This window comes from Bartonella sp. AU18XJBT (assembly GCF_028618595.1).
Lineage (GTDB): Bacteria > Pseudomonadota > Alphaproteobacteria > Rhizobiales > Rhizobiaceae > Bartonella.
In genome coordinates, this window is the sequence record NZ_JAQITE010000014.1 from 1 (window position 1) to 57,029 (window position 57,029).

General features: G+C 38.2%; 43 protein-coding genes and 3 pseudogenes. 32 read left to right on the forward strand and 14 right to left on the reverse strand.

Annotated elements, in window-relative coordinates; genetic code table 11:
• Nucleotides 1-383: 383 nt before the first annotated feature.
• The 3 genes from PVV60_RS05290 to PVV60_RS05300 all read left to right on the forward strand — a co-directional run bounded on the left by PVV60_RS05290 (nt 384) and on the right by PVV60_RS05300 (nt 3,638).
• The gene (locus PVV60_RS05290; protein ID WP_273723672.1) at nt 384-776 is read left to right on the forward strand and encodes a Fur family transcriptional regulator; all 393 of its coding nucleotides are present in this window, start codon (nt 384-386) and stop codon (nt 774-776) included.
• Between the two features lie 173 nt (nt 777-949).
• Complete coding sequence (locus PVV60_RS05295; protein ID WP_273723673.1) at nt 950-2,032, forward strand: HlyD family secretion protein; 1,083 nt, start codon at nt 950-952, stop codon at nt 2,030-2,032.
• A 34-nt stretch (nt 2,033-2,066) separates the two neighbouring features.
• Nucleotides 2,067-3,638, forward strand: coding sequence for a DHA2 family efflux MFS transporter permease subunit (locus PVV60_RS05300; protein WP_273723674.1), 1,572 nt, complete (start codon nt 2,067-2,069; stop codon nt 3,636-3,638).
• A 1,161-nt stretch (nt 3,639-4,799) separates the two neighbouring features.
• Here the strand turns inward: PVV60_RS05300 and PVV60_RS05305 are convergent.
• Nucleotides 4,800-5,384: a GNAT family N-acetyltransferase gene (locus tag PVV60_RS05305; protein ID WP_273723675.1), complete on the reverse strand. Its 585-nt coding sequence runs from the start codon at nt 5,382-5,384 to the stop codon at nt 4,800-4,802.
• Between the two features lie 75 nt (nt 5,385-5,459).
• Nucleotides 5,460-6,593, reverse strand: a complete 1,134-nt coding sequence (locus PVV60_RS05310; RefSeq protein ID WP_273723676.1) for a type III PLP-dependent enzyme — start codon at nt 6,591-6,593, stop codon at nt 5,460-5,462.
• A gap of 35 nt (nt 6,594-6,628) precedes the next feature.
• Here PVV60_RS05310 and PVV60_RS05315 point away from each other — a divergent pair, with 35 nt between their 5' ends.
• On the forward strand, nt 6,629-6,787 hold the full coding sequence (locus tag PVV60_RS05315; RefSeq protein WP_273723677.1) for a hypothetical protein: 159 nt from the start codon (nt 6,629-6,631) through the stop codon (nt 6,785-6,787).
• A 1,524-nt stretch (nt 6,788-8,311) separates the two neighbouring features.
• Here PVV60_RS05315 and PVV60_RS05320 read toward each other — a convergent pair.
• A complete protein-coding gene (locus tag PVV60_RS05320; protein WP_273723678.1) occupies nt 8,312-9,229 on the reverse strand; it encodes a rhodanese-related sulfurtransferase in 918 nt (305 codons plus the stop codon).
• Nucleotides 9,230-9,344: 115 nt separating this feature from the next.
• Between PVV60_RS05320 and eda the strand changes: the two genes are divergently transcribed.
• A complete protein-coding gene (eda, locus tag PVV60_RS05325) occupies nt 9,345-9,998 on the forward strand; it encodes a bifunctional 4-hydroxy-2-oxoglutarate aldolase/2-dehydro-3-deoxy-phosphogluconate aldolase (RefSeq protein WP_273723679.1) in 654 nt (217 codons plus the stop codon).
• A gap of 60 nt (nt 9,999-10,058) precedes the next feature.
• On the opposite strand, the pseudogene PVV60_RS05330 reads toward eda, so the two are convergent.
• Nucleotides 10,059-10,409 (reverse strand): annotated as a pseudogene (locus PVV60_RS05330) (ferredoxin--NADP reductase); the annotation flags it as partial.
• 34 nt (nt 10,410-10,443) lie between these two features.
• Nucleotides 10,444-11,271: a ferredoxin--NADP reductase gene (locus PVV60_RS05335; protein ID WP_273723680.1), complete on the reverse strand. Its 828-nt coding sequence runs from the start codon at nt 11,269-11,271 to the stop codon at nt 10,444-10,446.
• Between the two features lie 993 nt (nt 11,272-12,264).
• Here PVV60_RS05335 and alr point away from each other — a divergent pair.
• The gene (alr, locus tag PVV60_RS05340; protein WP_273723681.1) at nt 12,265-13,380 is read left to right on the forward strand and encodes an alanine racemase; all 1,116 of its coding nucleotides are present in this window, start codon (nt 12,265-12,267) and stop codon (nt 13,378-13,380) included.
• 826 nt (nt 13,381-14,206) lie between these two features.
• Here the strand turns inward: alr and PVV60_RS05345 are convergent.
• A complete protein-coding gene (locus tag PVV60_RS05345) occupies nt 14,207-14,404 on the reverse strand; it encodes an EexN family lipoprotein (RefSeq protein ID WP_273723712.1) in 198 nt (65 codons plus the stop codon).
• Between the two features lie 1,092 nt (nt 14,405-15,496).
• On the reverse strand, nt 15,497-16,222 hold the full coding sequence (locus PVV60_RS05350) for a hypothetical protein (protein ID WP_273723682.1): 726 nt from the start codon (nt 16,220-16,222) through the stop codon (nt 15,497-15,499).
• A gap of 398 nt (nt 16,223-16,620) precedes the next feature.
• Here PVV60_RS05350 and PVV60_RS05355 point away from each other — a divergent pair, with 398 nt between their 5' ends.
• From PVV60_RS05355 to traG, 13 genes are all read left to right on the forward strand, one after another.
• The gene (locus PVV60_RS05355) at nt 16,621-16,941 is read left to right on the forward strand and encodes a TrbC/VirB2 family protein (RefSeq protein ID WP_273723683.1); all 321 of its coding nucleotides are present in this window, start codon (nt 16,621-16,623) and stop codon (nt 16,939-16,941) included.
• Nucleotides 16,942-17,250 carry a type IV secretion system protein VirB3 gene (locus PVV60_RS05360; RefSeq protein WP_273723684.1) on the forward strand — a complete coding sequence of 103 codons (309 nt, stop codon included), beginning with the start codon at nt 16,942-16,944 and terminating at the stop codon, nt 17,248-17,250.
• 22 nt (nt 17,251-17,272) lie between these two features.
• Nucleotides 17,273-19,627, forward strand: coding sequence for a VirB4 family type IV secretion/conjugal transfer ATPase (locus PVV60_RS05365; protein ID WP_273723685.1), 2,355 nt, complete (start codon nt 17,273-17,275; stop codon nt 19,625-19,627).
• Complete coding sequence (locus PVV60_RS05370; protein WP_273723686.1) at nt 19,624-20,109, forward strand: type IV secretion system protein VirB5; 486 nt, start codon at nt 19,624-19,626, stop codon at nt 20,107-20,109. The genes PVV60_RS05365 and PVV60_RS05370 overlap by 4 nt, the downstream gene beginning before the upstream one ends.
• On the forward strand, nt 20,096-21,082 hold the full coding sequence (locus tag PVV60_RS05375) for a type IV secretion system protein (protein WP_273723713.1): 987 nt from the start codon (nt 20,096-20,098) through the stop codon (nt 21,080-21,082). Before PVV60_RS05370 ends, PVV60_RS05375 begins: the two co-directional genes overlap by 14 nt.
• A gap of 209 nt (nt 21,083-21,291) precedes the next feature.
• Nucleotides 21,292-21,606 (forward strand): type IV secretion system protein VirB7, encoded by a 315-nt coding sequence (locus PVV60_RS05380; RefSeq protein WP_273723687.1) that lies wholly within the window; start codon nt 21,292-21,294, stop codon nt 21,604-21,606.
• Complete coding sequence (locus tag PVV60_RS05385) at nt 21,560-22,264, forward strand: virB8 family protein (protein ID WP_273723688.1); 705 nt, start codon at nt 21,560-21,562, stop codon at nt 22,262-22,264. The genes PVV60_RS05380 and PVV60_RS05385 overlap by 47 nt, the downstream gene beginning before the upstream one ends.
• The gene (virB9, locus tag PVV60_RS05390; RefSeq protein ID WP_273723689.1) at nt 22,261-23,127 is read left to right on the forward strand and encodes a P-type conjugative transfer protein VirB9; all 867 of its coding nucleotides are present in this window, start codon (nt 22,261-22,263) and stop codon (nt 23,125-23,127) included. The genes PVV60_RS05385 and virB9 overlap by 4 nt, the downstream gene beginning before the upstream one ends.
• Entirely contained in the window at nt 23,120-24,280 is a 1,161-nt protein-coding gene (gene virB10, locus PVV60_RS05395) for a type IV secretion system protein VirB10 (RefSeq protein WP_273723690.1), read from the forward strand. Before virB9 ends, virB10 begins: the two co-directional genes overlap by 8 nt.
• Entirely contained in the window at nt 24,277-25,347 is a 1,071-nt protein-coding gene (gene virB11, locus PVV60_RS05400) for a P-type DNA transfer ATPase VirB11 (RefSeq protein ID WP_273723691.1), read from the forward strand. The genes virB10 and virB11 overlap by 4 nt, the downstream gene beginning before the upstream one ends.
• Before the next feature lie 65 nt (nt 25,348-25,412).
• Nucleotides 25,413-25,628, forward strand: a complete 216-nt coding sequence (locus PVV60_RS05405) for an antitoxin VbhA family protein (protein WP_273723692.1) — start codon at nt 25,413-25,415, stop codon at nt 25,626-25,628.
• A gap of 10 nt (nt 25,629-25,638) precedes the next feature.
• The gene (locus PVV60_RS05410; protein ID WP_273723693.1) at nt 25,639-27,273 is read left to right on the forward strand and encodes a BID domain-containing T4SS effector; all 1,635 of its coding nucleotides are present in this window, start codon (nt 25,639-25,641) and stop codon (nt 27,271-27,273) included.
• Nucleotides 27,274-27,398: 125 nt separating this feature from the next.
• Nucleotides 27,399-29,315: a Ti-type conjugative transfer system protein TraG gene (gene traG / locus PVV60_RS05415; protein WP_273723694.1), complete on the forward strand. Its 1,917-nt coding sequence runs from the start codon at nt 27,399-27,401 to the stop codon at nt 29,313-29,315.
• 658 nt (nt 29,316-29,973) lie between these two features.
• On the opposite strand, the gene PVV60_RS05420 is transcribed toward traG, so the two are convergent.
• Entirely contained in the window at nt 29,974-30,123 is a 150-nt protein-coding gene (locus PVV60_RS05420; protein ID WP_273723695.1) for a hypothetical protein, read from the reverse strand.
• Nucleotides 30,124-30,372: 249 nt separating this feature from the next.
• Between PVV60_RS05420 and PVV60_RS05425 the strand changes: the two genes are divergently transcribed.
• The 7 genes and pseudogenes from PVV60_RS05425 to PVV60_RS05455 all read left to right on the forward strand — a co-directional run bounded on the left by PVV60_RS05425 (nt 30,373) and on the right by PVV60_RS05455 (nt 42,174).
• Nucleotides 30,373-30,573, forward strand: coding sequence for a hypothetical protein (locus PVV60_RS05425; RefSeq protein ID WP_273723696.1), 201 nt, complete (start codon nt 30,373-30,375; stop codon nt 30,571-30,573).
• Nucleotides 30,574-30,583: 10 nt separating this feature from the next.
• A complete protein-coding gene (locus PVV60_RS05430) occupies nt 30,584-32,182 on the forward strand; it encodes a BID domain-containing T4SS effector (RefSeq protein WP_273723697.1) in 1,599 nt (532 codons plus the stop codon).
• 313 nt (nt 32,183-32,495) lie between these two features.
• The gene (locus PVV60_RS05435; RefSeq protein WP_273723698.1) at nt 32,496-33,662 is read left to right on the forward strand and encodes a BID domain-containing T4SS effector; all 1,167 of its coding nucleotides are present in this window, start codon (nt 32,496-32,498) and stop codon (nt 33,660-33,662) included.
• 324 nt (nt 33,663-33,986) lie between these two features.
• Nucleotides 33,987-34,817, forward strand: coding sequence for a BID domain-containing T4SS effector (locus tag PVV60_RS05440; protein WP_273723699.1), 831 nt, complete (start codon nt 33,987-33,989; stop codon nt 34,815-34,817).
• 342 nt (nt 34,818-35,159) lie between these two features.
• Nucleotides 35,160-36,452, forward strand: a complete 1,293-nt coding sequence (locus tag PVV60_RS05445) for a BID domain-containing T4SS effector (protein ID WP_273723700.1) — start codon at nt 35,160-35,162, stop codon at nt 36,450-36,452.
• 305 nt (nt 36,453-36,757) lie between these two features.
• On the forward strand, nt 36,758-38,623 hold the full coding sequence (locus tag PVV60_RS05450; RefSeq protein WP_273723701.1) for a BID domain-containing T4SS effector: 1,866 nt from the start codon (nt 36,758-36,760) through the stop codon (nt 38,621-38,623).
• Nucleotides 38,624-38,959: 336 nt separating this feature from the next.
• Nucleotides 38,960-42,174: pseudogene (locus tag PVV60_RS05455) on the forward strand (BID domain-containing T4SS effector).
• 320 nt (nt 42,175-42,494) lie between these two features.
• On the opposite strand, the pseudogene PVV60_RS05460 reads toward PVV60_RS05455, so the two are convergent.
• A pseudogene (locus tag PVV60_RS05460) lies at nt 42,495-42,723 on the reverse strand (integrase); the annotation flags it as partial.
• A gap of 323 nt (nt 42,724-43,046) precedes the next feature.
• On the opposite strand from PVV60_RS05460, the gene murJ reads away from it, so the two are divergent.
• The 5 genes from murJ to PVV60_RS05485 all read left to right on the forward strand — a co-directional run bounded on the left by murJ (nt 43,047) and on the right by PVV60_RS05485 (nt 47,579).
• Nucleotides 43,047-44,618, forward strand: coding sequence for a murein biosynthesis integral membrane protein MurJ (gene murJ, locus PVV60_RS05465; protein ID WP_273723714.1), 1,572 nt, complete (start codon nt 43,047-43,049; stop codon nt 44,616-44,618).
• 59 nt (nt 44,619-44,677) lie between these two features.
• Complete coding sequence (gene trpS, locus PVV60_RS05470) at nt 44,678-45,748, forward strand: tryptophan--tRNA ligase (protein ID WP_273723702.1); 1,071 nt, start codon at nt 44,678-44,680, stop codon at nt 45,746-45,748.
• Nucleotides 45,749-45,810: 62 nt separating this feature from the next.
• Nucleotides 45,811-46,302: a universal stress protein gene (locus PVV60_RS05475; RefSeq protein WP_273723703.1), complete on the forward strand. Its 492-nt coding sequence runs from the start codon at nt 45,811-45,813 to the stop codon at nt 46,300-46,302.
• A gap of 58 nt (nt 46,303-46,360) precedes the next feature.
• On the forward strand, nt 46,361-46,939 hold the full coding sequence (locus tag PVV60_RS05480) for a NifU family protein (protein WP_273723704.1): 579 nt from the start codon (nt 46,361-46,363) through the stop codon (nt 46,937-46,939).
• 280 nt (nt 46,940-47,219) lie between these two features.
• Nucleotides 47,220-47,579 carry a hypothetical protein gene (locus PVV60_RS05485; protein WP_273723705.1) on the forward strand — a complete coding sequence of 120 codons (360 nt, stop codon included), beginning with the start codon at nt 47,220-47,222 and terminating at the stop codon, nt 47,577-47,579.
• A 799-nt stretch (nt 47,580-48,378) separates the two neighbouring features.
• Here PVV60_RS05485 and PVV60_RS05490 read toward each other — a convergent pair.
• Nucleotides 48,379-48,714: a zinc ribbon domain-containing protein YjdM gene (locus tag PVV60_RS05490; RefSeq protein ID WP_273723706.1), complete on the reverse strand. Its 336-nt coding sequence runs from the start codon at nt 48,712-48,714 to the stop codon at nt 48,379-48,381.
• 1,061 nt (nt 48,715-49,775) lie between these two features.
• Nucleotides 49,776-51,404 carry an alpha-D-glucose phosphate-specific phosphoglucomutase gene (locus tag PVV60_RS05495; protein WP_273723707.1) on the reverse strand — a complete coding sequence of 543 codons (1,629 nt, stop codon included), beginning with the start codon at nt 51,402-51,404 and terminating at the stop codon, nt 49,776-49,778.
• A 215-nt stretch (nt 51,405-51,619) separates the two neighbouring features.
• On the opposite strand from PVV60_RS05495, the gene PVV60_RS05500 reads away from it, so the two are divergent.
• Nucleotides 51,620-52,144, forward strand: coding sequence for a peroxiredoxin (locus PVV60_RS05500; RefSeq protein ID WP_273723708.1), 525 nt, complete (start codon nt 51,620-51,622; stop codon nt 52,142-52,144).
• A gap of 575 nt (nt 52,145-52,719) precedes the next feature.
• Here the strand turns inward: PVV60_RS05500 and PVV60_RS05505 are convergent.
• From PVV60_RS05505 to pyrF, 3 genes are all read right to left on the reverse strand, one after another.
• Complete coding sequence (locus PVV60_RS05505; protein ID WP_273723709.1) at nt 52,720-53,250, reverse strand: replication protein; 531 nt, start codon at nt 53,248-53,250, stop codon at nt 52,720-52,722.
• A gap of 564 nt (nt 53,251-53,814) precedes the next feature.
• On the reverse strand, nt 53,815-55,302 hold the full coding sequence (gene hisS, locus PVV60_RS05510) for a histidine--tRNA ligase (protein ID WP_273723710.1): 1,488 nt from the start codon (nt 55,300-55,302) through the stop codon (nt 53,815-53,817).
• 348 nt (nt 55,303-55,650) lie between these two features.
• A complete protein-coding gene (gene pyrF / locus PVV60_RS05515; RefSeq protein WP_273723711.1) occupies nt 55,651-56,496 on the reverse strand; it encodes an orotidine-5'-phosphate decarboxylase in 846 nt (281 codons plus the stop codon).
• Between the last annotated feature and the right edge of the window lie 533 nt (nt 56,497-57,029).

The window sequence follows — 57,029 nt, forward strand, 5'->3', positions numbered from 1 at the left end:
TAAAACAAGAGCAAAACCAACCATCGCAAGCAGAAACCGCTCTCGTTACTCCCCGTATATAGTACTCTTTCAACCAAAGAGTCAATATCATTTTTTACTTTTTTTAAAAATAAAATAACATAAACAATACTAATAAAATATTGTAACAAAAATTTCTATTTCAAGACGTTACTGTCGAAATAAGAAGCCTATAAAAATTCCTTGCTGGATAGCCGCGGCTTTCAGATTATAATACCCCTGCCCTTACAACGATTGCAACTTTTCTTACATATCGCAATGATGTCATGTAAAAAGCTAAAGATAGAGTACATATTCTATAATCACCATTGCATAAACATCTTACACGTTTTATGCTTTTCCATGAGAGCAAAAGGAAGATGTCAATGTCATCTAAACTGACGCGCAACCAAACATTGGTTTTAAACACTTTAAAAAATGCAAAAGGGCCTTTAAGTGCTTATGCGATTCTCAATCACTTACGCGAAGAAGGTTTTCGTGCACCTCTCCAAGTTTATCGTGCGTTAGAAAAACTCGTACAGTTAAAGTGTATTCATCGTCTTGAAAGTGTAAATGCCTTTATGGTCTGTTTACACCCTGAAAACTGTCAACATGAACTTACAACGTTTATAATTTGCGAAAACTGTGGCACAGTGAACGAAATACAAAATCAGACGATTATATCGAGTTTAAAACAGATGGTTCAAGCTGTTGACTTCCAAGCCCACAAAAGCACCCTAGAAGTACGGGGTCTTTGCAAAAAATGCGCAATAAAATAATACCTCTAACTTGAAAATAAGATCTCTAACTTGCAAGTTGATATATTTAGCATTATGTTTCGAAATTATCTTATTGTTTGAAAAGCTCTTATCGTCCTTGCATGTATATCACCCGATCTTACTGATCTGGTCTATTATACTCATTGGAATATAAATATTGAAAGTATAAAATCATGTCCATAGCTGAGGCAATTTTTTCAACCAAAAATTTCAATAAAACGCAACAAAAGAAAGTAATCAAGGCTCTTCTTATTGTCTTTGCACTTTTTGTGCTTTGGTTTAGCTATAAGTATATAACGCAATGGCGTTACATACTCTCCACTGAAGATGCCTACGTGCAAGGAGATATAGCCGCCATTGCGACTAAATTAAATGGATATATTGAAAAAATTGCCATTAAAGCCAACCAAGTTGTAAAAAAGGACGATGTTTTATTTTACCTAGACAATGGTGATTATCAAATAGCCTTGAATCAAACAGAAGCGCATCTTAACACACAGAAAAAAACACTTCTACGCATTGATGCCCAAATCACAGCCGCTCATAGTGCTTTAGATGATGCAAAAGCGCAAAAAGCAGCCGCTTCAGCCATAGCAACCAATGCACAACTCACCTTAAAACGTGTAACAGAACTGAAAGCCAATCGTTATGCTCCTCAATCTGAGGTTGATGATGCCAAATCAGCTTATGAACAAGCTATCGCGAATATTAACAGAGCAGATGCACAAATCGCTGCAGCACGTGCAAATATCCGAGTGCTAGAAGCGCAACGAAGTGAAATAGAAAGCCAAACAAAGAGTTTAGAACTCACGCGTGAAAAAGCACAACGTGATCTTGATTCGACCATTATACGAGCGCCATTTGATGGAATTATAGGGAATTTAACAGCAAAAATGGGGGATTTTGTTGTAAATGGCCAACATCTTGCAGCGTTAGTTCCCATACATGCACTTTATATTGAAGCAAACTATAAAGAAACACAATTACAAGACATTCATGCCGGACAAAAAGCTTATATTTCTGTTGATGCCTTCAAAAATGAGGTTTTTACAGGAACAGTGCTTTCTATTTCGCCCGCAACAGGTGCTGTTTTTTCTCTTTTGCCTCCACAAAATGCTACTGGTAACTTTACAAAAATTGTCCAACGCATTCCCGTACGTATTTCTATTCCAGAGGAAGTCTTAAAAACCGGACATATCCGAGCAGGAATGAGTGTTTCAGTGAAAGTTGATACACGTACAAAGCCACAAGATTAAAGTCTCTTATAACAAAAAAGTAGAAGATCTTACGATGACATCTTCCATACCAGAGCCCATACAATCTCAAGAACGCATAGGAATGCACAAAATTGTGGTTTTTATTGCTATGTCCTTTGGCATGTTTATGGCAATCTTGGATATCCAAATCGTTTCTTCTTCTTTAGCTGAAATTCAAGCGGGGCTTACAGCAAGCTCTGAAGAAATTTCATGGGTTCAAACTTCCTATCTCATCGCTGAAGTCATCATGTTGCCGCTTTCTGGATTTTTAGGACGATTGCTTTCAACACGTGTTTTCTTTACCTTATCAGCGATCGGTTTTACGATTACTTCTATTCTTTGTGCAACAGCAACATCTATTGGAGAGATGATTATCTACCGTGCATTGCAAGGTTTTATTGGTGGTGGCATTATCCCTAGTGTTTTTGTTGCCTCCTATGTCCTTTTTCCTCCTTCCAAACGTCCCATTGTTACCCCTATCGTCGGACTAGTCGCAACATTAGCCCCCACCATTGGTCCAACCGTAGGAGGCTATATTTGTCATCTCTCATCATGGCATTGGCTCTTTCTCATCAATGTACCCTGCGGTATTATTATCTCAATTCTCGCTTGGAAATTAATTGATTTTGATAAAGCTGATCCCTCTTTAATGAAGAAATTTGATTGGTTAGGCCTCTTTTCTATGGCTACTTTCTTGGGAACTTTGGAGTATGTTCTAGAAGAAGGAGCACGTCATGATTGGCTGAGTGATAGGCTGGTTCGGAATTTGTTTATTATCATGATTCTTGCTGCAATCTTATTCTTCTGGCGTGCTTTTACAGCAAAAGAACCCATTGTAGATCTCTCTACTTTTTCTAATTTTAATTTTTCAGCTGCATCCATTTTTTCCTTTGCACTGGGAATAGGTCTTTATGGACTCACATACCTTTATCCTGTCTATTTAAGCCAAATCCGCCATTATGATGCCCTCATGATTGGAGAAACATTGTTTCTTTCAGGATTCGTCATGTTATTAACGGCTCCGCTTGCTGGATTCCTTTCAGCACGAATGGATGCGCGTTTAATGATGGCAATAGGACTTTTTGGTTTTGCAATAGGCACTTGGATGGCGAGCTCTATTACAGATGACTGGGATTTTTGGCAACTCTTTTGGCCACAAGTTTTCCGTGGTGCTTCTGTAATGTTATGTATGGTTCCTGTTAATAATATTGCCTTGGGAACACTCCCGCCAGAACGAATGCAAAATGCTTCTGGACTCTTTAATCTCACCCGGAATCTAGGGGGAGCTGTAGGGCTTGCCATTATCAGCACTCTCATGACAAAACGTACAGACTTCCATTACGAACGAATAGCTGAAACGATTAACCACGCAAACAGACAAGCAACTGAAATACTTTCAAAGTTTACTTTACTTTTCAAAACAGAAACCTTTGATTCGCATACTCTGGCTCTTTCTCAATTGTTTGGTATGGTACGCATACAAGCAACGATTATAGCTTTTAGTGATATTTTCTTTATCATAACCATCATCTTTGGTGTTTTGGCATTTATGACTATGTTTCTAAAAAAAATACCACCTCTCATGGATTCACCACCAAGCCACTAAGCTTAATTAAATTTGAGAAATAGTTTTTATCCTTATCACTTTCCTCGCTTCCTACGCACTTTATCTCTTCTCAAGAGACAGTATAAATCGACATGTGATTCTAAATGATTCTTCTGATGAAAATTCTTTTCAATGCGAGCTCTTTACACATTTAAAAATAACTTAAAAATAACTTCTCGCATACAAAAATTATTTTAGATGATAATAAACAAAGAGCTTATCTAAAGTGCTCCACACCATAAAGATAAAGCAGCTATTTCTATAAGATTTTTAATTTATCACCATAGGGCAAAAAACATTAAAAAATATTTGCGCCTGTCATTAAATCTCTCATCTCTCTCCCCCCTTTTTTACGCTACTATCCTCATAAAAACTATTCTGTAAGATTCTTTGCCCTTCACTCTTTTGATTCTTACAAGAATATTCATAAAAGATTGATGATTCTTGTGATTTTTATTCACGCATCTATTTCCCTTATCATGTGTAAGATAACGTTTTTTTGATTCTGAATGATTACATGAGAAAATAATTTTGTATTTGATACTCTCATGCCAATTGCAAAACGATTCAGCCTTATAGCAAAAAAGTAATGATATATTTTTTAAAAAAGCTACTTTTAAACATGTCATTTTATTTTTTTACACTCTTTTAAAAAAGCTGATACTTACAATTTTGATTCTACTGCTGCATATTTTTCTTTCTTCCCCCCCTTCTCTTTCAACAAGCGCTAAAATTGTATACAATTTTTCAAAATGCCTCTCTATTGCATCAATCAAAACCATTGCCTTGCACATAAAAGCAAAGAGATAAAGACTGTTTAAGAAAAAAGTAAAATATCCAACCGTTTCGATGCTAGATCTACCAACGATATTGAAAACTGTATGATGATACCGGCTTTAAAAGAATACAAGACCACTCAAAATCCGGTTCCTTTAATATTTATAAATAGCACGCTATTCCAAAAAAATGAGCTTTAAATATATTCCTACTCACTTAACTGAAGTTATCAAAAATAAGAAATCAGCCACATAAAGAAAAAGTCATATAGTAAAATCGCAATACAACTCTCAAAAAACTTTGTACCGCTAAATACTTTGGCACTCGCCAAAACAGTATGCTCTCCTCAATGCCAGCTGTTGAAAAACAAAATAAACACTATCCTCAAGCCACTTTATGATGCTGAAAACCATTTGAAACTTCTCGTTCTCCACTAGGAACTAAAGTGCCATAACACCCAGAAAGATAATGTGGTATCAGTTCCAACGCTTGAAAGCGATGCTTTTCATAAGGACCAGGCATTGCCAAATTTTCTGTTAAACTATTTGAAAAGCCAAAACGTTGATAAAATTCAAAATCCCCTACCAGCAAAATGGCGCCATATCCTAATTTTTTTGCTGTTTCAATTGCATGGCGGACTAAGATTGATCCTATTCCCATACCAGCACATTCAGATGCAACAGCCAAAGGGCCCAAAAGTAAAGCATGTTGTGTTTTATTTTTTCCTTTAGAAAAAGAAACATGCCAAAGACGGACACTTCCCACAAGCTCTCCAAGCGCATTTTTAACCACAAAAGAAAGTCCTTGAGCAGCTAACCGACCACGACGTAAAGCCTCTGATGATTTACGTTTACGTCCATACCCCATCGTTGAATCAAGCAAAATTTCTCGATAAGGCTTATCGGCTTCTTGCTCCAATAAAAGTGAAAAACATGCCCCATCTTTTGTTTGAAAATTCATCATGTTCATCTCAATGACCGCCCTCTTATAGCGCCATGACGAGCATAGCAAAAAGTCTAAAAAACCTATAGTTAAAAGGAAACCTCAGATCACATATGATCGTAAAGGCTCAAAACCATTAAAAGCAACCGATGCGTAAGTTGTTGTGTAAGCACCAGTTCCATGAATCAATATTTCATCTCCTATCGTTAGGGATAGAGGAAGCGGATAAGGTGTTTTTTCATAGAGAACATCTGCCGAATCGCATGTTGGTCCAGCCAAAATACAAGGCTCCATAACCTTATCATCATGAGGTGTCTCAATAGGATAACGAATGGCTTCATCCATAGTCTCAGCAAGACCATTAAATTTTCCAATATCAAGATAAACCCATCGTACATTATCATTATCAGCTTTTTTGGATATCAGAACCACTTCTGTACGAATAACACCAGCATTGCCAACCATCGCACGCCCAGGCTCAATAATCGTCTCAGGAATACGATTACCAAAATGCTTTTTCAATGAATCAAAAACTGCTGTACCATAAGCTTGTTCTGTAGGGACATCTTTCAAATAACGCGTTGGAAAACCGCCCCCCATATTCACCAACCTCAGCGAAATACTTTCTTGTTCCAAACGCTTAAAAACTGTAGCAGCATCCGATAAAGCACGATCCCACGCACTCAGATCAACCTGCTGAGACCCAACATGAAAAGAAACACCATAGGCTTGCAAACCCAATTGGTGTGCGCGTCTTAGAACATCAACCGCCATAGCAGGGACACAACCGAATTTGCGTGACAACGGCCACTCTGCACCTTTGCCATCGGTCAGAACACGGCAAAAAACACGTGCTCCTGGAGCAACACGCGCAATTTTTTCCACTTCTTCAACACAATCAACGGCATAAAGTGAAACACCCAATGCATATGCTCGTGCAATATCACGCTCTTTTTTAATCGTATTCCCAAAAGAAATACGCTCTGACGTTGCTCCTGCTTTTAAAGCCATTTCAATTTCTGCAACAGAAGCCGCATCAAAAGAAGATCCTAAAGAACTCAGCAAACGCAAGATTTCAGGAGCTGGATTGGCCTTTATTGCGTAAAAAATACGCGACTGCGGCAGAGCTTTTTCAAAATTTAAATAGTTGTCACGAACAACATCAAGGTCAACAATTAAGCATGGACCTTCAGAACGATGTGTTGCAAGAAAATCGCGAATACGTTGCGTTGCCATCTGCAATTCTCCTTGAGGGAAAGCTCCCCCACTCTATGCTTGGACAGCCAAAGCTGCCAAAAGCTAAAGGACAAAAACACACAACAACTATCCCCATTCTGATTACAAAAAACCAGAAATTAGCATTGCATGCAGCGAAAGAACAGCGCGAAGCCGCGTTATTCTATTTTATCTGCCTTTTTGATTGGAGTTGAGAAAACCACTTCCGCACTGAAGGCAATGAGGTGTGCCTCTATAGTTATCCCAGTATTTAAAACTGGAAGACACCAGAAAGGCCCGCACCGTCGTTGCTTCAAGATGTCCTCATTCTTGCAATTGGCTGCAAGAATGACTGGAGCGGTTAGTTCCAGGTACCGTACCGGTTAATCTCACCATTTGAGAACCAGCGGACACCCACAGGCACGTGCGACTTTGGGCAATGCATCCTATAAAACGAATTCTTGCTCATTTCAATCATTTTTTTAATTTTAAACATTTTTTAATTCTTAAAGATAAAATGATGCGAAAAAACAACACTCTCCTCTACCAGACAAAGCTATCCCTCCGCTTTCATGAGATGACACCCCTTACATCATCCGTGCAACATAAATCACTGTCTTGCTTTTAAAGCACCTCATTTCTTTGCCCTATTCTATCTCCTAATATCCACAGCAGAAAATAACGCAAAATAAATTACTCAACACATTAATTTATAATGATAATTTATTATTGTGCCCTTAAACAAAAATCTCACCATAAAATCCTCTTATTTCACCTCCTCTTACCATGAATCAATGAAAATCATTCTTTTGCACATCACAAATAAAAAACAATTGAAAAAAGGGATACCTCTTATACATCCTCTCAAATGCAAAGATGACTAACATTGAAAACTGGCGATAGTAACGACTGAAGCACCATCATCTTTAAAGGTAACGATGTCCTTCCCCAACAAATACCGTTATCCTTCTCATTTTCAGCCTAAGAAAAAACATCCTCGCTTCCACATCCATTTCACAGCATCGCTTAAGTAAAATATCATGAAGAATTTCCCGTATTAATATAACCCGTATAATGCCGCTTGCATGATATAGATCAACGACATCTCACCCTCGTTATACTTATGAAAGTAAAAACCAGTATCCCCATTCTATCTGCCAACTCCCAATATTGAAAAAACTCCTATATTGAAATGTTTCATAACACCTTATCTAAAATGATTTTTGTCCACACGTTGCTCCCATTTGCAACGTACAAGTGAATGAGTTTTACGCGATTTGTTCTCATCTAATCTGGAAGCAATAAAGTCCACAATATTTAACTTTTTTATTCAAATCAAAATAAATTATCATTATAAATTAATGTATTATATTAAATTCTGAAATCACAAAATCCTACTATCATTTTGTTTTTCTCACCTAGCATCTGCGTTTTCATCGCCTCTTATTAATCATATCTTATTCATACGCATTTCTCTTAAGCTATAAATCTCCCTTCCCTGCGCTGTTGGTAAACGGCTTTTCTATTTTAAAATGAAAAGTATTTGAAAACTCAATCCTATAAAGTCAAGGAGAGCGAACGATCTATAATGATCATTTATAAATCAAATAATTTAACATAAACAAAAAGACCGAATAATATCCGGTCTTATAAAATATTTTTTACCAATATCAAAAAACGCTTTTCTTTTAAATTTAAGAGAAAAAGGTCACAATTCAAAGCCCTACACTACGATATTCTTATGTCCCTTGATGAGCATCAATTGCACGCAACTTCAACAATTGAAACTGCCTATGGCGCTCACGAAAGCGCTCTCTATCAGCTTCACTACGCGTGTTATAACAAGCATCACAGGAAACACCTTCCTCATAATGAGGCGATAATTTGCTTTCAGCATTAAGAGGAGAGCGACACGCGCGACATAATTCGCGTCCACATTCTTCAAGACCATGTTGAACAGAAACACGCTCATCAAAAACAAAACACTCACCCCACCATAAACTTTCCTCTTTTGGAATTTTTTCTAAATATTTTAGAATACCTCCTTTTAGATGGTATACTTGCTCATAACCAAGCTCACGAACATAAGCTGTTGATTTTTCACACCGAATACCGCCTGTGCAAAACATAGCAATCTTCTTTTTCTTCTTTAAATCAGCTTCGTGTTGACGCACCCATTCAGGAAATTCGCGAAATGTTTTAATCTGCGGATCAATGGCTCCTTGAAAACTTCCAATCGCATATTCATAATCATTACGTGTATCGATCAAAATTGTCTCTTCATCTTGAATAAGAGCATTCCAATCTTCAGGATCCACATAAGTACCAACAACTTTTAGCGGATCAACCCCTTCAACCCCCATTGTCACAATCTCTTTTTTCAACCGCACTTTCATGCGATGAAAAGGCATTTTTGATGCCCATGAATATTTAATCTCCGGCGTTTGAAACGCTGGCTCAGCCGTAATAAAGTCCACCAATGCCTCAATCGCAGCACAAGAACCAGCAACTGTTCCATTAATGCCCTCTTGTGCTAAAAGCAGAGTGCCTTTGATATCCTTTGCTTGACATAAATCCTGCAAAGGTTTTTGTAATTGATGATAATGCTTCAAATCTGCAAAGCAATAAAGTGCAGCAACTTTAAAATTCTTTTCCATGTGTTTTGCCATAACGTGCGTTTCATTCAATTTCAAGATTTATTCATGTACTCTTTAACATATTGTGCTTAATCAAACGATATAAATAATATCATCTTCAAGAAGAAAAAATATCATGTGCCAAAAAAGAGAAAAGCTTTTATTATATCTCCAAGGACAAACTGTTATACCTGTTTTGCTCATTAACAATCTACAAAGTGCTGTACCCTTAACACGCGCTCTTGTCAAAGGCGGATTAAAAACAATTGAGATCACCTTGCGAACACCAAATGCCCTCAAAGCAATTCAGAAAATTACACAAGAGGTCCCTGAAGCAATTGTTGGAGCCGGAACAATTCTCAACACAACACATTACGAAAAAGCCGAACAAGCTGGAGCCAAGTTTATTGTAAGCCCCGGATTATCCAATGAATTAATCAATTGTGCAAAAAATAGTGAAATTCCCCTTCTTCCCGCTGCAATGACCCCAAGTGAGCTCATGCAAGCATTAAACAAAGGCTATTCATATCTTAAATTTTTCCCAGCTGAAGCCGCTGGAGGTATTTCCTTCATCGAAGCTTTAGCATCTCCCTTCTCTGATATCCGGTTTTGCCCAACAGGCGGTATTACACAAAAAAGTGCAACACAATGGCTCCAACTGCCTAACGTCTTCTGCGTTGGTGGTTCTTGGATAGCGCCCCAACAACTCATTGCAATAAGTGATTGGGATTCGATTACTGCATTAGCATATACTGCATCACAACTTCCCTCTCCTCTTTCTACAATATAATGTAAAGTGCAAGAACATCACCCCTTCAACAAAATAAAAGCTTTCACACATCCTTGCTCAATCTTTTAACATTGTCATAAAACTACAAATCATCACCCGATCTTCAGCGAGATGAAATTGGGGGAGTGCTATTGTTTCAAAGCCGCTTGTTTCAAAAAAGCACCCGCTCTCCATAACAGTTGTAATACGCCCCATAGGCTCAGAAGCTTCACGAGTAGTCATAAAATAAAATTTCAACTGTTGTACATATGCCCCAATGAGAGGATCTTGTTGCAAAGAGGAAACAAGATCTTTTGCATAAACTAACTCACTCTTTTCGCGCGTTATTTAAATAAGCACAACTTCTGAAAATTTTTCCTAAGTTTCAGGATCACGAATAAGGCTTGCAAAAGGAGCAACCCCCGTACCACTTTGAAAGAAGATAAAGCATCAACTTTCCCACTCATTACTCCACAAAAGCGCGCTCTACAACATAAGTAGCAGGAGCATTATTGGCCCCTTCAACAAGACCAAAACTTTCACACATCCTCGCACAATCTTTTAACATTGCCATGGAACCACAAATCATCACCCGATCTTCATCAGGATGAATTTTAGGAAGGCCTGTTGTTTCAAAAAAGGACCCGCTCTCCATAACAGTCGTAATACGCCCCATATGCTCAGAAGGTTCACGAGTAGTCATAGGATAAAATCTCAACTGTTGTACATATGCACCAATGAGAGGATCTTGCTGCAAAGAGGAAACAAGATCTTTTGCATAAACTAACTCATTCTTTTCGCGTGTTGTTTGAATAAGGACAACTTCTGAAAATTTTTCATAAGTTTCAGGATCACGAATAAGACTTGCAAAAGGAGCAACCCCCGTCCCAGTTGAAAGAAGATAAAGACGTTTTCCAGGAATAAGAGCATCAAGAACCAGTGTTCCTGTAGATTTTTTACGCATGAGAACTGTATCACCAATTTTAATTCTTTGGAGATGCTCAGTTAAAGGCCCCCCTGGAACTTTTATCGAAAAAAATTCAAGCTGTTCATCCCAAAAAGGACTTGCAATCGAATACGCGCGATAAACCGGCTTTTCTGCATTTGGCAAACCGATCATAACAAACTCACCCGAACGAAAACGAAAACTGTCCGGACGATTCAAACGGAATTTAAATAACCGATCTGTATAGTGACAAACCTCTTGGACAGTAAGAGCAAACACATTCTCAGGAATCGGAAAATTTGCAACGCTGCTGATGTTTGATGGAACATTGGTAGCAGACGTATTCATACTCTTCCCCATATCTTTATTGAACGCTAAATTTCGAATCCTTGATGTGATATAGTACTTGCATAACCATCTGCCAACAATTTTCTTAAAACAAAAACCTCAAGATTAACACTTTATTAAACGAATGAGGAAAATACGAATACAAATAACATTCAAAGAAAAACAAAAACATTGAGTATTAAACAATCATGGGATTCTTTTCCCCTCTAACACATAATGCATATTTCCATTGTAACGCTATAACACTTTCTCACTTAACAAAACTTATGACCCAAAACCTTCAAATAAGAGAAATAAAATTTTTGTTGATTGAACGATAACCAGACGAATCTTCAACAAGATTTTCGGCATGACATCTATTGTTTTCCTTACAGACCTTTTTACACTGCTCTTTCCATAGATATCCATAAATAAATGAGTCTAACGCGCTCTATAAGCGATAAAATTGATTTCACTAAAAACCAATCAAACGATATCCAAATCAACAGGTTTAATGTATCATAAAGTGCTTACACACTGTTTTCCATTTAACAAAATAACTTTAAGTGTATGAGACGACATCCAAAATTGCACAGATGAATGACCTTCCCCCTCATGGTAAAAAACTTGTAATGCATTGATTTAGCGTGGGTAATTTAATCATTTCACCTTCTCTGAAATAAGCAGCCAAGTCAACATTTAATCAAATTTAATCAAAACAATCGCCCCTGCAACAACAGCCTAATCTTGCAGTCTTCAAAATGATACAATACAATAAACTATGTTTTACAAATTATTAGAAGATACCGTGTTGATAACAACACAAATAAAACTAAAATATCTCTTATATTCGAGTGCCATTTTACATAAAAAAACGACTTTAATGGTGCATAATTCAGTATAAACGCCTTATGATTTTGACTATAGTAAATAGTGCCTTTCCCTTTATCATCAAAGAACCTCAATGAAATCACCAAAAACTCCGTATTTCACGAACACAGATAAGCTTTTAAAATGAAAAAATCCGTTAATAATGAAATCAATACATCACTCTATGCCGCTGTTGCAACCATCGATGTCAGTGCCATTGTTGCCAATTATATCACTTTAGCCAAACGTGTAGCTCCAACACAATGTTCAGCAGTTGTAAAGGCAAACGCCTATGGATTAGGAGCTCACAAAATTGCTCCTGCCCTTTATCAAGCTGGTTGTCGCACTTTTTTTGTCGCCCAAATCATAGAAGCACTCCAATTAAAAAGCATTTTACCATCAAATGTCACGATTGCTCTTCTGAATGGACTTCCACACTTAGCGGAAGAGTTTGTCGCACAATCTGGTATTGTTCCTGTTCTAAACTCTTGGAATGCCATTGAAAATTGGCAAAAAATTTGTCAAAAAAAAAATAAAAAATTTCCAGCAATTGTTCAAATCGATACCCATATGAACCGATTAGGACTAGATCAAAAAGAATTACAAAAACTCATCAAACACCCTACAATTTTCGAAAAAGCAGAAATAAAATATATTCTCAGTCACCTCGCGAATGGAGAAGACAAAACACATTCATCCAATTATACACAATTGGCTACTTTAAAGACCATCCTTGCGCAATTGCCTGCTTGCAAAGTTTCCTTTGCTAATTCTGGAGGTATCTTTCTAGTCCCAGATTTTTATTTTGATCTTGTTCGTCCAGGCATTGCACTTTACGGAGTTGATCCGCGAGGAAAACACCCATCACCTTTGAAACCTGTTTTAAAACTTGAAGCCCGAGTCATTCAAAACCGCGTTGTTGATGCAGGAAAACCTGTTGGTTATGGAGAAAGCTTTATAACCAACAGACCAAGCACTCTTGCAACCATTTCTGTAGGCTATGCAGACGGCTGGCTCCGTACTCTTTCGAATAAAGGAACAGTTTATTTCAAAGGGCACAAACTTCCCATGGTTGGGCGGGTTTCTATGGATTCCATTATTGTAGATACGACCGATCTTGATCAAAAACCTCAAACAGGTGACTGGGTAGAACTCATTGGCCCCCATCAAACACTTGAAAAAGTATCTACAGATGCCGGTACCCTTCCCAATGAAATTCTAACAGCTCTTGGCTCCCGCTATAAATACATTTACACATAAAAACTCTTTAAAGAAATAAATTGATAAAAATCATCATTTTAGAAAATTGAGGGGCTTTTACGAAAGATTTTACAACAATCAATCACATAGAATGGTCATAGACATCGCACATTCACAGAAATCTCAAAATAGACAAGTGGATGGACTGTTTTATGGAATTAGCTTTCACTCAAAATACAAAAACTTAGCCTTTCCCCATAAATTGATAAAAAAGAATCTATTGCAAAGTTTTTAAAATTAATTGCCCAATGAAACCAAAATATTAATTCTCTATATATCAAAAAAACATCCAGTCTCGTAAGTTTCTCTTATTTTCAGCTTTGTTCATAGTGAAACAATCAAAATCATTCGCTTGCAAATCACAAACGAAATCGATGTATGTGTGTAAACACACTTGAAGGAAGGAAAATCTGACTTATGAGATATTTTAACTATCAAGCGCTGTTAACACAATATTGAAAACTGGCAAAGTGAATGATGGTGCCCCTTTTACTTTAAAAGTGTAAAGATGATGGAGCACAATAGATTTTATATTATGAGGCTTTACCATTATACCACTCACAAACACCGCCATGAAATAGGCTTGGGTTCCTTAAGGGATGTTTCTATAAGACAGTGCTATCCAGTTTTCTCGTGATCATAATCCTCAATCTAACAACGTTGAAACAAACAATAGGATTGCAAATATAATTTTGGAAGCTCATCTGAAAGATCAAAAATGACAAAAATTTCCGTTATAAAAATTAAAGAAGCAACTATTCGTTGAGCCGTAATTTCTTTATTTGAGAATTTTTATATCATACTTTACTATTGAGATTCATGATCGTTAAAACGCATGATCACGGTCTGTAGAATCAAGCTTTGGCGAGAAAAACATTTCAGTATCTGCTTGTAAGACATTTTGACAATTTTTAGATTCCTTAACAACTTGTCCTGAAAGAAAACACTTCTTTCCCCATTCTTCCCTTAATTTTGCATCTTTCTTAAAATCTTCTACGCTATAGTTTTTTTCACAACCCCACAGCGAATAATAGAGCCATGCATAATAAAATAATTTTTTTCATTTTACCCCTCTTTAAATACCTTATCTGTTAACATCATCCCCCAAATTGGTGTTAAGTTTTCATACTGTATGAGAAGACAGCCTTACTATCACTTACTTGCTTTCAAAGTGAGCACTCTGAGTAAAATAACGTAAGAAGAACTCACAACAGCCATCGTATGAGTTTGTCATAAAATATAATGAGAAGGAAAAAGCCCAAACTGAGTAAAAATGACAAAATTAGAAGACTCACTAATGTTTTTTTCCAACTGATTTCAAATAGTGACATTGCGATAGGAACCGCGCCCCTCACCCTATAGAAAGCCTATGAGCATTATAACGCTTAGTATCACGATCAATAGACTACAAAGCCATTACAAAAAAGTATGAGCTCTTTTTACCTATTCGTATGTTGATTATTGTTTCCCCCATTGAATGCTTAAATGAAAACATCTTGTAATATATAGAAAACAATCAACAATGCAAATCATTTTTACGAAGATTTCTTCGTGTAGAGTCTGTTTGAAATCCATCTTTTAGAAGTCTGAATTTAGAAGCAGATAATTATGAAAGCTTTTCAAGGAATGCAACAGGTTGATCACTTTTAAAGAAGTAAAAAAAAACGTGATCCAATCTTGAAGACAAAATTCTGACGAAAAAACTTTTGTTATGAATTCTTTTAAGGCATTGTAAAATATGTTATCCGTTATATCAAATGTTACGCCATTTTGGGATCTGTTCATTTTTCACTTTTATTAACTCCGCTCTAGAAATCCGTTTCTTGAGCGTTTTTTATCGTCTCACTTTTTTCTTCAAACACAAGTACTCAAAAACGCTTTGCCACCAACAATGAAATTTTCCTGCTTTTATAAAACACATAAGTAAAAACAAAAGAGAGATTTTGAGAGCATCCCTCCTTGAAAAGGGAAGTATCATCCATTTACTTCACAAACGAAAATAATCTCACGGTTTATTCAAATTTGCCCCATAGTCTTTTGCCCTATGCTCTGGTGCAATTTTATTGATAAAGTTTTCTCTATAAAAGATTTAAGTAAATATGTTCGTTAAAACCAATCACGGATTTGCAAAGGGATTGTAAGACCCATTATCTCGCCGCCATTTTAAAGGTTCAGTGAAATCACTTGACCAAAGACCGATCTTGTTGTTGCGTGCTTTTTCTTCTGCATAATGGTACTGGGTTGGAATAGGATTTTTCCCCTCTTTTGAGAGTACCAACATACCTTCTGTAAGACCTGCCTCAGCTAAATCAACCCCTTGAACAAAACATTGCGCATAATAAACACCATTGTGCATCAGAGCCTGTTTACAGGATAAATCCTGCCCAAGTGTTTTGGTGACAAGCCAAGCCGTTGTAACCGCACCACAGGGCCATTCTTGATCATTTAATCGTGCTTTTTGACGTGGTGCACATGTGTCTACACCATAAAGATGAATATCACGGGTGATATATGAGCGCCAAGATTGTGCAGCAGGCGTCAGTAATTTAAATGTAACCCCACTTGTAACAGAGGCCTTACCATGAAAAACAACAGCATTATTTGCAACATCATTTAATGAAACATTCTTCTGCAAATCGAGAGCTGGTTCATTTTTTTCTAATTGCTGTTTGGTGGTAGATTTGCCCAACTTCTTTTCTTCTCCATAAAGATGGACAATATCTTGGATATCTTGCATCTCAAATGTTTTAAGAATGCTAAAATCCATTTTATCTTTATATTGACTTAATCCCCACACTATGGAACCCATAATGTAAACAATAACAATCAATTTAAATAGCATTTCTTAATACGCTCGCTCAAAAAGTTCATTGTTTTTCTATCCTTTCATATTATTTATCAGCAATCCCCTTGTTTTTAAAGAAAAAATTCAAATATCTGTGTTGCATATTAACTACATTTTGTAAAGAATAACATTCCTTCTTGCATTGTTTTAATATTGTTGTCTTTACAAATGAGTACAACTTAAAATTGCCATTTTCATGTAACACAATCGCAGTTTGAAAAGACTTCTGTCTCTTTAAGAAAAAGAGTTTGAGAGTGAGCAGATCCACTATCAAGGCTTTTAAAACAAATAAATGAGGAAAATTTAACTGTCATCAAATGACAGCATTCTTCAGTTTCTTAGAGGCAATGGAATGTCGACATATGAACAAATATTATTTGTTAAAGAGAGGTAAAATGACAGATAATAGATTCCAAAACATCATTTTTATCGTAACCATGCTGCTTTTTACGGCAGTTTTTGTATCTGATCTTTCTTATGCTGCTCCTGCTGCTAGTGGAGGTGGTTTCGGAAATCTTGATGGTGTTTTAGGTAACATTGTCGCAATGATGACGGGTCCAACGGCAAAGCTTATTGCAATTATATGTGTTGCTGCTGTGGGTATTGGCTGGATGTACGGCTTTATTGATTTACGCAAAGCAGCTTACTGTGTTCTGGGGATTGCTATTGTTTTTGGTGCTCCCGCTCTTGTCGGTAAATTAGCGAGCACAGCATAAATGAACGAAGATACTCTTTTCCTTGCCTGTACGCGCCCAGCCATGTTTGCTGGTGTTACAATGGAAGCGATGGCGCTCAATGTTATGGCGACATCCATTCTTTTCATTTTAACGAGTGATTTTACCATGTTTGGTCTTGGGATCGGTATACACTTTATTTTGCGAGAGGTGACAAAGTATGACCACAACCAATTTCGCGTATTATTTGCATGGCTCAATACCCGAGGAAAACAAAAAAACCTCAACCGATGGGGAGGAGGTTCAACCTCCCCCCTGCGCCTTATCCGCACTTATAAGGAACTAAGCTGAAGGAACGAAGCTGGTGAAACAGATGTCAATAATGAAACGGGAAACTTTACCTGAAGAATATATTCCCTATATACGCTACATCAACCAACATGTCATTGCTTTAAATTCACGCTGTTTAATGGTTGTGATGGCTCTTGAGGGTATAAATTTTGACACTGCGGATATTGATCAATTAAATTCTTTACACAACCAATTAAACACCCTTTTAAAAAATATCGCAGATGAACGGGTTGCTTTATATTCCCACATCATCCGCCGCCGTGAAACGATATACCCAGAAGGTCATTTTCTTTCATCTTTTGCAACAACATTAGATGAAAAATATAAAAAGAAAATGGTTTCGCAAGAACTGTATAGAAATGATCTATTTATTTCACTGCTTTGGAATCCGGCAGCGGATAAAACAGAAAAGCTGGTTTCATTTTTTCAGCGCTTGAGCAAAGCGAAGAAAACACAATCTGAACCCGATGAGGAAGCTATTCGTAAACTCGAAGAGTTAAGTCAAGATCTTATGCAAGGTTTGGAAGAATATGAAGTCCGTCTGCTATCAATCTATGAACATGAAGGTATCTTATTTTCCGAACAAAGTGAATTTCTCCACCAGCTAGTGGGGGGAAGACGTGAACGTATTCCTCTCACCTTTGGAACTATTGCTTCAACGATTTACTCGGATCGTGTTATTTTTGGGAAAGAAATTATCGAAATTCGCCATGAAAGCAATGAACGCTTTGCTGGTATGTTTGGATGGAAAGAATACCCTTCTAAAACACGCCCTGGTATGACCGATGGTCTGCTTACAGTACCATTTGAATTCATTTTAACACAATCCTTTGTCTTTAAAAGTAAGGCGGCCGCCAGTGTGATTATGAGCCGCAAACAAAATCAAATGATCAATGCGGCTGATCGTGCTAGCTCACAAATTGATGCACTAGATGAAGCGTTAGATGATTTAGAATCAAACCGTTTTGTTTTGGGTGAACATCACATTTCTTTAGCTGTTTTTGCTGATCATCCCAAAATATTGACTGAGAACTTATCAAAAGCACGGGCCCATTTAACCAATGGCGGAGCCGTGATTGCCAGAGAAGATCTAGGATTGGAGGCAGCATGGTGGGCACAGCTTCCTGGAAACTTTAGCTATCGTGCGCGTTCAGGCGCCATTACCAGCAGAAATTTTGCCGCTTTATCGCCCTTCCATTCTTTCCCCGTTGGCAAACTGAATGATAATGTTTGGGGCGCTGCTGTCGCATTACTAAAAACACAGGCTGGTTCACCTTACTATTTTAATTTTCATTATGGCGATCTTGGCAACACGTTTGTTTGTGGTCCATCGGGATCTGGTAAAACAGTGATTGTCAATTTTCTTCTTGCACAATTACAAAAGCACAATCCAACAATGGTTTTTTTTGACAAAGATCAAGGAGCAGAGATCTTTGTACGAGCTGGAGGAGGGAAATATAAACCTTTAAAAAATGGGCAACCAACGGGTATTGCTCCCTTAAAGGGCATGGAATACACTGAAAAAAATAAGATCTTTCTTCGTAATTGGATCTTAAAGCTGGTGACCGCTGAAGGGCAAATCGTAACAGAAGAAGAGCGACAAGATATCGCCAAAGCCATCGATGCCTTAGAAAACTTACCCCCAACACAGCGCTCTCTTGGTGCCCTTCAACTGTTTTTTGACAACACATCCAAAGAAGGGATTGCCATACGGCTACAACGCTGGATTAGAGGCAATGATTTAGGGTGGGTTTTTGATAATGATCAAGATGATCTCAATTTAAATGCCCAGTTCATTGGATATGACATGACCGATTTCTTAGACAATGAAGAAATTCGGCGCCCCTTAATGATGTATCTCTTTCACCGTATTCTTGATTTGATTGATGGGCGACGCATCATTATTGTCATTGATGAATTCTGGAAAGCTTTGGAAGATGATTCATTCAAAGCTTTTGCGCAAGATCGGCTAAAAACAATCCGTAAACAAAATGGCATGATGCTCTTTGCAACACAAAGCCCTAAAGATGCTTTGAACTCAACAATCGCGCACACAATTATTGAGCAATGCCCTACCCAAATATTTTTTCCAAATCAAAAAGCAAATTACAATGATTATGTCGAAGCTTTCAAACTTACTGAGCGTGAATTTGAACTGATACAGTCAGAGTTAAGCAGAGAATCTCGCCGTTTTCTCATCAAACAAGGACAAAGTTCCGTCGTTGCAGAACTTAACTTACGTGGAATGAATGATGAGATCGCCGTTTTAAGCGGCACAACAAAAAACATTGAACTCATGAATGAAATTATCAACGAATATGGAGCTGCCCCAAACAAATGGCTGCCCATATTTTATCAAAGGAGAAAAAATCAATGAAAAAATATGGCTTAGTTACACTGTTATCTTTTTCTTTTATTTCTCATGCAATATCACAAACGACACCCGATGCCGATGAATATTATAAACAAGCACTCGAGAATACACAAAAATTAGATGCTGCAAAATCAGAAACAGCTGAAACCGTTTATAAGACTGCAACAGATACTGCAAAAAAAATTAAAGCAATAAGTCAACAACTTGAAAATATTAAATCAAAATCAGACACAAAACCCGAAGAATTGCAAGTCCTTCGACAAGAGCTTCAAGTAAAACTTTCTCTTCTTCAAGCGGATATTCAAGTGGCTTCTTTAAAACTTCAGTCTCTTGATATGATTCAGGCAAGAGATACGAAAACAAAAGACGAAATGCGTGAAGAAAAGGAACAACAAAAGCATAAACATCTTGAAGCACAATTAAAAGAAAAAGAAAAACAATTAAAAGAAAAACTTGAAAGTACGCGTACAAATGTCAGACTTTAGTTTTTCTCCCTTTGAAAGCGTTTCTGGGTATATTTTAAACCCCTTAGATAATGTGATGGACACAACGGTGAGTGGGCTATCTTCTGCTATTTCAGCGCCCTTAAATCTCGCCGCAATCATTTTTATCTTTCTTTATGGCTATAATGTTATGACGGGTCGCGTTGCACTTTCTATGCATAGTCTTCTCAATAATGTTGTTAAAATCGTTGTTGTAACAACAATGGCAACGAATGCAGATACATTTAATACTTATGTCAAGGATATTTTCTTCAATGATTTATCCAATGCTATTGGGAATGCGCTTAACAGCAATCCTGCAAGCTCCAATGTTTTTGATTATATTTTGTTAAAAGCAAGTTCGCGCTATCAAGAGGTCTTATACAATGCTTGGTTTTTTGAAAAGATCATTGTGGGTCTTCTTGGTTCTATCATGCTTTTAGCCGTTATTCTTTTTTGTATAGGTGGTTTTATTGTGCAAATGTTTGCACAAGTTGCACTCGTCATGATTATAGGTCTTGGGCCTCTATTCATTAGTTTGTATTTGTTCAATGCCACACGAAAATACACCGATGCATGGATTACAACTTTGATCAATTTTACCATTTTACAAGTTCTCGTGATCATGCTTGGAACAATTATATGTCAAGTTATCCTACAGGTTCTCAAAGTTTCATATGAATCAATTTACGTTCTTTTCCCCCCTGTCATCGTCATTTCGATCATAGGGGTTATTATCTTCCGTGCGCTTCCAGGTATTGCAACAGCGCTGTCCTCTGGCGGACCATACTTTAATGCTGGTGTTTCTTCAGGAGGACAGGTTTTCACAATGCTTGCCAATAGTGCAAGAACGAGTGGTAACGCAATAAAAAGTGCCACTTTACAAATCGCAGGAGCTGCCGGTAACGCTTCTAAAGGTGCGGCAGGTGCGGCGGCAAAAGCAGGAAGATCTGGAGGTAGTCGTGGTCGGTTTTAAGATAAAGCACCTCTTTAAAAGAATAAGCATTTTTGTTTTTTCCTTGCGTGCGCCCTTTGGCGCATGCACCATGATCCTGTTCCAGATAAGACCTAACATCTTGGGTCTTACAACAAAACAATCAAAATCTTGCATCACATAAACTTGTAAAAGTGTTCCGAATAAAGGCTCTCATGCATTGTATTCCAAGATATTTGTGAGTTCAAAAAATGAAACGAAAAATAACTTTTGTTATGGTCCTAACAATCGCTCTTACTGGTTGCGCCTCTTTGAGTGGCCCTAAAAAACCACCACGCTGTAATGGCAAACATACACGTGCTTTAAATAAAGATAAGTGGAATTGGGACAATAAAAACGTTGTCCACCCAGAAAATAGCATAAAGCCTGTTACCATTCCCATCATTCTCAATACTTTGGAAAATGAAAAAGCATCAGCCAATTTGGCACTCAATACAGCTTTATTAAAGCCGGTTATTCATGAAGCACTATCTGATAAAACTGTGGAGGTTATGCGTGAAAAGTGATGCCCTTGAAGAATACATAAAAGAAGCGCGGTCATTTGACATTGATCGCATGCATAGCATGCGCGTGCGGATGAAAGTTTCCATGGCTTTAACAGTGCTTTTTGGATTGATGACGATTGCGCTGGCTTTAGCTGTCGCAGCTTTAACGCCTTTGAAAACGGTAGAGCCTTTTGTTATCCGCGTGGATAACTCAACAGGCATTATTGATACTGTAAGCGCCCTAAAAGAATCCCCTAACGACTATGATGAAGCGATAACGCGTTATTTTGCCAGCCAATATGTTCGTGCGCGTGAAGGTTTTCAAGCATCAGAAGCAGAAAACAATTTTCGCTTAGTTTCTCTTTTATCTTCTCCAAAAGAACAAAACCGTTTTGCAAAATGGTATGCGGGCAATAATCCAGAAAGTCCGCAAAATATTTATCATAATATGATTGCTACGGTCACAATCAAATCAATCTCTTTTATAAGCAAAGATCTTATCCAAGTTCGTTACTATAAAACGGTCAGAGACTTTAATGAAAAAGAAAATATTTCCCATTGGGTTTCAATCTTAAATTTTTCCTACGTAAACGCACATATTTCAACGTCTGACCGTCTTATCAACCCACTTGGTTTTCAAGTATCGGAATATAGATCTGATCCAGAGGTGATAAAATGATCAGACTTTTACAAACAATCTTTTTAATTTTTACGATCACTCTCAGCTTTCACACAGTCCTCTCATTTGCGGAAACAGCGCCTGTCAGTGCACGTAAAGATAACCGCATCAGATTTGTCAATTATGACCCTTACAACGTTGTACAAATCATTGGCTCCATTCGCTCTTCAGTTCAGCTGGAATTTGCCGATGATGAAAACGTGACCTATGTAGGAATTGGAAATTCCGTTGCTTGGCAAGTTGCGCCGGCTGGTCACTTTGTTTTTCTCAAGCCACGTGAAGTCCAACCTGTGACCAATTTACAAATTGTCACAAGCCGCCAAGATGGCACACAACGCTCTTATCAATTCGAGCTGCAAGTCCGTGAAGGCGATGTTTCAGCCGGCAATGAGACGTATTTCTTGGTAAAGTTTCGTTATCCAGAAGATGAAGCCTTGCGTAAAAAATTAGCCGAAATAGAGAAAGCAAAACAACGTGAAGAAAACTTTGTCAATGATATTTTAAATATCCATGAAGATTTTGGACCACGCAATTGGGCTTATGAAGCCCAAGGCTCATCCCTCATTGAACCTGCTTCTGTCTATGATAATGGGAAAACAACAACCTTTACTTTTTTAGGCAACATTGAAATCCCTGCCATTTACATTGTATCGCCTGATGGGCAAGAAGCGCTTATTCCCAAATCGATTAAAGGCAACAAGGTTATTGTTCACGCAACAGCTGCACAATTCACGCTACGGCGTGGGAATGAAGTATTGTGCATCTTTAATAAAAGGTTCGTACCAGAAGGAATTAACCCTGAAACAGGTACGACATCACCATCTGTACAACGTAAAATGAACCTAGGAAGCAGCCATGAATAACACCGTGGATGAAAAAAGCATTAATGATCGCAATACCATAAAAAATGCTCAAGGGAAAAGTCAACAGAATAATGTGGGGAAAGCTATTGCTCTTATTATTCTTTTCAGTGTCTGTCTTTATTTAGCCTATTCAACACTTGTTACAGACAAAAAACAACCAATTGAATCTTCAAAAGAAGGAACAGTTATAAAACAAACAGAGCTTTTTCGCCCTGCAAAGCCTACCCCTCCCCCCTTTGAACAACCCCAACGAAATAACGCTCTATTGCCAAAAGTCGAGCTACCAACACCAAACATCAATCAATTAAATTCTGATAACTCACTGCTGGAAGCAGCACAACGTGCTCCTGTATTAGCTTATGCCAGTACACAACAAGGCAAAATAGATTCACAAACAAATAATGCTGCTTTGCCTCACCAACTTGAAAGCAAACCTGATGAAACGACGCAACGTTTTAATCATCTTCTCAAACCCACAGTGCTTGAAGGTATTCGTGCTTCAACCCTCGGCAATCGAAACTACATCATCGCGATGGGAACTTCTATCCCTTGTATTTTAGAAACAGCCATCAACAGTGATCAACAAGGTTTTGCCAGTTGTATTGTCTCCAGAGATATCTTATCAGACAATGGTCGTGTTGTCCTTCTTGATAAAGGCACCCAAATTGTTGGTGAATATCGCGCCGGATTGAAAAAAGGTCAAACACGTCTCTTCGTGCTATGGAATAGAGCAAAAACCCCCAATGGTATCATTATATCCTTAGCTTCACCTGCAACAGACAGTTTAGGACGTTCTGGTATAGATGGAGATATTGATAACCATTGGCTCGAGAGGATTGGGGCTGCACTTCTTGTATCACTGATAAAAGATGCGACAAACTATGCCAATAAACGTTTATCAAAAAACCAGGAAAAAGAAGAAACTGAAACAATCTCTTCAGGACAAAACGTCGCAAACATTCTCGTAGAAAATTACGCCAATATTCCTCCAACATTATCCAAAAACCAAGGGGAAATGGTGAATATCTTTGTTGCCCGCGATTTAGATTTTTCCAGTGTTTATAAATTGAAAGTCATTGAAAACAAAAAACAAATTATCAATCGAGCTGTTTCAAGAAACTTTTACAAAAATTCGGCGGTAACTTTAGAATGAACTCAAATTTACATACCATGAATGATGAAACAGTTGCGATTGTTCTCACAAAACTTGAACCTATTAGTGCTTTTTTGAAAGATGATAGTCTTTTTGAAATTGTTATCAATCGTCCCTATAAAGTAATGACGGAAGGGTTTGATGGATGGAAAACTATAGAAGCACCAGCTCTCTCTTTTAATGAGCTTATGGGGATTGCGAAAGTTGTCGCGTCCTATTCCAAGCAAAACATATCGGATAAAAACCCAATATTATCAGCTACTCTGCCAGGTAATGAGCGTATTCAAATTGTCATTCCGCCAGCTGTTGAAAAAGACACGATTAGTATGACAATTCGTAAACCATCATCGCAGAGTTTTTCTCTCGAAGAGCTTGCAAATAAAGGCCTCTTCTCGCTCTGTGAACAGATATCTTTCACGCCATTAAATGATTATCCTTCTCGTTTTAACGAACTCAAAATTATCGAGCATAACTTAGCTCATGCCTACTGTAATAAAGACTTTGTCTCCTTTTTAAATCAAGCTGTAAAATGCCAAAAAAATATTTTAATTGCAGGAAAAACTGGTTCGGGTAAAACAACATTATCAAAAGCATTAATCGCCAAAATTCCTCAAGAAGAGCGTATTATCACCATTGAAGATACACAAGAATTGGTGATACCACACCCGAACCATGTCTCGATGTTCTATTCAAAAGATGGACAGGGCTTAGCCACTGTTGGACCCAAAGAATTGCTTGAATCATCTTTACGCATGCGTCCTGATCGTATTCTTTTGCAAGAACTTCGAGATGGTACAGCCTTTTATTATATCCGCAATGTCAATTCAGGTCATCCAGGTTCCATTACAACAGTTCATGCCTCAACAGCCCTTGCAGCCTTTGAGCAAATGACCCTTTTGGTCAAGGAAAGTGAAGGCGGTGGTGATTTAGAGCGTGATGATATTCGAGGACTGTTGATTTCAATGATTGATATCATCATCCAATGCAAACGAGTTGAAGGAAAATTTAAGGTCACAGAAATTTATTACGATCCCTTTAAACAACGAAACATCTTTGGAGGAGACTAAAAGAAGATCACACCGGCTGCCAAAGGCTCTTTTCAAGCAACGATTGCACATAAAAGGAAAAATGCATGAAAACCACAGCAACAGAGAACAGAGAAAATCTTTTATCGATGACAGTGGAAGAATTAAAACAACGCCGTGAAGCCGTTGAAGCAGCCATTAGCACCCATGCAATAGAAGGCATAACGCTACATTCCAAAACGCTGAAAATTTTAGAGGAATACGCAAAGGGGAATATTTCACTAGAGGAATTTAACACTCTGATGGACAACACGACATTATAAGGAGGACACAATGCCAAAAGCCAAAGCAAAAACAAAAAATATGCAGACAATTTCTCCCCATCATTATGTCTATCCAAACACCACAACACTCAAAAATAAATATGGAATAAAAAACTTAAAATCCTTTCTGGAAAAATGCTCGCATGATACAGCAAAAGCAATGGTGAATCTGCGTGAAGACCCCCTACCAGAAAAATTTGATAGCTCCTATCTATGCTCTATTCATTATCAGTTGTTTAAAAATACCTTTGAATGGGCTGGTCATCTTCGCCACCTCCCCTTTACATTTGAAGATGGCACTACAGCCGCCATGCCCGAAATGAAAAGAACAGGATGGGAAAATCCTTTTGCACTCGGTGATGAAATCCAAGACGGTTTACAAAAATTAGATCAAACGCTTGCCGAAAAAGATAATTTGCAAGGCTTAACGCGCGAGAAATTTAACGCTGAAGCGATAAGCTTATTTAACGCCCTTAACCAACTTCATCCTTTCAGAGAAGGCAATGGACGCACACAACGGGTCTTTTTTGAAAATCTTGCTCAAGCAGCAGGGCATCAGCTTGATTTTTCACTTGTTACAAAAGAACGCATGATGCTCGCCAGTGTTGCTGTAGCAGAAAATGGTGATCTAGAACCTATGCAACATCTGTTTGAGGATATCTCCAATCCCAATAAAATACTTCTTTTAAAAGAATTCATGAGCAGCATGAAAGAACTTGGACGCAATGTGAATGATCGTCCTGTGATGATAACAAAGGAAGGTAAAACTTACACGGGCACCTATAGAGGTGCTGGTCTTAACAGCTTTGCCTGCAATGTAAAAGGAGCTTACATCATCGGCAATAAAGAACAGCTCACACCAGAACAACTCAAAACATTAAAACCCGGTGATAAATTTACCTTTAGCGTTCCCAAAACAAAAGAGCTTGAAAGCATTCTCATTCCAGAAGAGAGATTAGCCCCTTTGACAAAAAATGAAAAAGCCAAACTGGTTGCAGAAGATTCTTGCGTCCACACAAGCCTAAAACAGGTCCAACAATTGGCAAAAATTGTTTATGGTAGTGCAAAAACATTAGATAAACAGATGGTAGAGATCATCAAAAATCCAGGCTTAGGCCAACAGCTCGCCAACCAGATTGAAAGAACACCGCACTCTATTTCTCATCTTGCAGGTTTCAGTTTATGTGGACTACAAAATCAGGCACGTGCGAACGCTAAAAATCATCTTGAGATGCTCTGTACTGCCGTTGCAAATTTCACGCACGCTGTAAAATATGCGGAGAAGGAAATTACTCAAGAACATGCAACAGAACAAAGTCGCCGTGCAAAAACGGTAGAAACGCCCAGTCAAAGCTTGCAAGACCTCTTCGCCTTGCCAAAAGGATTACAGCAAGAAGCTTTAGCAAAAAATCCTTTACTTCAAAAAGAGCTTACCAACTTTGCAAAAAGCATTAATAGCCGTCTCTCAGCAACTGAACATAAAGCAGTCCAAAATAATGAGTATAAAACATTGGCTCAAAGCATTGGTGTATCAGAAAATAAAGCCAAACAAATTACACAAATTATTAAGCAAACCAAAGAAGTACACCAGCACGCACAAGTATGCACAATGCACCGTTCCAAAGCATTCGCTATGGCCTGCTAAGAATAGATAAAACCTTCCACCTTCATTGAAAAGGAGGAAGAAATGAAAACTGTTTGGCGTTATCGGTGCTTTTTCAAAAAAGAGCTTTTCGCAGCATGTTCTGATAGAATTGAAAGTAGAATATAATGAAATATACCAAAACACAAATGGTGCTTATTTTAACACCGATCGCTTTAGGTGCTTTAACGATATTCCTTGTTCCTCATTTTTTGTTGTTTATAACAAATGGACTAAAGAGCAATCAAATTTATTGGACTCTTCGTTCTGAGCCTTTATTAGTCTTAGCACTAACGGCTGCTGTTTCATTGTTGTATAGTCTCTCGCAAAAACTGCACTTACGTAAAATAATCGCTTTTGTCTCCGTTGTCTTTTTTGGAACAACCGCTCTTTACTACATTGGTGGTGAAATAAAACGTTTAAGTCCCTATGTTGGCCAACAAGGAATAACGTGGAGCTATGCGCTTCAATTCATGGACCCCATGATTGTCTTTGGCATCATCATTGGTGGTTTTCTTTCCATCATTCAATTCGTAACAACCTCTCCACCTAAAAATAAGGTCAAGCGTGCAAAAAAAGGTGTTTTTGGTGAATCCGCATGGATGAATTTAAGGGAGGCAGCAAAAATCTTTCCTGCCAATGGGCAAATTGTTGTGGGTGAAAGATACCGTGTTGATCAAGACAATGTGTGCAAAATTCCCTTTGCACCTGGCGATAAAACAACATGGGGAAAGGGTGGGATAGCCCCTTTGCTAACTTTTAATCTTGATTTTGGTTCAACCCATATGATCTTTTTTGCTGGTTCTGGTGGCTATAAAACCACAAGTACAGTAGTTCCCACGTGTTTAACCTATCCTGGGTCTATTATTTGTCTTGATCCTTCAACAGAAGTTGCCCCAATGGTCAAATTTGCGCGTCAAAAGATGGAAAATAGAAATGTCATTGTTCTCGATCCCAATTCATTTTTGACAAAAAATTTTAATGTCATCGATTGGCTTTTAGATGATAGTGTACCACGCACACAACGCGAAGCGAATATTGTAAGCTTTTCCAAGTTGCTTCTTACAGATAAAAAATCAGACAATTCTTCAGCGGAATATTTCTCGACACAAGCTCACAATCTGTTAACAGCTCTTCTTGCTCATGTTATATTTTCTGACGAATATGAAGACAGCGAGCGCAATTTAAAAACATTGCGTGGCATTCTCTCTCAATCAGAAACAGCTGTTGTTAATCAATTACGTATGATTCAAGAAACAACACCTTCTCCTTTTATTCGTGAAATGGTTGGTATTTTTACAGAAATGGCAGAGCAAACGTTTTCAGGAGTCTATACAACCGCATCCAAAGACACTCAATGGCTTTCTTTGTCCAATTACGCAGATCTCGTCTGCGGAGATGATTTTTTTTCCTCAGATATTGCAAATGGCAATACAGATGTTTTTCTCAATCTCCCCGCAAGTATTTTAAACAGTTATCCAGCTATTGGACGTGTGATTATTGGCGCCTTTCTCAATGCCATGGTTACAGCAGACGGTAACTATAAAAAGCGTGTTTTATTTGTCCTAGATGAAGTTGATCTTCTAGGCTATATGAATATTTTAGAAGAAGCGCGCGATCGTGGGCGTAAATACGGTATATCCTTAATGCTTTTTTATCAATCCTCTGGTCAGTTGGTCAATCACTTTGGAGAAGCTGGAGCACGTTCATGGTTTGAAAGCTGCTCCTTTGTCAGCTATGCTGCCATTAAAGACTTCCAAACTGCCAAAGACATTTCAGAACGCTGTGGACAAATGACTGTTGAAGTAACCGGAACAAGCAAATCAAGAGGCTTATCTTTAGGAAAGAGTTCATACAACGTCAATTACCAACAAAGAGCTCTGATTTTACCTCATGAGGTAATTCAAGAAATGCGTCAAGATGAACAAATTATTCTTATGCAAGGTCACCCCCCTTTGCGATGTGGTCGCGCCATCTATTTCAGAAGAAAAGAAATGTTAGCCGCAGCTGCAAAAAACCGCTTTGCCCCACAAAAGAAAAACTAACCTCCTCTTATGAGATCTTGACTATGAAAAGAACAACCACAGAAACAACATACATTTCTGTTTTTTAAAAGCCCGTTAACAAAAAGTTTTTGACCGCTTCCTCACACATAAGAAAAACATGATAGAAAAATCTGTGTTTTTTTCTTTTTGTATTTTGTGTATCGTTTTACCAGCGCCCATCGTCTTATAAAAATACCCTCTCCTCAAACCACCGATAACTAAACCAACATCTCCACTTGGGAAAGGCTGTAAATACATTCCTACAAAGCCTTTTTGTGTATAATTTATTCCCTACAAACAACCAAAACATTTCACACAGCTAATCACCAATATCAAGACTCAAGAAAAACAAAAATTTGATCTTTGAGACAAGAACTCTCAAAATACCCACACTCAAGAACATCGTTTTTTCGCAAAAACATTTAAGATATACATCAAAATGAATAAATCATTCTTATACAAGCTTCCCCCTTTACGATATCATAAAGTGTTCTATTTTAAAGATAAAGCGCTGAAAAAAGTTTTCTCCCTAAGCAAAGAAAGAGTTTCCTCTCTTATGAAGCTTACAGCAGCGCAATACAATAAGAGCAACAATACAGAATAAAAAACATTTTGTTTTAAACATACATAAACAAGATGTCCGTATGGCAAGATATTCTTATGAAGCAATAAGAAAAACATCATGAAGAAAAACTTGATAACTGCTTTTGCCTATAAATTCACCACTCTGAGTACTGTGTATGAAAAGGACCAACACCATTCGCAAACCAAGGGCGATTGCATCCACCGTATCCACGATCTTTATCAAAGCGCTCTTGCAAACAACTTTGTTAAAGGAAAAAACAACAATTTTAAGCAGCATTTTTCTTTTTGACCTCTTCCTTACACCTCAAAGAATAAAGGTTTTATCCAAAGTCAATTTGTAGAAAATTCATTTTCTGGCCACTCATGGGATTCATATCAGCGCCCTCAATACCTGTATTTTACAGTACAAGATAACAAACATAAGGAAACATCAGAAAAGCTTTCCAAAAGTAAATGAAAAAAGAAAATATACATGAAAACAATCACAACAGAACATTTAGCATTTCTCACACCAAAAACATTTCAAAAGTATCACAAAACGATTGATACAACCATTCATACACTTGAGGGAAAAATACGACCAATCATAACACCAAAAATCTCAAAAGAATACGCGAAGGGGAATTTTTCACATGTAGCGTTTAAGACGCTTATCAACCACCACCCTACCTAGGAGAGATTATATGTTAGAGCAAAATTATCTATATAAAGGTACCCTAACACTTAAAAATAAATATGGCATAAAAGACTCCCAAAAACTGTATGAGCGCTGTGCTCATGATACCGCCAGAGAAGCCGTCAATTTTCGCCATGAACCACTTCCACAAAAATTTGATTCCACTTATTTAAAATTAATCCACTGGAGCCTCTTCCACAAAACTTTTGAATGGGCAGGACAAACCCGCGATACATTCTTTACATTTGAAGACGGCACCTCTGCACATATGCCGGCAATGCGTCCCAAAGGTTATGAAGTTCCTTTTGCTATTGGTCCACAAATAAAAAAAGAACTAAAACAACTCGAAAAAACACTGAGCGAGAAGAACAATTTAAGAGGTTTATCACGCCAAGAATTTGCTGAAAATGCCGCTGAAGTTTTTATGGCGCTCGAGCACGCGCATCCTTTCAGAAAAGGGAATGGGCGCGTAAATCGAATGTTTATGGAAAAACTTGGACAAGCAGCAGGACATACCATTGACTTTTCTTTCATCACAAAAGAACGCATGACAGCAGCTTGTATTGAAGCCATGCAATATAGCAATCCCCAACCGATGAAAGATCTTTTTGAAGACATCACGCATCCGCAAAAGTCTCTTGTTTTAAAAGAATTCATCTCCCAAATGAGAAATGCTGGACTGGATGAAATTAACAATCGTATTGTTGTTGCCGCAAAAGAAGGGATCCCCTATGACGGCATCTTTAGAGGTTTTTCAGCAGAAGGTTTTGTTATGGAAGTAGAAGGTGCTTTCGTCGTTGGCCACAAAGATGATCTCCCCCCAGAACGCGTCAAAACATTACAAAACGGTGCCCGCCTCTGCTTTCAAAAAACCAACGTTCAAAGCTTAAAAGAAACACTGATCCCAAAAGAGACATTAGCACCTCTCACCCATGAGAAGTTATTCACGAGAACTTTAAATGATCCTTATGTTGAAGCATGCCGAAAACAAATCGAAAATTTATCAAAACTCGTTTATGGTAAAGCCCGCGCCTTAAAGACAAAAATGGATATCTTAATGGCAGATCCAAGCTTAGGAAATCAGTTTGCCGATGAGATTTTACAAAACCCTCAATCCATTTCTAAACTTTCAGGAAGAAAAATACTTGGCATGAAAAGTCCAAATCGCAGACAAGCAGAACAAACTGCTCCACAACTCAGCCAAGCCCTTAAAAATTATGCCATAATAACACAACAAACAAAAGAAGAAATTTTAGAGCAACATCAAAGAGAACAAAATCGTCTGAGCCACACTGTCGAAACACCTAAAAAAAATTTACAAAACCTGTTTGCCTTACCAAGAGAACAACAAAAGGAAGCTTTATTGCATTCTCATTCATTGCGACAAGAACTCCATCACTTTTCGCGCCAACTACACAATCGTCTCTCCTCAGAAGATCGTAAAGCCATACAAGAAAAAGATTATACCAGACTAGCTTGCCTCCTTGGAACATCGGAAAGCAAAGCAAAAGAAATTGCAAATACTGTAGAGAACACAAAAGAAGCACAATATCAAGCCCGCAGCTTGAAAGTTAGTCGCTCTTCATCGCTTGCTCTTACCGGCTAAAAACGCGTGAACTTTTGCCTTCCAGCAGACTCTTGGCGCAAATCATTTTACCTCCATTGCGCTCACCAATTGTTTTAAAATGTTACAAAAAACAGTCCTAAAAATGAATCCTGTAATTTACTATAACTTATTGATAATATTTCATAAAAAAACTGTATAAAAGACATAAATGTCCACTATATGTCAATGTGAATAGCGCGAAATCTTTGGAGGTCATTCAATTCGATATCTTCCTTATGTCTTGAAGTTATCAAAAAGTGAGGAATGCGCCAAAGCCAAAGAGGTTTTCTAAAAATATTGAAAGGAAACAGCCATGAAAAAAAGTCACCCAACCGCTTCTACCAATGTAGAGAGACTAAGTCGACAAGTCGACCAACAAAACCTAGGAGCTCCTAATGTAGAAGACCTCTACGCAAAGGTTAATAAACAACCTAAAGAACAGCGCAACCCACAACAATATACACTTCAACAACCACCAGAAACGGTCTATGCTCCCCAAAAGCCACTTGACCAACAAAATCTAGGAGCTTCTGGTGTAGAAGAGCTCTACGCAAAGGTTAATAAACCACCCAAAGAACAGCGCAACCCACAACAATATACACTTCAACAACCAGAAGAAACAATCTATGCTCCCCAAAGACCACTAGGAAATCCCTATGACAGACTTGGTGGGATACCAAGTGATGGGCGACGGACTAACAGACTCGTAGATCCCTATAAAATAACAGATCTGGAAGCGCAAGGTTGGCAAACGTCCCCCTACGACACAGTTGGTGGAGGTGCACAGGGTGGACGACATCCCCATGAACCAGAACATATCTATGCAGAGCTTGAAGTTAGTGAAAGTGGTGGGCGCTTTCCCCAAAGATCACTCGAATCTGTCTATGCAACGGTTGGCATGGGGGCTGAAGGCGGACAAGAGTCCGAACGGCTAGAAAATCCTATCTACCAAGGCGTTGGCGGAAGCAGAATCTCGCCTCCTAGAACCACAAAAGATGTGGTTACAACAAGGCTTTTACAAAATACAAGCTTTCAATATGGTGTAAGAGAAATCCAAGAGCGATGCAAAGTTGTTTATGGTAACGAGCATGCTTTGAATGGACCACTTGCGAAGATCCTTGATGATCCTCAAAATGCAGAACAAATCTTATGGAACCTTGCAGAAAATCCTCAAAGCGCTGGTAAACTTGCAGGTCACAAAATACTTGGTGTAAAATCTCCAAGCCGCAGAGAAGCTGAAGAGGAGTTTACCCACCTTTGCTCAGCTCTTGAGAGACATATACATAATACACAAAAGCTCCATAAACAGTTTACACATGAACATGAAAGAGGTCAAAAGTACGAAAGTCCAGAAAGAGATCCAGAACACAGACATCACCATCATCGTCGTCATCACACAAGAGGACAAGAACAAAATAGTCCAGAGCACAGTCCACAACGACCAAGACATGCCGAAAAAAGAATGGCTTTTGCCATGTAAGTAAGCCCCCATAAAAGTACATAAATTTTTCTTTTTCATTGAATTTCTTGGCGCAAATCGTTTCATTGCGATTGCGCCAAGAGTTGTTTTAAAATATTACAAAAAATAGTTCTAAAAGTGGGCCCTGTAATTTATTATAACTTATTGATAAAATTTCATAAAAAAACTGTATAAAAGACATAAAGGTCCATTACACTGCCCCTGAATAGCGCAAAATCTTTGGAGGTCATTCAGTTGGATATCTTCCTTTGTACAAAAGTTATCAAAACTAAAAGTGGGGAATGCACCAAAGAGGTTTTCTAAAAATATTGAAAGGAAACATGCATGAAAAAACATCATCCACACCCTTCTGCAAATCCAGAAGTCCTCTATGCAACAGTTAATAAACCAACCAGAGGAAACCAGCGCACACCAACCCCAGAAGAGGAAGTTCTATATGCATCTGTGAGTAGCACTGCTGCCCCAAGAGCTAGACACCAACATCAAAGGAGAGAAGATCCTGAAACAGACTATACAGAGGTTGCTCCCCCAAAACGCGAAGCTGAAGTTACATACGCATCCGTGAGCAGCGCTTCTCCTTCAAGAGGTAGACACCATCATCAAAGAAGAGAAGATCCTGAAACAAACTATACAGAGGTTGCTTCACAACAAAGAGGAAGACCTTCATCTTCCCTCACATCTGAGCAAATAACTGTCATACTTTTAAAAAATCCACATGTCCAAGCATATGCAGAAGAGATCGTGCACTGGGGTAAGGTCGTTTATGGCAATGACAATATTTTCCAGACGCATTTGCAAGGAATACTTACAGATCCCAGTAAAGGAAAAGAGCTTTCAGATCAACTTGCTGAAAATCCGGAAAGCGTTGGGAAACTCGCTGGCCGCCAAGCACTTGGCTTAAAAAATCAAGCACGCAAAGCAGCTGAAGAAGGTTTTAAACCACTCGTTGATGCCATTGATGGTTATACAAAGGCTGTAGAAAACGCAACAGAGAAGTTATCCCAAACCCCTCAAGCGGAGCAAAGACGCCGTCAAGAAAATTCTCAGCAAGTTGAAAGACACCATCATCGTCATCATCACACAAGAGGACAAAACCAGGAGAGTCCAGAGCACAGCCCACAACGACAAAAACACGGTATGGCTTATGCCATGTAAGGGGATATAAGCATAAAGACGATAGTTGTTATTTTTCGTTTAATCTCTTTTTCAGTGAGTTTCTTGGCGCAAATCGTTTCATTACGGTTGCGCCAAAAATTGTTTTAAGATGTTACAAAAAAGAGTCCTAAAAATGGATCCTGTAATTTACTATAACTTATTGATAAAATTTCACAAAAAAACTGTATAAAAGACACAAAGCTCCATTACGATGATCATAAATAGCGTAGATCTTTGGAGACCACTCAATTTTAATATCTTCTTATAAAAACCATAAAAGTATAAAGGGCGAGAGTGTGCACCAAAGAGGTTTTCTAAAACAATTCTTGAAAGGAAACATGCATGAAAAAAGACCACCCTCACCCTTTTCCATCTCCTTCAATACAAGAACTTATAGAGCTCTATGAAAAAGCAGCAGCAGAAGTATCAGGCGCAGCCCCTCTCCCTAAAGAAACGTCTTCAAAAAACAAACGCAAAAGACTATCAACGATACCGGAAAAAGATGAGGAAAGACTCTCTCTTTTAAGAGAAGAAACTGTACATACATCAACAAATCCAACAACGCCTCTAACAAGAAGCGGCTCTACTAAAAGGCAGCAACAACCTGAAACGACACACACAACAGTTACTTCACAAGTTTCTCTACAAAGGGCAATAAGAGTTCTCTCAGAGGAAGAAATCATTCTATTGCTTCCACACCATTCATTGGTTCGAACCTATCAAGAAGAAATTCAGCGTTTATCTGCAAATGCCTATGGCAACCCCGACATTTTGCAAGAAAAAATGCAGGAAATTCAAAGAAATCCTGCTGCAGGAGAAGAACTCTCATGGCGCATGACAGCATATCCTGAAAGTATCGCTAAACTTTCCGGCACCAGCCTGTTGGGCATCAAAAATCAAACACGCAGACAAGCAGAAGAAAGTTTCTCCACCCTTTGTGTCACCCTTGATTGTTATACAGAAGCTGTAAAACAGGCAAGAGAAAGTCTCTTACAATCTCCAGAGCAAGAACTCAAAAACTATGAACGTTTAATGGGAAAGGCAGCCGTCACTGAACTTTTGCAAAAACCAGCTCATTCTCAAAGGGAAAAAGAAAGTCTTTCAGAAGCAGAAATTTCCACCCAAATTCACCAACATTCAACAGTCAAAAGACACCATGCCCAAATCCAATATTGGTGCAAAGTTGTTTTTGGTAACACAAACATTTTGCAATCACAAGTGGAAGCGCTTTTCCAAAATCCTGAAACAATAGAACAGCTCGCAGAGCAACTTGTCGGAAATCCTCAATCTTTTCACAAGTACGCTGGTACCAATATATGTGGCTTCAGAAATCAAGCGCGCAGACATGCTGAAGCTGGTCTTTCTCACCTCATTGATGCCGCTGACAACTATGCAACAGCTGTAACACAAGTAAGAGAGAGCCTTTTAAAAACTCAGCAGACAAAACAAGAACGCCATGAATCCTCTGAGAGAGCGCAAAACTTGCAGCAACAACAAAGCATCTCACAGTCTGCTCAACGCCTTGCCCCTTCAACAATAACGCATGAAGAAACAACACCCCTTGAACAACAAAGAGAAATAGATTTTTGTCCTCGCAAAACTGTCGCGCCAAAAGCAATGGCTTTTACCAGCTAAACAGACATAAGTTTTCATGGTGAATCCAATCTCTTGGCGTAACACGAGGACAGAGGTGTTTGCGCCAAGAAAGAGAGAAAATTGAAACAAAATTCATTTTCCCATCCCTTACCACAAACACTGGAGAAAACAGTCTTTAGAGAATGATTATGATCTGAACCAAGAGAGTCAAATCGTGCGAGACCATTCAGCTTCATATCCGCTCTCGTAAAGGCCGAATAAAAAGCATAAAATACCATAAACACCAACATACATTTTTAAATAATATTTAAAAACAATATTGGAAGAGTTTGAAAGGAACATGCATGAAAAAAAGAACCCCCTCCCCTTTTATCAGCGAAATGATGGAAAAATTTCAACAACAGGCAGAACACCCCCCCACCAGAACACCCCCTCCCCAAGTTTCTCAAAAACCGCAAAAACTATCTGTACCAAAACACCCAGAAAATTTGTCACATCACTCAAAGGTTGCTCCACCACCACCCCCACGCATGAAAAACCCAGTACAAACCAGCACAATACTCCCCAGTGCTAAAATCCAAAAGCCTGAAACCCAAGAGACGCCTCCTCTACAGACAAAAGTGGCTCCACAAAGACCACCACGTGCAAAAGATAGAGAACAAAATAAAACAGTCGCTCAAGAAGGAGAACACCTCTATGCAACGCCTACTGCGCAAACGCCTCCACGCATGAGAGAAAAAGCACAAACCAGCACAAAAACCCAAGAGATGCCTCCTCTACAGACAAAAGTAGCTCCGCCCAAACCACCACGTGTAAAAGAGAATCTACAATACAGCACAAAAAACCAAGAAAGCTCTTCTCCGCATACAAAAGCGGCTCCACAAAGACCACCGCGTGCAAAAGATAGAGAACAAAATAAAACAGTCGCTCAAGAGGAAGAACACCTCTATGCAACGCCTACTCCGCAAATGCCTCCACGCATGAGAGACAGAGTGCAAAACGGTGCAAAAATCCAAAATCCGGAAACACACGACCCAAGTGTTAGACCCAAAACACCCTCACATATAAAAGTCAGACAACAAAGCAGTTCATCATCACAAGACAGTGGAACATATGCGATACCTCCTTCACGAAAACCGCACCGTATGGAAAACAGAAAACAAAGCGATACTGTCGTCCAAAAAACTGCCTCTCCACACACAGCAATTGAACAACCAAAACCGTCTCACGGACAAAAGACATCTATTAATACAATGGAAAGAGAGCTATTGCTCGTAGCCTATCAAGAAGAAATACGCTTTTTGTCCGAAAAGGTTTATGGCGACCGACTTATTTTAAATGAAAGAATAGAAGCAATCAAAGAAAACCCCGATATGGGAGATCAGCTCTTATGGGATGTTACAGAACAGCCTAAATCTATTTCTAAGCTTGCTGGTAGAAAAGTTCTTGGCATAAAAAATCATGCGCGCAAACAAGCTGAAGAAACTCTTCCTACCCTATATGCTGCCATTAATGGTTATGTGTATACTTCAAAATATACAAAAAGTGAAAATATTTCACAAGATTCTCACACAGAGCAACAACACCAGCGACAAACACAAGAGAAAGAGTCCATAAATCAACGTTTGCAAAATCCACTCAATTCAGAAAAGAAAATAAAGCCTCTCTCAAATCAGGAAATTGCCCGCAGAGTTCAACAAGATCCATCGGTTCAATATGGTCAAAGAGAAGTCCAATATTGGTGCCAAATTGTTTATAATAATCCATTTATTTTGCAATATAGACTAGAAGATATGCAAAAAATTCCAGAGATAGGAGAAGAGCTGGTATTTCAAATTGAAAAGGATTCTTCATCTTTTGCGCCACTTGCTGGTAGAAAAACCCTTGGCATAAAAAACGGAGCACGCAAAGCTGCTGAAGAAAATCTTCCTACCCTTTGTACTGCCATTAAGGATTATGCTGAAACTGTAAAACAGTTAAGAGAAACTATTGTGCAAAACCATCAGGAAGAGCAACAAAAATATCATCAACCGCTTAACGATCCCGATAAAAAATTACAAAAGCAGCAAAGCTTATCGCAACCGCCAAAGTTACCTGAACGCTCAACAGCAAAGCGGCGTCAAGAGGTTGCAGAAACTCCTAGACAAGAAGACCAGCCACATATTCGACCGCGCAGAGCCGAAACATCAAAAGCAATGGCTTTGTCGTGATCAATCTCCTAATTGTTAGCTTTTCATACAAAACTTTGATGCAATTATCTTGGCAAGATAATTGCATCAAAGACAGTGTGTAAAATACAGCAAACTTTGAATAAGACACCCCATTATTTTACAGAATTCATTGATAAAATTTTACGACAAGACTTCATAAAAATTACAATCTTTAACTTTGTTCTAGGATTAACTTAGCCCCATACGAATAAAGTCAATTTTTTCAATCATTCAAATGGACATTCTTCTTTGAAGAAAACGCTATGAAAATAATAAAAGGCAAAAAATGTAAAAAAGCTTTCAAAAAATAATGTTATCCTTTGAAAGGAAATATACATGAAAGAAAACACTAAACATTGTGCCTCTTCCACACAGGAAGAATTGCAAGAACAACATCTTGCAATTAATGCCGCCATTTCAAAGCAAATCAATAAAGCATCGCAAAATTTCTTTTGTCCCAATAGCAAAGTGCTTAAAAATAAATACCGCATTAAAGATAAAGAAATATTAAAAGAACGATGTTGTGATGATGTAAAAAAAGAAATGATAAAACTGCGCCAAGAGCCACCACCAGAGCAGTTTAATTCCTCCTATCTAAAATATCTTCATCAACGCCTCTTTTCCCGTGCATTTGAATGGGCCGGACAAACCCGCCAAGCACCTTTTACATTTGAAGATGGCACTGTTGCTTCTATGCCCATTTTGAAAAGAAAAGAATTTACAAAACCTTTTGCGATTGGCAGAAAAATACAAGAGGGATTAGAAAAGTTAGATAAAACGCTTTCTGAAAAGAATAATTTACAAGGCTTAACTCGCGAAGAATTTGTTGAACAAGCCGCTGGGATAATGATAGATTTGCACCACTTGCATCCTTTCAGAGAGGGCAATAGGCGCACAAAGAGACTGTTTGTTGAAAAACTAGCTCAAGCAGCAGGACATGAGCTAGACTTTTCTCTTGTCAGCAAAAAACGTAAAGACTTTGTCCGCACTGCTGCCATGGAACATGGCGATCCAGAACCTATGAGGCATCTGCTTGAGGATATCTCAAATCCAGAAAAATTGCTCATTTTACAAGAATTCACCAACTCTATGAGAGAGCTTGGATTGGGTGAAAAAAATTATTATCTCGCTGTCGTCGCAAAAGAAGGAGAAACCTATCATGGTACCTATAGAGGCAGTGGTCCCAATGGCTTCATGCTTGATGCCAATGGGATTTTCATCTTGGGAAATAAAAGAGATCTCACCCCAGAGCAAATACAAACATTAAAAATCGGTGACGCCCTCTCCTTTACAGCACCAAAAGCTCAAAACTCAGAAAAAACCCAGCAAAAAACATTTCTTCCAGAAAAAAAAAGAGCTGTTCTCACAAACGCTGAAATAACTGAAAAGAGAAAAGATACCGCATCCATTCAAACAAAGAAAAAGAAAAAAGCCCATTTTTCACCATGGATTGCCCCTCATGCTTTACATGACAGCATTGAAGTTATGCCCCAAAGTTTGCAAAAACAAGAACAAAAGGCCAAACCAATGGCTCAATCTGCTTCCTCCATGAGGCAAATGCAAAAAGATTTCCCAAAAAACATTTTACAGACCAGCAATACAGCGACAAATGATCCAATATCTGTCCAAATAACAAAGGAAAAACGTTCCGATCATCAAGAAAGAACAAAACAGCCCCCAAAAAAAGCAATGGCATACTGGGACACTGGTACAAAAAAAACGAACACCGTCCCTCTCACCTTGCAAGAGAAATTACCCTCATCGCCTGAAGCCGAAAAAAATAAGACGATGTACCGTAATTTCTTTTACCCTAATAGTATCACCTTAAAAAATAAATATGGAATAAAAGACTATAAAAAATTAAAAGAGCAGTGTGCCCATGATACAACAAAAGAAATCATTCATCTACGCCAAGAAGCCCCACCACAAAAACTAACCTTTACATATCTCCAATATATTCATCACACCCTATTTAAAAATACTTTTGAATGGGCCGGACAAACACGCGAAAAACCTTTTACATTTGAAGATGGTACCGTTGCTTATATGCCAATGATGAAAAAAGCCGGTATTTCTTTTGCTTCAGCACAACAAATACAAGAGGGACTAGAAAATTTAGATAAAATACTTGCTGAAACGAATAGTTTAAAAGGCTTAACCCGCGAAACATTTGTGGAACATGTTACTGAAATGATGATACAACTCAACTATACGCACCCCTTCAGAGAAGGTAATGGGCGTACACAACGAATGTTTTTTGAAAAACTTGGGCAAGTTGCAGGCCACCCACTCGACTTTTCTCTTGTAACAGAAAAACGCATGAATCTTGCCAGCATTGCATCGCTAAAACATAACGATAAGGAAGAGATGAAACATCTGCTTGAGGATATCTCAAATCCAGAAAAAATACTTATTTTAAAAGAATTCATGGACAATATGAAACATATTGGGTTTGAAAATATTCATCATCATCTTATTACAACAGCGAAAGAAGGTCATACCTATAAAGGCTTCTACAGAGGCAGTGGTCCCAATGGCTTCATGCTTGATGCCAACGGGATTTTCATCTTGGGAAATAAAAAAGATCTCACCCCAGAGCAAATACAGACATTAAAAATCGGTGACGCACTCTCCTTTACAGCACCAAAAGTTCAAAATCAGCAAGAAGTGCTTATCCCCGCAGAAACAATAGCCCCCCTTACCAACAATGAAATTGCCACAAAGATAAAAAACAACGCATCCATTCAAGCAAGAAGAAAAGAAATCGAAACTTTGTGCCAAATCATTTATGGCAATCGTCATATTTTGCGAGAAAGAATTGAGATGATCCATGAAAATCATACTGAAGGAGAACAGCTCACCTATCAAATTGCCACCTCTCCGCAATCTATTTCTAAGCTTTCTGGTAGCAATGTATTTGGCATAAAAAACAACGCGCGCGCCCATGCTGAAGAAAATATTTTGCCCCTCTGTAGAGCCATTGACCGCTATATCAATATTTTTAAACAAACAGAAAGAGACATTCTCCATACCCATCATGTAAAACAAAGGCGGTGTGAACAGTCGGTAAAAATTCCTCAAGCTTGGATGACAAATCTCTTTTCCGTGTCAAAAGCACAACAGCAAGAAACGTTATCAAGCTCTCCTGAATTAAGAGGGGAGATAAGAACTTATATCAAAAAAATCAATGAGCGCTTATCCTCAAGCGAGCATGAAGCTATAAAGGAAAATAATCCTGAAAGACTTGCGAAGAGTCTTGGCACATCAACCGTTAAAGCAAAAGAGATTATGGAAATAGTCAAGCAGATAAAAGAGATAGGACAGCATATACACCCCATGTATTTTTATAACCATAAACTCGATGAGCACTTAGCACCAAACCAGCATCAATCTATAAAGAAAAATAATGAAAAAAAATGTTCCAACACTCTTGATCAAGAGGCAATTAAAGTGCAAAAAATGACAGAAAACGTCAATCAGAATCCTAAAAGACAAAAAATATTCAACCTCACAAAACAAAGCACACAAAAGCAATGGCAATGAATATCTAAAGGGTTCATAAACTTTAACTTTTTCCCCATCTGGTAAAAATGATAGCCTTTACCCGCCTGCCTTCATCGGCAAATGAGTTGCACCTCAACTGTGAATAGAAACCATGAGAGAGCAGATTTATCTTATTTTCTCAGATTTTATCCTCATCAACTGTGAATAGAAACCCGAACAGACAAAATGAAAGGATCAATCATTTTTGAAAATGATAATTAATCACTTTCATTACTTGTCGTGTTAAAAACAGACAAAGCGCTGTTGAACGATTATATCTTCCTATTTTCTTGTTTATGTAATCTCCAAAACGGAAAGCAACCTAATTTGGGGAATATCTTAATTTTTGGAGAATATAAAGCCGTAAAGGTAAAAACCAATTACGAGCTTTGCCATCACCTTTTAGCTCAGCCTTACGACTTTTAAAAACATCTCAAAGTACTGTCTTTTAAATAATGGATAAATAATGGAGATTGCACATTGCTTCACGCTTTATTTTATTTGCGTTCTTTAATAGGGTCACGCCCCTTACATAAAACAGAACGGTATTGGGTTGCACTATTCACAACATCACACCATAAAGAGGAATTATCATCATAGATCCCCATATGTCCCTTCAAACTGTTATGATATCGCTTCTATATTTCAGTTTGAAAAAGAAAATTTAATTATTTTATGGCAACAATAAAAATTGTAATGCAACAGTAAACAAGGAGCATAAAAAAGTCTTTAAACAGCATTGTTGACAGAACGATAAACACCGTCGTACAACGCTTACAAAAAGTATCCTTGATTGGGATACAGATTAGATTTTTACGATTTAGAACGGTTTATTTCTCCTGTCATCACTCCTCTTTTACAACAAAACCGATATATCTTTATGACATTGATAAAAAAAATTGCAACAGTTGCTTCCGGAACCCTTATGAGCCGTATTTTTGGCTTCGTACGCGAAATGCTTATGGCAGCAGCCCTAGGGACCGGTCCTGTTTCTGATGCCTTTAACGCTGCTTTTCGTTTTCCCAACACATTTCGTCGTTTTTTTGCTGAAGGTGCCTTTAACGCTGCTTTCATTCCTCTTTTTGCAAAAAAAATCACTGAAGACGGTCAAGAAACGGCATGCAAATTTGCAGAGGAAGTCTTTGGCGTTCTCTTTTCGCTGCTCTTACTGTTAACGATTGCAATGGAACTGAGTATGCCTTTTTTAGTACGAACCATTATTGCCCCAGGTTTTACAGAAGATGCAACAAAGTTTAACGCTACAATTCACTTTACTGCAATCATGTTTCCCTATTTAACCTGTATGTCGCTTGCTGCCATGATGGGAGGCATGCTTAATGCTCTGCGACGCTATTTTATTGCCGCCATTGCCCCACTCTTTTTAAATATTATACTGATTGGTGTGCTTGCCTATGCTTGGATCTATAAACTTGACGCTTGGCATATCGGCTTAAATCTCTCTTGGGGTGTATTGGCTGCAGGGCTTCTTCAACTCACCTTAATTGCCCTTGCTTTGCGTCAAAGTGGCATGAAAATTTTCTTCCGCCGTCCCAACTTAACACCTAATGTTCGCAAGCTATTAACTTTAGCATTCCCAGCGGCCATAACGGGCGGCATCACACAAATTAATTTGCTCATTAATACCAACATTGCTTCTAGTCAATCGGGTGCTGTCTCTTCTTTAATGTACGCTGATCGTCTTTATCAATTGCCTCTAGGCGTAATCGCCATTGCCGTTGCAACCGTTCTTTTACCAGAATTAACACGCGCTTTGCGAAGCAAAAAGCATGAAGAAACCCACCATTTACAAAACCGCTCTATTGAATTAACGCTATTGTTAACACTTCCAGCATCCATCGCTTTTTTGCTGCTCTCCACCCCCATTGTCAGTTTGCTCTTTGAGCGAGGACAATTTACCAGTCAATCAACACACCATGTTGCACAATTATTGGAACTTTATGGACTAGGACTTCCAGCTTTTGTTCTCATTAAGATCTTTATTCCTAATTTTTTTGCCCATGAAGATACCAAAACACCGATGATTTTTACAGGTATTTGCGTTTTCATCAATATCAGTCTCGCCTTAACATTATTTCCTTCTTTTTCTGCACGAGGCATTGTTATTGCTGAAATTACCTCTGGATGGGTCAACACCCTGTTGCTTTGGGGTGTCCTTATTAAACGCGGTTATTGGAAATACGACTTCCAACTGATAAAGCGAATATTATGTCTCATAATGGCAACCCTTTTGAGTGCACTAGCCCTCTATTATGGATTGAATGTATTTGGGTTTTTGTCTTTTCCTTTATCCTCACAAGCATCCTTTTTCTTGCGCGCCAGCACCTTAGCTGGGATCATGCTTGGCGTATACTTGATCTATTTTAGTGCCTATTTTTTATTCAACACTCGTTCTTTTTTTCACACGCTTAAAAATTTGAAAAAACGCCCATAGTATCATACTTTGTCAAAAACAATAAAACGAATAACCTTAATTGAAGAAAGAGCACTCCTATGGATACCTTCACACCACTTGTCTTTTCCGGCGTACAACCGAGTGGTCATTTACATCTTGGCAATTATCTTGGAGCCATTCAGCGTTGGGTTGAACTGCAAAACTCTCATCACTGCCTCTATTGTGTTGTGGATATGCATGCGCTCACAGTCAACCCAGATCCCCTTACTTTGCGCGAATCCATCAGAACAGTAACAGCAGCCTTTTTAGCCTGCGGTATTGATCCTCAAAAACACATTATTTTTAACCAATCACGTGTTTTTCAACATGCTGAACTCGCCTGGATTTTTAATTGTGTTGCCCGTATCGGCTGGCTTCAACGCATGACACAATTTAAAGATAAAGCAGGTAAAGATCGCGAAAAAGCATCTCTCGGGCTTTTTGCCTATCCCACTTTGATGGCTGCTGATATTTTAGTCTATCGTGCAACGCATGTTCCAGTAGGCGAAGATCAAAAACAGCATGTTGAACTCACACGCGATATTGCACAAAAATTTAACAACGACTATGCACAGCGTATTGCCGAATTAAATTTTGGTATCTCTATGCAAACGGATGAAGAAAAAAGACAAGGCTTTTTTCCCCTCCCAGAGGCGCTTATTGGAACAACAGCCACACGCGTTATGTCTTTGCGCGATGGGACGAAAAAAATGTCAAAATCAGATCCTTCAGATTTTTCACGCATTAATTTGACCGATGATGCTGATCTTATCGCCAAAAAAATACGCAAAGCCAAAACGGATTCGGCTCCTCTTCCCGATACCCTTACCGCTTTAAAAGAACGACCAGAAGTGGATAACCTGCTTGGTATTTATGCCGCCTTTGCTAACGTTAGCAAAGAAAAGATTCTCTTAGAATTTTCTGGTCAACAATTTTCGCATTTTAAAACAGCTCTAGCCGACCTTGCTGTCCATAAGCTTGCCCCTATAACAGAAGAATTACGTCGACTGCATCAAGAAAGCGATTATATCGACTCTGTTTTGCATGATGGCGCTAAACGTGCTAGTATGCTCGCAGAAGAAAATATGAAAAAAATTCGTGAAATTATTGGATTTTTGCACGATACATAAAAAATAATAAAACTAAAAACTGTAGAGAGCAAAAAGTCGTTTGTACAAAATAGAGAAAGTGCATGATTTCCAAACCCAAAAATCCGAAAAAAGAACCCAAGAAAAAGAACTTAGTCATTATTGATGAAACACCAGAGTGTCGGCGTGCCGTTGCGTTTGCCGCACAGCATGCCCAAAATACCAATAGAACATTGGTATTACTTTGTGTCGTTGATAGTGTGGAGTTTCAACACTTTCTGGGTGTAAACAACGTTATGCGCACAGAATCAACGCAAAGTGCTCATAAAATATTAGGAGGCATTGCCAGTGAAGTCCGCACCACCCATGCGCTTGAAACAGAAATAGTGGTGCGTGAAGGAAAAAAAATTGATGAGATTTCCAAGCTGATCGACGAAGATAAAAGGATTGCACTCATTGTTTTAGCCGCCAGTGGACATACAGAAGGACCAGGCCCCCTTGTTCAATTAATCGGGAATAAAGGGACAGCTTTTTCAATTCCTGTCATTGTTATTCCTAGCAATCTTGCCGATGAAGATATTAGATCTATTGCCTAAAAAATATAATATTCTACAATGTAAGATCTTCCCAATCCTTCATTAAAAAGGAGAGTTTATGTTTATTCAAACTGAAACCACCCCAAACCCTGCAACACTTAAATTTCTGCCAGGACGCGTGGTTCTTTCTGAGGGTGTATTAGAATTTCGTGACCCTGAAGAAGCAGCTAAAAACTCACCTTTGGCAGCTAAACTGTTTAATATTCCTAATATCAATGGTGTCTTTTTAGGCTATGATTTTATCACCGTAAGCAAAAAAGAAGGGGAATGGCAACATCTCAAGCCTGTCATTTTAGGCACAATCATGGAACATTTTCTATCCAATGAGCCAGTGATCACCACCAACGCTACAACACAAGCACAAACCCATGCCCTTAACGAAGAATTTTATGACGAAAAAGATGCCGATATTGTCTTAACCATTAAAGAGCTGCTCGAAACGCGTATCCGCCCAGCCGTTGCCAATGATGGTGGAGACATTACTTTTCGCGGATTTGAAAATGGTATTGTTTATCTCAATATGCGGGGCTCCTGCGCTGGATGTCCCTCTTCAACGGCAACCCTCAAACATGGTATTGAAAATCTTCTACGCCATTTTATCCCTGAAGTTTTAGGCGTTGAAGCCATGCCACAATAAATATTAGTCTCAATAGGTAAGATAACCCACCGATTGCCCCTCTTCAACAGCACTCAAACATGGAATGCAAAAATCTTACATCATTTTATTCCTGAAATTTTAGAAGTAAACTATGCAGCCATAAAAATACAGTACTGTTAAAACAATCTGTCCAATAATGATACCTTCATTCACCTTTCACCTCCACGTATGCCTTAAAAAGATTTCAAAACCCCCTTTAAAAAGCATAAGTTGTTTCAACAAAACAATAATGACATCCACAGAATTACAAGGCATGGGCATGCACTTTAAATTTATTTTCATGCAAGAAAACACGACCGGTTACAAAAAAAGAAAACCCAAAAAAGAAAACCCAAAAAAGAAAACCCAAAAAAGAAAACCCAAAAAAGAAAACCCCAAAAAAACATTGCAAAATAGAGTACCCATTTTCTCCATATTTTTCAGCTTCCCCAACGATAAAATCACGCAAAATACTTTTTGTAGCAAGTCGGCACCATCAATTATATTTGCCAGTCCCCAATGTTACGACAGCCCTTGGCACTTAAGACGGTTCATAAGAGCCATTTTTAATCCTTTCTTGTACAGTTTTTACCCACACGCCAGCCCCGCTTGTGGTGTGCAAGAAAGTGATTTTAATTGATTCAACATGGGAGAGATTTGAAATGAGTAAATCCCACGTTATTCGGAGTTCTAATTCAATATGAATACGCAACTTTATCATTATAAATCAATATGTTATATCATATAATCGACAAAGATTACATTTTGCAACTTGAATGAGAATTCTGACATTCTTCTTATTTCAATTCTGTTTTTATTGCATCAATAAAAACCATCCGCTTACACAGCACAAAATGGATAATAAAAAAAATATTTCTAATAGCTCTCATGCACACTTTTATAAGAGGCTGTTCTAATAGCTGGAAAATGCATGGCAATACGACCTTATCAAGATCATACCGTCCTTTTTCCATTCTTAAAATCAAGAATTCCGCCTCTATCATTTTCAATCTCATTTCCATAAACATGATGCAAACGGTGTAACTCTCCATAAAAAATAAATACATTGAAGCCAAATCTATTATAGTTATTTGAGAACTTATCTGATAAAAAAATGAGAATATTTCTTCAATTCAAACAAGAATAAGTTTATCTACTTTACCGCGTGGTTCTTCTCATAAAGCGCATACTTTTACTATTGCATGCAAGTCAACATCCAACGCCATCCATAACCGCATATTAAAAGAAAAGATCGAGTCTCTATTTCTCCGCAATACACGGCTTTGCAATACAATAAAAGAAAACATATTGCCTCTATCTGATTGGTGTAATCTATAAAACAAGAAAAGAAGCCATTGGAGAAAAATATGCCCAATTAGAGAAGAATGTAAAAACAGAAAACCAATAAAATCCAAAAACAATTGCAAGAGGATAAAGGCTTAAACTTTTTTCACAAACTCTGACTTTAAGCTCATCTGACCAATCCCTGGAATTTTGCAATCAATATTATGATCCCCATCCACCAAGCGAATATTCTTTACCTTAGTACCACCTTTTAAAACAGATGAAGCGCCTTTTACCTTCAGATCTTTTATCACCATAACGGTATCTCCGTTTGTTAAAATCTGACCATTGGCATCATAAACAGTATCGGAAAGAACCGTATCATCGTTTTTTTGTGGCCATTCATGTGCGCACTCAGGACACACAAATTTTTCACCATCTTCATAAGTATAAAGACAATCACAACGAAGACATTTGGGATATTGGGTCATAAATTCCCCTTTTAAAAGAACAATCATTCATTATGACTGGTCATAAAGCAAGAAGTGCTTATTGTCCATATTTTAGAAAAACATTTCTCTTTGTTTCAACCCTCATCTGCCAACTGTGTTCATGAATGCTATCATCACATACCATACATGAGTTTATAAAAATGATTGATCATTATATAACTTAAATGAGCCCCCCGCATATCATAAAATTTACTCACTTCATTCTCTCATAAATGAATCAAAATCATTGTCTTACAAATCACCAATGCAATTAACGAATGGATAAAAAACAATTAGAAAAGGAACATCTCTGAATAAAACGCTCTCAAAGAGCTAAAAACTGAGAAACAAGCAAACGATGCCCTCAACTTAACCTTTTATTTAAGTAAAGATAACAGTCATAATGTTAGAGAACAGACTGCTTTATAATCATAGTTAATGATTTTGTATATTGAATGAGAGCCAATAAATAAGATGAGATTCTCTCAACCCCTTTTACATTGAATAAACCAAAAGCCTTTTACTTGCATGTTACAAATAGGAAGAGCCGTGTAAAACGATTATTCAAAAGACTAAATACTCTCAAATATAAGAGCCAACATTGAAAGCAGGCAAAGTGAATGATGATGCCGGCTCACTCTCTCATAAGCGTAAAAATGGTGCTGCTCAATGGATGTCCGCTTATCCCTTTCAAAAGCAACACGCATAAGATGCGTTTTTTAGTGTTTTGAGAGAGAAGCTTTCTTTAAGACAACCATATGAAAGGTGCAACAATGATCGTATTTTTTTTGCATGAGGAATATCCCCCTATTAAACAAACATTGCTATCAAACCATTAGAAATCATTGGACATAAATTCCCGATTATGCCTGATTATAATTACCTAGAGCATTCGGTTTTAAAAAAAACGCAGTTTTAGGAATCCAATTGACATGTAAAAGAGAACAAAACAAAGCGAGCTTGAAAATGGAGCCTCTCTCTTATAGCAAAGAAATCACGCCCCTAAAATCATACCCCATGTGATCAATCATCATAGCTTTACAAAAAACATTCCAATGATCTTAGGTGATAATATCAGGGCGATCTCGTCCCAATGCTTGTTGTATGTTTAATAGTTTTAGTGCCACCTGTTGCAAAGGTTGGAGAACTTCTTGCGGATTAAAATTGTGTTTGCGCGGATCACTTTCATACTGTTCAAAATAAAGTCGTAAAGTAGCACCACACGTCCCTGTTCCCGATAAACGAACCACCAACCGTGCACCATTTTCAAAAAAAATACGGATACCTTGTCGTGTACTAACGCTCTGATCAACAGGATCATGATACGTAAAATCATCTGCTTTTTTGACGGAAAAGCCAGCAATTTCAGTTCCTGCATGTGGTAAGTGCGTACGCAAATGTTCTATAAGTTCCAAAGCTTTATCTGCTTCGACTTCTTCATAATCATGCCGTAACGTGTAAAAACGCCCATAGCTGTGCCAATGCTGTTGAACAATTTGTGCAACCGTTTTCCCTGTTACCGCTAAAAGATTTAACCAAAATAAGACAGCCCATAAACCATCTTTTTCGCGGATGTGATGAGAGCCGGTTCCAAAGCTTTCTTCACCACAAAATGTTATTTTCCCAGCATCTAAAAGAGTTCCAAAAAACTTCCATCCCGTTGGCGTTTCAAAAAAGTTTAATCCGTGTTTTTCCGCAACCAGATCAGCAGCACGCCCCGTCGGCATAGAACGCGCTATCCCCACAACACCTTTTCGATATCCTTTAATGAGGTGTGCATGTTCAGCCATAATAGCCAAAGAATCCGAAGGCGAGACAAATTGCCCACGCCCAATAATGAGGTTACGATCTCCATCACCATCAGAGGCTGCACCAAGATCTGGTCCTTGCTCTGACATCAATAAATCATAAAGTGCCTTGGCATAAACCAAATTTGGATCTGGATGACCACCTCCAAAATCTGGCAAGGGAATACCATTAACCAGCGTCCCTTCAGAAAATCCTAAGCATTTTTCAAAAATTTCATGAGCATACGGCCCTGTTACCGCATGCATAGCATCAAACCGTAAAGTAAGACCTCGAGCAACGGCATTGGCAATACAGTCAAAATCAAAAAGCTCCTGCATCAAAGCAACATAATCAGCGACAGGATCAATAATATCAATCCGCATAGCTCCCATAAAGATCGTACCTTGCCTATCTAAATCAATATCTGGTGCTTCAAGAATTTTATAAAAGGAAAGACGTTGCGATGTTGCAAAAATAGCATCACATAAAGAATTAGGAGCGGGTCCACCATTGGAAACATTGTATTTAATACCACAGTCTCCCTCTAGACCACCAGGATTATGGCTTGCAGAAAGAATAAGTCCACCATGGGCATGAGTTTTACGAATAAGATGCGAAACAGCAGGTGTAGAAAGAATACCCCCCCTTCCCATTTTAACACAAGAAACACCATGCGCCGCCGCCATCTTCAACACAATCTGAAGAAGAGTGCGATTAAAAGTGCGACCATCCCCCCCAAGAATTAACATTTTCCCTTCAAGAGGTCCAATATTCTCAAAAAGAGACTGTATAAAATTTTCCACATAATGGGGTTGTTGAAAAACAGACACTTTTTTGCGCAAACCAGATGTTCCCGGTTTTTGCCCCTCAAAAGTCGTGGTCAAAACTGTCTTTATGGTCATGGTAATACCTTCATATTCTTTCATTTAATTTTAAGATGAAGAGTATTCAAAGTCGACCGTTAATTCTACTTGACGCAAGTGTGAAATATTTGCACACTTGTTAAAAGTAATATTTTTTTAAGAAGCCCTTTTATTTAAAATGATCTTTCCCATATGTTTTAAATACAAAGGTTGTTTTAAAACAAAATTTTCGTTAAAAATACAGGAGCATCCTTATGGTAAAAAAAACAGTTCCCAATGTCACATTTCATACACGTGTACGCGATGAATCAATGGATGGAAACAATCCTTATCGGTGGCAAGAAGTTAACAGCGATGCTTACTTTAAAGGAAAGCGTGTTATTCTTTTTTCTCTTCCTGGCGCTTTTACGCCTACTTGCTCAAACTTTCAGCTGCCTGACTTTGAAAAACTCTATGATGAATTTAAACAAGCGGGTATTGATGAAATTTATTGCCTTTCCGTCAATGATGCTTTTGTCATGAATGCTTGGGGAAAAGAACAAAATATCAAAAACGTGAAATTAATTCCCGATGGCTCTGGTGAATTCACACGCAAAATGGGTATGCTGGTTGCAAAAGACAATGTTGGTTTCGGCATGCGATCATGGCGCTATGCTGCCGTTATTAATGATGGTGTGGTTGAGAAATGGTTTGAAGAAGCAGGTTTTTCAGATAATTGTGCAACAGATCCTTATGAAGTTTCTTCACCACAAAATGTTTTAAAAGCCTTGAAAAGCTAATTTCAAGACTAATTATACATTTGTCAAATGTAAACTTTCTAACATAAATTCCTTCGCAAGAAGGAATTTATGCTTTTTGTATTTTTTAAAAACATCTATTCGTGACAACATCTTGATTGATAATGATCCTTTAAGCGTACCTCAACTTGAGTAAGATACTGAAATATCGCGATATTTTCCATTTCAAATCTGTTTCCTGTTGCATCAATCAAAATCACTTTTTTGCACATCTTAAGCGCAGGTCCCCATGGGGTAAAACACTAAAAAAACGAAATATGCCTTGTCTAAACGCTCTTAAGTTCCAAGGGAATTGATCATCCAAGGTTCACAAAACATCAAGAAGAAAAATACAGATCAACGATCTGTTTGAAGAAGCGCACGCGTCAAATTTATCTCATGAAAAGATAATAAAATATGGCATAAAAACTGCCCTGCATAAATACGCACCACTAACTGTTGATGAAAAGGGTTGAATCAAAACAGATCCCGCAAATATTCCAATTCACACAACATCAACCTTGCTATTCTCATAGCCATTTATTCTACGCTTTTATTTTTCTCTAAGAGAGAAACGGTTAAAGAAGGCGTTTATTGGGGTGTTCTTCTGTAAAGTATGCTTTTGTTTCTTCTTCATCGAACTCAAAAGTTTCATCACATTCAGGAAGACCAAAAATATCAGGATTAATGAAATAGCAACCTTCTCTTGTTCCCTTCGCTACAATTTTATTTGTTTCTAATTCCTTGATACCTTCTTTAAAACTTTCAAAATTAAGATATTCTGGTTCTTCACTTGAAAGATCACAAATCAAAAAATCCTCCAGAATATCACGATCCAACGTTATCTGATCAAACCATAAATCCACATCATCCCCCTCATCGAGCATTTTCCCTACTTGCCACAACATCACAAAAAAAGCTTTCAACCCACTAAATGATAACCCAAAAATCATACGCCGACACGACGAGGCGCCTGAAAATGTAATTTGCGGAAGATCTTCACACTCGAAGTTTGAGAGAGGAAGTTTAAATGATTTTCCAATATCTTCAGGTTTTTTCAAAATAAAGGGATTTCGTTCATAGAGCACGGTAAAATCATATTGGGACATTTTCATTTCTCCATTAAAGAATTGATTTTATTGAAATAATGCACATTATCAGTCAGTTACCATTATGGCAGCTTACAATTCATCCAAACATGCTCCTGTAAAAAATTGTTCGATTTAAGTCATTCCATTGTTTTTTGAAGTTTAAAAAGTCTTTTAGGATAAAACGCTCTCGTTCTCCCTTATTTTGCAATAATGCTAGATTTTGTAATGTCCAAGAAGAGAACATCAAAGAATTTGATGCTAATAGATGAGAATTCAAAGATGAAGCCAATATGAACTGTCAATATTTTTATAAACTTTTGGGAAAGTATTCCCTACCCCCCCTTGAGTTCCTCAATTTTTTTGTTCACCAAGATGTTATCATCGCATCCTCAGAAGGACACGTTTTTAGTAAATGGAGCTTATTTACCTCTTAAAAAAATTCTCTTTATGCCATACCAGCTCAAAAAACTCGATTTTAAACGCATACGTAAGTCCGCCTAAACGAGAAAAGTACAGACTTTAAAAATTGAATCTCAAATTTCCCGAATACTTCAAGCAATCGCTTCTATAAAACTTTTATCATTATCGTTTTTGGGCTGCTAAAATATCTTGTACTGTTTGAACCAATTGCTCTTCATCGACCGTCACTTGTGCTGGTCGACTTTCACGCCATGTTTGATTATCTTTGATCTCATGAGATAAACGCGCCCCTTCAATCAAATCTTTAATCTGTATTTTTCCACTCTCACGTTCTTGTGAACCTTGGATCACCACACAAGGCGCTTGACGTCGATCTGCATATTTCATCTGCGCTTTTATCCCCGATGCCCCCAAATAGAGCTCAGCACGAATTCCCGCATCACGCAACTGCATCACCATTTTTTGATAGCGCGCAACTGCCTCTGGTTCTTTATCCATCATCAACACCACAACGGGTCCTGTTGTCTCCTTCATAGGCAACTTTCCAAGATTTTGCAAAGCAGCAATCAAACGTGAAACCCCGATTGAAAAACCTGTTGCCGGAATATTTTCACCACGAAAGCGTGCCACCAATCCGTCATAGCGCCCCCCACCACCAACAGAACCAAAAACAACTTTTTGCCCATCATCATTGAGAACATCAAAAAGCAATGCCGCCTCAAAAACAGGTCCCGTATAATACTCTAATCCACGAACCACCGAAGGGTCAATTTTAATGCGATTGTGATAACCATTAGCGACAAAAATTGCTTGCATTTCTTCAAGATCGCGAACGCCTTCAAGCCCCTGAGCACTCTGACCAACGACTTGTCTGAGAGCCTCAAGCGTTTCTTCTGCCGTTTTCGCGTTTACAGTCAGTAAGGAAAGAATACACTCAATCTCTTTATCCTTAAGCTCTGCCCCTTTTGTAAAGTCACCACTTTCATCCAAACGCCCCTTGCTCAAGAGCAAACGCACGCCTTCAGGACCCAATTTATCCAGTTTATCCATTGCCCGAAGAACAGTTAAGCGTCTTTCAATCTGCTCCCTTTCCCCCAAACCAATCAACTCTAAAACACTTTCCAGAATTTTTCGGTTATTCAAGCGAATGGCATAATCATGCTGGTGAATGCCTAATTTTTCCAAACTATCCGCTGCCATCATACAAATTTCGGCATCAGCTGCAACGGTTGGTGTTCCAACAATATCCGCATCAAACTGCATAAATTGCCGAAACCGCCCTGGACCTGGTTTTTCATTGCGAAAAACAAACCCAAGACGATAACTGCGATAAGGCTTTGGTAACGTTTCAAAATTCTCAGCAAAATAACGAGCAAGAGGCGCCGTTAGATCATAGCGCAAAGACATCCATTGCTCATCATCATCTTGTAGCGAAAAAACGCCCGCATTGGGACGATCTTCATCCGGTAAAAACTTGCCCAACACATCCGTATATTCAAAAATCGGTGTTTCCAATGCTTCGAAGCCGTAAAGTTCATAAACTTCACGAATTTGCGCAATCATAGTTTCAGCGGCATACAACTGTGCACTTGTACGATCAACAAAACCACGGGGTAAACGGGCTTTGGTTTTTTCTTGTTTTGATGACATGTTTTTCTCTAACAACAATATGTATTCACAGATAATGTTTGTCTATCTTATAGAAACAAACGCTGCAATAACTTTATCAACTGGAAACTGGTAACAATATGCATAAGCTTTTGCTTTTAAAAGATGTAAACCTTTACCCTTAAGGCAATCTTCTGAAAATATTTGCACTTTCAATAAGAGCATAGCCTCTTGCTCAACATGAAATGCCCGTTAACATTCAATGAAAAGACATCCGTGCTTTTTGAAAGAAATCACAAAGCAACTGCTGATTCTGGATAAACTGGAAGCACTCTCCTAAAAAGCCTTCTTTCTCAGAACTTTTCAGATTTATTACAGATGCAAAAATCCTCAAGATATTAGTGTGCTTTGCGCTTGTTCTGCAAAATGATTGATAACATTTTTTAAATCAACACTATTTCGTCCAGCATCTGTAATAGAGCGTGATACAGAGGGAATAACATTCTGCCAAAATCTTTGTGGAAACTGCTGAGTCAATTGTGTTATTGTTCCCCCTTGAGCCCCAATGCCAGGAACGAGAAACAGACTATTTTTTAACTGCTCGATTGTATCTTTTGATTCAGATCCTAATGTTGCTCCAATCACTGCCCCAATAGGACCAATATGATGATATTGACTTGAAGATTGGCTATTATATTCAAAAATACGCTGCGCCAAATGAGCAGAAACCGTTTGATCACCAATAAGCGCATTTCGTATTTGTTTCCCCTCTGGATTAGAAGACTGAACAACCACAAAAACCCCTGCTCCTGTTTCTTCTGCAACTTTTATCAGAGGAATAAGAGCATCAAATCCTAAAAAGGGATTGACAGTTATGGCATCAGCTTTGAACGCACTACTTTGACCCAGCCAAGCTTTACCATAAGCCTCAGCAGTAGAGCCAATATCCCCTCTTTTCGTATCAACGAGAACCAACAAACCTTGTGCCTGCGCATTTTCAATAAGTTCTTTGAGAATTTGAAGCCCTTCCACTCCATATAGCTCAAAAAATGCTGCTTGAGGCTTTATCATCCCCACTTTACCCACAACCGCTGTTAAGAGGATATCGCAAAAATCTTTTAGACCTTTATAATCACAGCTTAAATTCCATGATTGCAAAACTTTATGGCTCGGATCAAAACCAATACAAAGTGGTCCATAGATTTCACGATTTTTAAAAAAAGTTGAACAAAACATTTTATATCCTAACAAGGTCTCTCTTTAAACTTTTTGATACAATCAAAAAGAAAAGCATTTGTCAAAAGAATACAATAGCGAAAACATAGAGAAAGGGCTCTCTATGCAAAGTGTACTTTTATTTATGAAACATAAACATATTCCCATTCGTAACACTTATCACATGTTTATCGACCAAGACGTTATCATGAGACAAAAATTCAAATTTATGAAAGAATATAAACAAAAAAGCATCCATATTATAATGACCTCATAAAGCCATATATGTGTGCCTTGTCGTTTCCACGCCCCTTTTTTATGATCAACAAAAACTCTCTATGAACGCGCTTTAAACAAGAGTTTTAAAAGAAAATGCCTTGCCATGATGATCTCGATCTTAACTTTAGATTTTTCCTATCCCTTTTTAGCGGCTCTTTATCCCTTTTGGAACATAATTGGCAAAAAGACATTGTATCTCCAGCATATTCAAGGAGATAAAACATGGAAACTCGCATTCCGGAAGACACACCATTCAATACGAATTTTCTAGGAGA

Coding starts and splice junctions, on each gene's coding strand:
- PVV60_RS05290 (WP_273723672.1), top strand. CDS start 384: ATGTCATCTAAACTGACGCGCAACCAAACATTGGTTTTAAACACTTTA.
- PVV60_RS05295 (WP_273723673.1), top strand. CDS start 950: ATGTCCATAGCTGAGGCAATTTTTTCAACCAAAAATTTCAATAAAACG.
- PVV60_RS05300 (WP_273723674.1), top strand. CDS start 2,067: ATGACATCTTCCATACCAGAGCCCATACAATCTCAAGAACGCATAGGA.
- PVV60_RS05305 (WP_273723675.1), bottom strand. CDS start 5,384: ATGAACATGATGAATTTTCAAACAAAAGATGGGGCATGTTTTTCACTT.
- PVV60_RS05310 (WP_273723676.1), bottom strand. CDS start 6,593: ATGGCAACGCAACGTATTCGCGATTTTCTTGCAACACATCGTTCTGAA.
- PVV60_RS05315 (WP_273723677.1), top strand. CDS start 6,629: ATGCTTGGACAGCCAAAGCTGCCAAAAGCTAAAGGACAAAAACACACA.
- PVV60_RS05320 (WP_273723678.1), bottom strand. CDS start 9,229: ATGGAAAAGAATTTTAAAGTTGCTGCACTTTATTGCTTTGCAGATTTG.
- eda (WP_273723679.1), top strand. CDS start 9,345: ATGTGCCAAAAAAGAGAAAAGCTTTTATTATATCTCCAAGGACAAACT.
- PVV60_RS05335 (WP_273723680.1), bottom strand. CDS start 11,271: ATGAATACGTCTGCTACCAATGTTCCATCAAACATCAGCAGCGTTGCA.
- alr (WP_273723681.1), top strand. CDS start 12,265: ATGAAAAAATCCGTTAATAATGAAATCAATACATCACTCTATGCCGCT.
- PVV60_RS05350 (WP_273723682.1), bottom strand. CDS start 16,222: ATGCTATTTAAATTGATTGTTATTGTTTACATTATGGGTTCCATAGTG.
- PVV60_RS05355 (WP_273723683.1), top strand. CDS start 16,621: ATGACAGATAATAGATTCCAAAACATCATTTTTATCGTAACCATGCTG.
- PVV60_RS05360 (WP_273723684.1), top strand. CDS start 16,942: ATGAACGAAGATACTCTTTTCCTTGCCTGTACGCGCCCAGCCATGTTT.
- PVV60_RS05365 (WP_273723685.1), top strand. CDS start 17,273: ATGTCAATAATGAAACGGGAAACTTTACCTGAAGAATATATTCCCTAT.
- PVV60_RS05370 (WP_273723686.1), top strand. CDS start 19,624: ATGAAAAAATATGGCTTAGTTACACTGTTATCTTTTTCTTTTATTTCT.
- PVV60_RS05375 (WP_273723713.1), top strand. CDS start 20,096: ATGTCAGACTTTAGTTTTTCTCCCTTTGAAAGCGTTTCTGGGTATATT.
- PVV60_RS05380 (WP_273723687.1), top strand. CDS start 21,292: ATGAAACGAAAAATAACTTTTGTTATGGTCCTAACAATCGCTCTTACT.
- PVV60_RS05385 (WP_273723688.1), top strand. CDS start 21,560: ATGAAGCACTATCTGATAAAACTGTGGAGGTTATGCGTGAAAAGTGAT.
- virB9 (WP_273723689.1), top strand. CDS start 22,261: ATGATCAGACTTTTACAAACAATCTTTTTAATTTTTACGATCACTCTC.
- virB10 (WP_273723690.1), top strand. CDS start 23,120: ATGAATAACACCGTGGATGAAAAAAGCATTAATGATCGCAATACCATA.
- virB11 (WP_273723691.1), top strand. CDS start 24,277: ATGAACTCAAATTTACATACCATGAATGATGAAACAGTTGCGATTGTT.
- PVV60_RS05405 (WP_273723692.1), top strand. CDS start 25,413: ATGAAAACCACAGCAACAGAGAACAGAGAAAATCTTTTATCGATGACA.
- PVV60_RS05410 (WP_273723693.1), top strand. CDS start 25,639: ATGCCAAAAGCCAAAGCAAAAACAAAAAATATGCAGACAATTTCTCCC.
- traG (WP_273723694.1), top strand. CDS start 27,399: ATGAAATATACCAAAACACAAATGGTGCTTATTTTAACACCGATCGCT.
- PVV60_RS05425 (WP_273723696.1), top strand. CDS start 30,373: ATGAAAACAATCACAACAGAACATTTAGCATTTCTCACACCAAAAACA.
- PVV60_RS05430 (WP_273723697.1), top strand. CDS start 30,584: ATGTTAGAGCAAAATTATCTATATAAAGGTACCCTAACACTTAAAAAT.
- PVV60_RS05435 (WP_273723698.1), top strand. CDS start 32,496: ATGAAAAAAAGTCACCCAACCGCTTCTACCAATGTAGAGAGACTAAGT.
- PVV60_RS05440 (WP_273723699.1), top strand. CDS start 33,987: ATGAAAAAACATCATCCACACCCTTCTGCAAATCCAGAAGTCCTCTAT.
- PVV60_RS05445 (WP_273723700.1), top strand. CDS start 35,160: ATGAAAAAAGACCACCCTCACCCTTTTCCATCTCCTTCAATACAAGAA.
- PVV60_RS05450 (WP_273723701.1), top strand. CDS start 36,758: ATGAAAAAAAGAACCCCCTCCCCTTTTATCAGCGAAATGATGGAAAAA.
- murJ (WP_273723714.1), top strand. CDS start 43,047: ATGACATTGATAAAAAAAATTGCAACAGTTGCTTCCGGAACCCTTATG.
- trpS (WP_273723702.1), top strand. CDS start 44,678: ATGGATACCTTCACACCACTTGTCTTTTCCGGCGTACAACCGAGTGGT.
- PVV60_RS05475 (WP_273723703.1), top strand. CDS start 45,811: ATGATTTCCAAACCCAAAAATCCGAAAAAAGAACCCAAGAAAAAGAAC.
- PVV60_RS05480 (WP_273723704.1), top strand. CDS start 46,361: ATGTTTATTCAAACTGAAACCACCCCAAACCCTGCAACACTTAAATTT.
- PVV60_RS05485 (WP_273723705.1), top strand. CDS start 47,220: ATGCACTTTAAATTTATTTTCATGCAAGAAAACACGACCGGTTACAAA.
- PVV60_RS05490 (WP_273723706.1), bottom strand. CDS start 48,714: ATGACCCAATATCCCAAATGTCTTCGTTGTGATTGTCTTTATACTTAT.
- PVV60_RS05495 (WP_273723707.1), bottom strand. CDS start 51,404: ATGACCATAAAGACAGTTTTGACCACGACTTTTGAGGGGCAAAAACCG.
- PVV60_RS05500 (WP_273723708.1), top strand. CDS start 51,620: ATGGTAAAAAAAACAGTTCCCAATGTCACATTTCATACACGTGTACGC.
- PVV60_RS05505 (WP_273723709.1), bottom strand. CDS start 53,250: ATGTCCCAATATGATTTTACCGTGCTCTATGAACGAAATCCCTTTATT.
- hisS (WP_273723710.1), bottom strand. CDS start 55,302: ATGTCATCAAAACAAGAAAAAACCAAAGCCCGTTTACCCCGTGGTTTT.
- pyrF (WP_273723711.1), bottom strand. CDS start 56,496: ATGTTTTGTTCAACTTTTTTTAAAAATCGTGAAATCTATGGACCACTT.